Origin of the sequence: Pseudomarimonas salicorniae (assembly GCF_023156535.1) — a bacterium.
Lineage (GTDB): Bacteria > Pseudomonadota > Gammaproteobacteria > Xanthomonadales > Xanthomonadaceae > Pseudomarimonas > Pseudomarimonas salicorniae.
The window spans coordinates 1-56,133 of record NZ_JALNMH010000014.1 but is presented as its reverse complement, the minus strand read 5'-3'; the positions used below and the strand labels follow the sequence as shown (position 1 = coordinate 56,133).

The window sequence follows — 56,133 nt, the reverse complement described above, 5'->3', positions numbered from 1 at the left end:
GGCTCGCTCGAGTTCAACGCCGCTACTTTCAACGCCAACCTGTCCGCCAACCCCAACGCGGTCAAGGCGTTGTATTCAGGTGAGGGCGCCGTGCTCACCCGGAATGTCCATGCCTTCCTGGAAAGCGTCATCGGCCAGGACGGCAGCCTGGTACAGCGGCGCACCGGGCTCGACACGCGTCTGAAGAGCGTCACCCGCGACCGGGATGCCCTCGACAGGCGGATGCTCGCGGTCGAGGACCGTTACCGGAAGCAGTTCGTGGCCCTGGATGGCCTGCTTGGAAAACTCAACAACACCAGCCAGTACCTCAGCCAGCAGCTCGCGGGGCTCGCCGCCTCGCAGGGCGGCTGAACACCCGGAGATCACGATGAAACGAACAAGCCCCGAAGAGCGCGCCTTCCCCTCTGAGCCCGACGCCCACGGCAAGGTGTCCCTGCTGCTGCACACTGCCGTGCACCGCAGCCACCTTGCAGGTCGCGCGCTGAGCGAGGAAGACCATGCCCAATGCAGCGAGGCGATCATGGCCGCGCTGCAGATCCTCGACGCGCTGAACTCGGCAATCGACCCCAGCGCGGGCGAGCTGGCCCAGAGGCTGCAGTACCTCTACAGCTACGCCGGCCTGCGCCTGATCGAGGGGCACGAGCAGAAGGACCCTGAGTCCATCGCCGAAGCCACCCGCCTGCTGGCGCAGATCGCCTCCGGCTGGTCGGCCATTCCCAAGGAGCAGCGCAGCGCCCAAGCGCTGGCGGCCTGAACCAGCCGCTTCGGCTGGCGCTATGCTGGTGGCCAACGCCACGATCGGAGCGCAAGCGATGGCTGGACAGACCCCGGAGCAGGCCGTCGAGCAGCTGTTCGGCGACGCGCTGAGTTGCGAGAGCGAGATCCCCGTCGCCTATCGCAGCCACGCCCCCGATGCGCAGTCGGTGGACCGTGCCGTGGAGCATGCAGAGCTGGTGCTCAAGAGCCTCGCCCTGATCGAGGAAGCCCCTCACGAGGAAGGCGACGAGCATGCCGCGGAGCGGGCCCATCTGCAGCGACTCGAGGCCAAGCTCAACCTGGTGCTGGAGACGCTCTCCGGCATCCTGCGTCGCGAGCGCTCCGACCTGCCGCAGCAGCGCTTCCGCTGGTCGCGATTCGGCGCCGAGCTGATGCATCCCGGCGGCGACGTGCCCGAGCGCGGCTTCCTGCTGCTCCAACCCCTGGCCTGGCTTCCACAGCGCCTGGAGCTGCCGGTCAACTGCATCGCCAAGACCCCGGCCGAAGGCGGCGGCAGCCGGGTCTGGCTGCGTTTCGCACCGCAACCGCCCAGCCTGGAACAGGCGCTGGAGCGGCATCTGTTCCGCCTCCACCGTCGCGAGTTGGCGAAACGGAAGGGCTGAGCTTGGCGCGGACCCCGCGCTGGGATACCGTTCAGGGATGCATGGAGGACAGGGAGGCCAAGAAGGCGTGAGCATGCGCAAGGTGCTGGTGCTTGACGAGGACCCGACGCGGGGCGCGCGTCTGGTCGGCGCCCTGGAGCTGCTCGATACCACGCCGCTTGGGCTCGACGAGTTTGTCCACGGCACCGGCGACCCGTCCGACTGGACCGCGGTCATCCTCGGCGACATCTACAGCGGCGACCTGATCGAGCGCCTGCTCGACCGGCTGAGCGGCCTCGGTGCCCGACCGCCGCTGATGCTGCTGCCGGGGCAACGCCAGCCGCTGCCGCCCGGCGGCTATCCGGAAACCCTGATCTGGATGCTGGACTATCCGCTGCGCCGCGAGCAGCTGGACGAATTGCTGCAGCGCGCCAGCCGCCGCCGAGGCGTCGACGCGCCGCCCCCTGCCCCGGCGCCGATCGGCCCGACCGGCAACAGTCCGGCCGTGCAGCGGCTGCGCCGGCTCATCGAGCAGGTGGCGGCGCACGACACCACGGTGCTGATCACCGGCGAATCCGGCACCGGCAAGGAGGTTGCCGCTCGCGCCCTGCACAACCTGTCGCCGCGCCGCCACGGACCCTTCGTCGCCATGAACTGCGGCGCGATCCCCGCCGAACTGCTGGAGAGCGAGCTGTTCGGTCATGAAAAAGGCGCCTTTACCGGAGCGCTGGCCGCGCGCAAGGGCCGCTTCGAACTCGCCGAGGGCGGCACCCTGCTGCTCGACGAGATCGGTGACATGAGCCTGCCGATGCAGGTCAAGCTGCTGCGCGTGCTCCAGGAGCGCAGCTTCGAGCGGGTCGGCGGCAGCCAGACCCTGCACTGCAACGTGCGGGTGATCGCCGCCACCCACCGCGACCTCGACAAGGCGGTCGCCGAGGGCCGCTTCCGCGAGGACCTGTACTACCGGATCAATGTCTTTCCCATCGAGATGCCGGCGCTGCGCGAGCGCCACGGCGACCTGCCGCACCTGGTCGACGCCCTGCGCGCGGAGCTGGCGAGGCTCGGTCGCGGTCGCGTGGAGATCGCGCCGGAAACGCTGCGCCTGCTGGAGCACTACCCCTGGCCGGGCAATGTCCGCGAGCTCGGCAACCTGCTCGAGCGGCTGGCGGTGATGTTCCCGGACCAGCCGGTCAGGCCGACCGACCTGCCCCACCGCTACCGCCCCCGGCCGGGCTCGGCGGCCGCCGAGGCGGCCGACGAAGCCGAGCAGGAGCGCGCCCTGCTGCGCGACATCACCGTCTCCGAGCCGCCGACCCCACTGGACGAGATGGCCGAGAGCCAGGCCGAGCGCGCCCTGCTGCTGGGCGACCCGGCGACCCTTCCGGACGACGGCATCGACCTCAAGGAACACATCGCCAACATCGAGGTCGCCCTGATCCGCGCGGCGCTCGAGCGCTCGGGCGGCGTGGTTGCCCACGCCGCGCAATACCTTGGCCTGCGCAGGACCACCCTGGCCGAGAAGCTGCGCAAGTACGGCCTCGACCGCAGCGGCAACGAGGACTGATCCGCGCGGCGACGGCTTTTTGACAGCCGCCCGCCGCCTGCCCGCCGCCACGCTGCGTGGGCACACCCGCCGGAAAGCCGTCGAGCCCGCCTCCAAAGAGCCGGCACAGATCTTGCTGTGAGGTCAGCAGTCATCCGACCTCCCACCGCGCCGGCCACGGAGAACCCTATGAGCGATGCCATCGCATCGGTGCTCTCGCAGATTCGCAATCTCCAGTCGCAGGTCGACTTCGCCGCCCGACCGATGGAGAGCCCGGCTGCGCCGAGGCAGAGCTTCTCGGCCACGCTCGAGGGCGCGCTGCGCAAGGTCAACGAGGTGCAGCAGGAGTCGCGGAAGGTGGCCGAGGCCTTCGAACTGGGCGACCCGAATACCGATCTGGTCAAGGTGATGATTGCCTCGCAGCAGTCGCAGATGGCGCTGCGCGCGACGGTCGAAGTCCGCAACCGCGTCGTCCAGGCCTATCAGGACATCATGAACATGCCGCTCTAAGCGGCTGAGCAGGGACCGCCATGTCAGCCGTCGTCGAAACCCGCACCACCGAAGTCCGCACCTCGCCCGCCAAGGACGCCGCCCAGCGGCTGGCCAATACGCGCATCCAGGAGATGCCCGCGATCCGCCAGCTGATCCAGGTTGTCATGCTGGCCGCCGCCCTCGCGCTCGGACTGTGGCTGTTCTTCTGGACCCAGCAACCCGGCTACGCGACGCTCTACAGCGGCCTGGCCGACCGCGACGCTGCCGAGCTCAGCGAAGCGCTGCGCTCGGCGAACATCCCGTTCAAGCTGGAGTCCGGCGGCACCGCCATCGCCGTGCCCGAAGACCAGCTCAACGAGGCGCGGCTGAAGATGGCCGCCCAGGGGCTGCCCCAGGGCAGCCGCTCCGGCTTCGAGATGATCGAGGGCGAGCAGGGCTTCGGGGTCAGCCAGTTCGTCGAGGGCGCGCGCTACCAGATGGCGCTGGAGACCGAGCTGGCGCGAACCATCATGACCCTGCGCCCGGTGCGCAACGCCCGCGTGCATCTGGCCATGCCCAAGCCCAGCGCCTTCACCCGTCAGCGCGACGAGGCCGCCGCCTCCGTGCTGCTGGAGCTCTTCGCTGGCCGGGCGATGGACAGCAACCAGGTCAAGGCCATCGTCCATCTGGTCGCGACCAGCGTGCCCAATCTCGCCCCCGAGCGGGTCACCGTGATCGATCAGAGCGGCCGCCTGTTGACCCAGCCCGACCCCGACTCCGAGGACGCGGTCAACGACCGTCAGTTCGAGCAGGTCCAACGCCTGCAGAACGACTACGCGGCACGCATCGCCCGGCTGCTGGAACCGATGACCGGCCCCGGCCGGGTCAGCGCCCAGGTCAGCATCGACATGGACTTCTCGACCGTCGAGGAGGCCCGCGAGGTGTACGGCGCCGATCCGCAGAAGGTCCGCTCCGAGCAGGTCGCCGAGGAAAGCATGACCGGCACCGCCGATGGCGGCATTCCCGGGGCCGTGGCCAACACGCCGCCAACCGGCGAGCCGGCCCAGGCCGGCGCCCCGGGCGCCCTGCCCTCCTCGGCATCGCGCAGCGCCACGCGCAACTTCGAGATGGATCGCACCCTGGTGCACAGCCGGCAGCAGCCGGGCCGCGTCACCCGGGTCAGCGCGGCCGTTCTGGTCGACAATATCCCGCGCGGCGTCGACGCCGAAGGCAATGCCGTCACCGCCCCGCTCGAGGCCGACGAGATCGCCCGTATCGAGGCCCTGGTCCGCGAGGCGATCGGCTTCAACGCCGAGCGCGGCGACTCGGTGTCGGTGGTCAACGCCGGCTTCACCCGTCCCGAGCCGATGGCCGAGCTGGAGCCGCCGCCGTTCTGGGAGAACCCGAGCCTGATGCAGTGGGCGCGCCTGGGCGCCGGCGCGCTGGCGGTGATCCTTGTCCTGTTCGCCGTGGTCAAGCCGGCCCTCAACCGCGTGCTCAATCCGCCGGCCCCGCAGACGCGGCGGCAGCTCGCCGAAGACGAGGACGAACTGGACGAGGAAACGGTCGAGGCCCGCGCAGCGGCGCGCATCGAGTCGGAGCGCCGCGCCGGCGAGTCGCAGGCACGCAAGATGAGCCCCGAAGAGGAGGCCCAGGGCATCCTCGCCGGGCCGGAAAACTATGAACAGCGTTTGACGGTCGCCAAGGCGGCCGTGGCCCAGGACCCGCGACGCGTGGCCCAGGTGGTGAGAGGATGGGTCAATGCCGGCGAATGATCCCAAACTGCCCGAGCTGAGCGGCGTCCAGCGCGCCGCCGTGCTCCTGATGTCCCTTGGCGAGGCCGATGCCGCCCAGGTGCTCAAGCATATGAGCGCCAAGGAAGTGCAGAAGCTCGGCATGGCCATGGCGACCATGCAGAACGTGACGCGCACGACCGTCGAGCACGTCATGGGCGAATTCGTCGAGGAGCTGCGCGAACAGACCTCGCTTGGCGTCGGCGCCGACGACTACGTGCGCAACGTCCTGGTCCAGGCCCTGGGCGAGGACAAGGCCAGCGGCCTGATCGATCGCATCCTGCTCGGCCGGAACACCCGTGGCCTCGACAACCTGAAGTGGATGGAGCCGCGCGCAATCGCCGAGATGATCCGCAACGAGCATCCGCAGATCCAGTCCATCGTGCTCGCCCACCTCGACAGCGACCAGGCCGCCGACGTGCTCAAGGTACTTCCCGAGCGCACCCGCGGCGACATCGTTCTGCGCATCGCGCGGCTCGACGGGATCCCGCCGCATGCGCTGAACGAGCTGAACGAAGTGATGGAGAAGCAGTTCACCGGCTCGCAGGCCACGCGCTCCTCCAACGTGGGCGGGATCAAGGTCGCCGCCAACATCATCAACGAGCTGGATACGACCACCGAGCAGCTGGTGATGTCCTCGATCTCCTCGGTCGACTCCGACCTGGGTGGCCAGATCCGTGAGCTGATGTTCGTCTTCGATGACCTCGGCAACCTCGATGACCGCGCCATCCAGACCATGCTGCGCGAGGTTCCGAACGACAAGCTGGGCCTGGCGCTGCGCGGCGGCGACCCGAAGGTCAAGGAGAAGATCCTCAAGAACATGTCCCAGCGCGCCGCGCAGATTCTCCAGGAGGACATGGAGGCCAAGGGGCCGGTGCGTCTCTCCGAAGTCGAGGAGGCGCAGAAGGAGATCCTCGGCATCGTCCGCAGGTTGGCCGACGAGGGCCAGCTGCAGATGGCCGGGAAGAGTGAGGAGATGCTGTGAGCGGCGCCAGCGCCCATCGCTGGGAGGCTCCGGACCTCGATCCGGACGCACGCCCGCCCGCCCCATCGGGACCACCGCCGAAGGTCGGCCCGAGCGTCGAGGAACTGGCCGCCATCGAGAAGGCGGCGCGCGACGAGGGCTACGCGGCCGGCCACGCCGAGGGGCTCAATGCCGGCAAGGCCGAGACCGAGCGTCTGCAGGCGCAGCTCGCCGCCATGCTGCGCAGCCTTGCCGCGCCCTTGGCCGACCTCGACCAGGAGGTTGGCGACGCCCTGGGCGCGCTGGCGGTGCGCATCGCCGGCGCCCTGCTCGAAGAGGCCTATGCCGCAGAGCCCGAGCGGCTGGCGCGGCTTGTTCGCGCCACGTTGGACACCGCCGGGCTGGAACGCAACGCGGTCGAGGTGCGCCTGCAGCCGCAGGATCTCGCCCTGGTCCGCCCCCTGCTGGAAGGCGACTCGGTGAAACTGGTGGCTGACGCCGCCCTGCGCCGCGGCGACGTCCGTGTCCACGGCAACTCGCTGCGCGTCGACGCCGCGCTCGAGACCCGTCTGCGCTCGGCCTTTGCCGCGCTCCGCGTGGAGGAGAGCCCGGACGCATGAACGCCGCGACCTTCGACCCTGCCCGCCGCCGTCATGTGCTCGCAAGGCGCCTGCAGGCGACCCGCTGCGTCCTCGGCGAGGATGGCGGCAGCGTCCGCGAAGGCATCCTGCGGCGGGTCGTCGGCCTGACGCTCGAGGCCAGTGGATGCCGGCTGCCCCTCGGGGCACCGGCCCGGGTCGAGACCGCCGACGATCACTGGATCGATGCCGAGGTAGTCGGCTTTGCCGGCGAGCGCACCTTCCTCATGCCCGGTGCGGAACTGCAGGGGGTGCTGCCGGAGGCCCGGGTCATACCGCGCCGCGGCGGCAGCCAGGTGGCCGTTGGTCGGCACCTGCTCGGTCGGGTGATCGACAGCAATGGCATGCCCCTGGACGGCGGCGGGCCGATCCGCGCCGAGACCCGCACGGCGCTGAACGGCGTGCCGATCAATCCGCTGCAACGCGAGCCGATCCGTACCCCGCTTGATGTCGGCGTGCGGGTGATCAATGCCGCCATCCCTATCGGTCGCGGCCAGCGCGTCGGCCTGATGGCCGGCTCCGGCGTCGGCAAGTCGACCCTGCTCGGCATGATGACCCGCTACACCGAGGCCGATGTCGTCGTGGTCGGCCTGATCGGCGAACGCGGCCGCGAGGTGCGCGAGTTCATCGAGACCACGCTCGGCCCCTCGGGCCTGAAGCGCGCGGTGATCATCGCCACGCCGGCCGACCGGCCGCCGCTGGCCCGGGTCCACGCGGCGCATCGCGCCACGGCCATCGCCGAATGGTTCCGCGATCAGGGCCTGAACGTGCTGCTGCTGATGGATTCGCTGACCCGCTACGCGCACGCGCTGCGCGAGATCGGACTGTCGGTTGGCGAACCGCCGACCACCCGCGGCTACCCACCCTCGGTCTTTGCCAAGCTTCCGGCCCTGGTCGAGCGCGCCGGCAACGGCAGCGGCCGGGGCGGTTCGATCACCGCGTTCTACACCATCCTCACCGAGGGTGACGACCTGCAGGACCCGGTCGCCGACACCGCGCGCGCCATTCTTGACGGTCACATCGTGCTCTCGCGACGGATCGCCGACGCGGGCGTCTATCCCGCCATCGACATCGAGGGCTCGGTGAGCCGCGTGGTCACCGAGATCACCGACACCGCTTGGCGTGAGCGCATCCGCCGCCTGCGCCAGATGGTCTCGGCCCACAACAGCCATCGCGACCTGATCTCGATCGGTGCCTACCAGCGCGGCAGCGACCCGCGGGTCGACGAGGCGATCGAGCGCTGGCCGCAGGTGAACGCGTTCGTTGCCCAGGACGTGTCCGAGGCGGCGCCGCTGGCGGCCAGCCGCAAGGCGCTGGACGCGTTGACCGTCGACAAGGCCGAGAAGTCCGATCCGAAGCAGGCAGAGCCGCGCAAGGAGGCCGCCGCATGAATCCCAAGCTCCGTCGTATCGACCCCCTGATCCGGCGCGCCGAAGAACGCCGCGACGCAGTCGCGCGCGAGTTCGCGCGGCGCACCCAACTGGTCGCCCAGCACGAGCAGCGTCTCGGCGACCTGCTGCGCTTTACCGAGGAATACGCGCAGTGGCCACAGGGGGCCAGCATCAATCCGGCCCAGCTCGCCAACCGCGAAGCCTTCCGCGCCCGCCTTGGCGAGGCGGTGACGGCCCAGCGTGGCCAGGTGGACCAGGTTCGTTCGCAGGCCGAGATGGAGCGCGCCCGGCTGAACATCGCCGCGCGCGAGACCAAGGTCTACCACAAGCTCGCCGACCGCTACCGGGCGGAGATCCGCGAGGAGCAGGACCGGCGGGAACAGAAATCACTCGATGAGCACGCGCTGCGCACGCCGCGGCGCCACCCCGGTGACGAGGACCAGACACCATGAACACCCCCCCGGCCACCAGCCCGCAGGCCCCGCGCAGCGAGCCCACCAACAATCCTCCTGCCGGCAGCGGCTCGGCACCGGCCAGCGCCTTCGAACTGCTGTTTGGCACCGGTTTCGCCCTGCCCTTGATGGTCCCGGCCGGAACATCGGACGAGGCCCTCCCGGCGCCCCCGGAGGATCCCAAGGCAGGGATCGGAGACCTCAGTGGCTGGATGCAGCAGCTGCCGCTTTCGCCTCTGTCCCCCTTGCCTGCGGCCGCTACCGCGCCCGCGGAAGCCGGCGCCCAGGGCCCGGCCGCTGGCGCCACCCCCCTGCCCTCGCTGCCCGACCTCAAGCTCGGCCCGGTAGCCTTGCCGACGCCGGGTGCACACGCCGCCGCCCTGCCGGCCTCGATGGAGTCTGCCCAGACTGCAGCGGTCGATCTGGTGCCCGACCACGCGCCACCGACCCAGCGCGCTGCGGACCAGCCGCTGGCTTCCGCCCCTGCACCTGCCATGCTCGGCGAGGTGGTAACCAAGGCCCTGATGCGGCGCACCGAGGTGATCGGTGCCCGCGAGGGTGCACCGTCGCCCGCCGCGCCGCCCCCCGCAGTGGTCGACGCCGCACCGGAAGGGCCACTCGAGGTCGCCCTGCCCCCCGGCTCTGCACCCAAGATCGACCAGGCCTTCAGCGAAGGGATGGCCCTGCGCCTGCAGTGGATGAGCCAGCAGCAGGTGGGGCGCGCCGAGATCCAGCTGCATCCGGAAGACCTCGGCAGCATCGACGTGCAGATCGAGTTCGATGGAAAGTCGGTCCGCGCCGAATTCCAGTCGCCGGTCGGCGAGGTCCGACAGCTGCTGGAATCCACCCTGCCGCGCCTGCGCGAGCTGCTGGAGTCCCAAGGGCTGCAGCTCGCGCATGCCGATGTCGGCAGCGGCGAGGGCCGTTCGCCGCGGGGTGACGGCCCGCCCGTGCCGGGCGTCCCCAGCGTCGCAGGGGACGTGCTGGCCAAGGAGACGACAGAACCCGCCCCGAAGGCGCGCCGACACGATGGCACTCTGTCCGAGTACGCCTAGACGCGCGCCACCAAGGGCGGACAACGGGGCAGCCGGACGTCTGCCTCGGCTAAGATGGAGCCCATCCGGCACCTGACCCGGCTCTGGCACAAGGAGTGATCTCGCATGGCGGCAAAGGAAAAAGCGGCAGCGGAAAAACCGGCCGGCGGCGGCGGCAAGAAGCTGCTCATTCCGGTGGTCGGAGGCGTGGTGCTGGCAGCCGGCATCGGTGCCGGACTCGCCTGGTACCTCAGCGGCAAAGCCGAGACCCCGGAAGCCGGCGCCGAAGTCCCGGCCGAGAGCGCGAAGGCGCCTGCAGAGGCGGGGCCGGCCACCTACATCGCGCTGGAGCCGGCCTTCGTTGTCAACCTGGCCGATCCCGGCGGTGATCGCTACCTGCAGGTCGAGGTCCAGCTGATGACCCGCAAGGCAGGACTCGAGGAAAAGCTCGGCCTGCACATGCCGGTCATCCGCAATCGCCTGCTGCTGCTGTTCTCCCAGCAGACCGTCGATGGCGTGCGCACCCGCGAGGCCAAGGAAGCCCTGCAGGAGCAGGCGCTCAAGGAGGTCCAGGCGGTGCTCACCGAGGCGACCGGCGAAGCCGGCGTCGACGCCCTCTACTTCACCAGCTTCGTGACCCAGTAGGCCAGTCGATGGGCGCCGACCTGCTTTCCCAGGACGAGATCGACGCCCTCCTGCACGGCGTCGACTCCGGTGCGGTGGATACCGAGCCGGAACCGGTCGATCCGACCGAGGTCCGGACCTACGACCTTGCCAGCCAGGAGCGCATCGTCCGCGGTCGCATGCCGACCCTGGAGATGATCAACGAGCGCTTTGTCCGCCTGTGGCGGGTCGGCCTGTTCAACCTGCTACGAAGATCGGCCGAGCTCAGCGTGCGCGGCATCGAGCTGCACAAGTTCATGGACTATGTGCACACGCTCTATGTCCCGACCAACCTCAACCTGGTCAAGCTCAAGCCGCTGCGCGGCACGGCCCTGGTACTTTTCGAGCCCAAGCTCGTGTTCACCGTGGTCGACAACTTCTTCGGCGGCGACGGCCGCTACCCGACCAAGATCGAAGGCCGGGAGTTCACCCCGACCGAGATGCGGGTGATCCAGCTGATGCTCAAGCAGACCTTCGAGGACCTGCAGGAGGCCTGGGCGCCGGTGCTGAAGGTCGAGTTCGAGTACCTCAACTCCGAGGTCAATCCGCACTTCGCCACCATCGTCAGTCCGCGCGAATACGTGGTGGTGAGCCGATTCCACGTCGAGCTGGAAGGAGGCGGCGGTGAGCTGCACGTCACCCTGCCCTATTCCATGATCGAGCCGATCCGCGACCTGCTCGACGCTGGCGTCGCCAGCGACCGGGTCGACCGCGACGAGGGCTGGATCACCGCGATGCACGAGCAGCTGCGCGAGGCCGAGGTCGAGTTTGCCTGCACGCTTGGCGAGCTGCGTTCGACCATCGGCAGCGTGGTCAACTGGAAGCCCGGAGACATCATCCCCTTCGAGATGCCCGACGAGGTGCCGCTGTCGATCGAGAAGCAGCCCCTGTTCTACGGCAAGTTCGGCGTCTCCGACGGCCATGCGGCGGTGAGGATCGAACGCATCGTGCCGCCGGTACGCACCATGACCCAGCTCGAACTGACCAAGGCAAAAGTGATATGAGTGGCAAGCAAGGCGACGCCGACAAGATGAGCGAGGCCGAACTGGCCATGTGGGGCGACCTGTCCGAACAGACCGCGCAGCCCGCCGCGGAAAGCCCTTCGACGTCGAAGCCCTCGGCCGGCGAAATGAACCTCGATGTGATCCTCGACGTGCCGGTGACGGTTTCGCTCGAGGTCGGCCGCGCACGGATGCCGATCCGCAACCTGCTCCAGCTCAACCAGGGTTCGGTGGTGGAGCTTGAACGCGACGCCGGCGATCCGTTCGACGTCTACGTCAATGGCACCCTGATCGCCCACGGCGAGGTGGTCGTGGTCAATGAGCGCTTCGGCATCCGCCTGACCGACGTGATCAGTCCGTCGGAACGGGTCAAGCGGCTCAAGTGAGCGGCGTGGAATCGGCCGCGGGCACCGGCACCCTCGGCGCGCTGGGCGGGTCACTGATCGCCCTGCTGCTGGTTGTGGGCCTGATCCTGCTTCTGGCCTGGCTGCTGCGCAAGCTGCCCGGCGGCGCCCTGCGCGCGCATCGCGACCTGCGCGTCGTGGCCCAGGTCGGGGTCGGGGTGCGGGAACGGGTGGTGGTGGTCGCGGTCGGCGATACCCAGCTGCTGCTCGGGGTCACGTCGGAGAACGTCAACCTGCTGCACCGTCTGGAAACCCCGCTGCCCGAGCAGCCGGCCGCGGATTTCCGAGCCCTGCTCAAGCGTACCCGCGAGGAGGCCGACCGCTGATGCGCGCCCTGCCCTCGCTGCTCGGCCTGCTGGCCCTGCTGATCGCCCCGGCGGCCTTTGGCCAGGCCCTGCCGGACGTGACCGTGGCCCGGGTCGGCAACCAGGACGTCAGCCTGTCCCTGCAGGTGCTGCTGGTGATGACCTTCATCACCCTGCTGCCGGCGGTGCTGCTGGGGATGACCGCCTTCACCCGGATCATCATCGTGCTCGCCCTGCTGCGCCAGGCGCTTGGCACCGGGCAGACACCCTCAAACCAGATCCTGCTCGGGCTCGCGCTGTTCCTCACCTTCCTGGTGATGATGCCGGTGCTGGACGCCTCCTGGCAGGCCGGCATCTCGCCCTACCTCGACGGCACCCTGCCGGCGCGCGAAGCCTTCGATGCCGCCATCCAGCCGCTGCGCGCCTTCATGTTCGCCCAGGTCCGCGAGCGCGACCTGATGACCTTTGCCGGGCTCGCCGGCAGCACCGGCTACACCAGCCCGGACGAGGTTCCGCTGCACGTTCTGGCCTCGGCCTTCCTCACCTCGGAGCTCCGCACCGCCTTCGAGATCGGCTTCCTGCTGTTCATTCCCTTCGTCATCATCGATCTGGTGGTGGCCAGCGTGCTGATGTCGCTGGGCATGATGATGATGTCGCCGATGCTGGTCTCGGCGCCGTTCAAGATCCTGCTTTTCGTGCTGGTCGATGGCTGGATCCTGGTGGTCGGTTCGCTGGCGGGGAGCTTTGCCATCCCATGACCCCGGACCAGGCCCTCACCGAGCTGCGCGCTGCGCTGGAGACGGCCCTGATGGTCGGTCTGCCGATGCTGCTCACGGTGCTGGTGATCGGCGTGGTGCTGGGCATCGTCCAGGCCGCCACCCAGATCAATGAGCCAACCATCGCTTTCGTCGCCAAGGCGATATCGCTGGCCCTGCTGTTGGCGGCGGCCGGCGCCTGGATGCTGGGCAGGCTGGTCGACTTCACCATCAACCTCTACCAGCGCATCCCGCAGCTGATCAGCTAGGGCCGCTCGCCGTGGACGCCACCACCGGGGTACTGATCGACGGGGTCTGGCTCTTCGACTACCTGGCCTCGGTGGTCTGGACCGCACTCCGCGTCGGTGGCTTCTTCATGGTGGCGCCGATCATCGGCACCCGCTCCCTGCCCACCCGGGTGCGCATGATCTTCGTCCTGGCCCTGTCCACCGTGCTCGCACCGCTGGCCGATCCACCGCCCCTGCTCTCGCTCAATGCCGCCTCGGTGCTGACCCTGCTGACCGAGATGGCGATCGGCATCGCGCTCGGCTTCACCCTGCGCGTCGCCTTCGAGGCCGCCGCCGTGGCCGGCGAGATGGTCGCCCAGGGCATGGCACTGGCCTTCGCCCAGCTTGCCGACCCGCTGCGCGGAGCGGCGACATCGGGCGTGGTCGGGCTGTGGTTCTACATCGCCTTCGCGCTGCTGTTCTTCGCCTTCGACGGTCACCTCGCAATGATCGATCTGCTGGTGCAGAGCTACCGCTCGCTGCCGATCGGCGCGCCGCTGGTCGATCCGGTGCAGCTGGCCTCGGGCGCGCCGCAGTTCTTCGCCCGCGCCCTGCTGGTCGGGGTCAGCATCGCCCTGCCCCTGATGATGGCAATGATGGTGGTGAACCTCGCCTTCGGCGTGCTCGGCCGCGCCGCGCCGGCGCTGAACCCGATCGCCGTCGGCCTGCCCGCCGCACTGGCCTCGGGCATGCTGCTGATGTCGGTGCTGATCGCCCAACTCAAGGAGCCGGCGCGTGCCCTGTTCGACGCGGCCTTTGCCGCTGCCCTGGACCTGACGAGGTAGGCCATGGCAGAGGGCAACGACGGCCAGGAAAAGACCGAACAGCCAACCGAAAAACGGCTGCGCGAATCCCGCGAGCAGGGCCAGGTGCCGCGCTCGAAGGAGCTGGCCACCGCCGTGGTGTTCGGCTCGGGCGTACTGGTGCTGATGGGCCTCGGCGGCGACATCGGCAAGCGCGTGGCCGCCTGGCTGGCCGATGCGCTCAGCCGCGTCGGCACCCGGGTCGGCGACCCGCGCCTGCTGCCGACGCACTTCTTCGACCTGCTCGGCTCACTGCTGCTGATCGCCACGCCGATCGCCATCGCCGCCCTGGTCGCGAGCCTGCTCGCCCCGGCCCTGCTCGGCGGCTTCAACTGGAGCAACAAGGCGCTGGTCCCGGACTTCTCGAAGATGGACCCGATGAAGGGCCTCAAGCGCATCTACGGCCGCGAGGGCTTTGCCGAGTTCGTGAGGTCGCTGCTACGCGTGGCGGTGATCGGCGGATTCGGGACCTATGCCATCGTCGGCATCGCGCCGGGCCTGCTGACCCTGATGCACAAGCCACTGGAGACCTCGGTCGTCGAGGGGTTCAGCATGGCGCTGAAGATCCTCATCGCCATGGCCATCGGTCTGTTTCTGATCGCACTTTTCGACGCCCCCTACCAGCTCTGGAGCAACCGGCAGAAGCTGCTGATGTCGCGACAGGAGCTGCGCGACGAGATGAAGGAGTCCGAGGGCAGCCCCGAGGTCAAGGGCAAGATCCGTCGCCTGCAGCAGGAGATGGCGCAGCGACGAATGATGGAGGACGTGCCGCAGGCCGACGCCATCCTGGTCAACCCGACCCATTACGCCGTCGCCCTGCGCTACGAGGCGCCGAAGATGCGTGCCCCGGTGGTCGTCGCCAAGGGCGTCGACCTGGTTGCCCAGACCATCCGCACCGTGGGCGAGCGCCACCGCGTGCCGATCATCTCCAGCCCGGCTCTGGCACGGAGCTTGTATAGACAGGTTCAGATCGGGCGGGAAATCCCGGTGGACCTGTATGCCGCAGTGGCCCAGGTACTCACCTACGTCCACCAGCTGCGCCACTGGCGCAGGTATGGCGGGCGCTATCCGGACAAGCCGTCGATCGAAGTTCCTGACCAGCCCGAAAGGTAGGCCATGGCGGCACAGATGACGGTTTTGCAGCGCGGCGGCCTCGCCCTCCGCCAAGGGATTGGCGCGCCGCTGATGCTGCTCGCCCTGCTGGCGATGGTGGTGCTGCCCCTGCCCACCCCGCTGCTGGACGCCTTGTTCACCTTCAACATCGCGCTCTCGCTGGTGGTGGTGCTGTCGGTCATCTACGTCGGCCGCCCGCTGGACTTCAGCATCTTCCCCACCGTCCTGCTGATCACCACCCTGCTGCGCCTGGCATTGAACGTCGCCTCGACGCGCGTCGTGCTGCTCAACGGCCACGAGGGCTCAGCCGCCGCCGGCAAGGTCATCGAAGCCTTCGGCGAATTCGTCATCGGCGGCAACTACGCGGTCGGCCTCGTGGTCTTCGCCATCCTGACCATCATCAACTTCGTGGTGATCACCAAGGGTGCTGGGCGCATATCCGAGGTGTCGGCCCGGTTCACCCTCGACGCCATGCCCGGCAAGCAGATGGCCATCGACGCCGACCTCAATGCCGGCCTGCTTTCGCGCGACGAGGCCAAGGCGCGTCGCGACGAGGTCCGCGAGGAGGCGGACTTCTACGGCTCGATGGATGGTGCCTCCAAGTTCGTCCGCGGCGACGCCATCGCCGGACTCCTCATCCTGTTCATCAACCTGATCGGCGGACTGCTGATCGGCGTCCTGCAGCACGACCTGAGCCTCGCGGATGCAGCCAAGGTTTACGTCCTGCTGACCATCGGCGACGGCCTGGTCGCGCAGATCCCGGCGCTGCTGGTGGCCACCGCCGTCGCCATGCTGGTGACCCGCATCTCGCGCTCCCAGGACATGTCCAAGACCCTGTTCAAGCAGATGCTGGGACAGGAGCGCGCCCTTGCCGTGGCCGCAGGCGTGATGCTGGTGATCGGAATCATCCCCGGCATGCCCAATCTGCCCTTCCTGATCCTGGGCGCGGCCCTTGCCTATGCCGCATGGCTGCTCTACAAGCGCCGCGAACAGGAGCGGGTCGCGGCCGAGGCGCCAGCCACGGCCGCGACGCCTGCGCCCTCGCCCGAGCTGAGCTGGGACGACCTCGCCCCGGTCGATCCGCTGGCCATCGAGGTCGGCTACCGGCTGGTGCCCCTGGTCGAGCGCAAGCATGGCGGCGAGCTGCTGACCCGGATCAAGGGCATCCGCAAGAAGCTGACCCAGGACATGGGCTTCCTGATCCCGCCCGTGCACATCCGCGACAACCTCGAGCTGCCGCCATCCAACTACCGGATCCTCGTACATGGCGTGCCGGTGGCCCAGGGCGAGGTGCACCCCGACCGAGAGATGGCGCTCGACCCGGGACGGGTTTTTGGCAAGGTCGATGGCATCCACGCCAAGGATCCGGCGTTCGGCCTCGACGCCGTATGGATCACCAGCGCCCAGCGTGGCGAGGCCGAATCGCTGGGCTACACCGTGGTCGACCCGGCCACGGTGATCGCCACCCACCTCTCGCATATCGTCAAGGAACAGGCCCAGGAGCTGCTCGGTCACGAGGAGGTCCAGCAGCTGTTGGCCACCCTTGGCCGCAACGCGCCCAAGCTGGTCGAGGAGCTGACTCCGCGGGCCCTGCCCCAGGCGGTGATTGCCCGCGTGCTGCAGAACCTGCTGGCCGAACGGGTGCCGATCCGCCAGTTCAAGAAGATCGCCGAAACCCTGGTCGAGGAAGCGCCGAAGACACAGGATCCCGCCGATCTGACCGCCGCGACCCGCGCCGCGCTGGGCCGCTTCATCGTCCAGGAGATCGGCGGCCTGTCGCCCGAACTGCCCGTCTACACCTTGGCCTCGCAGCTGGAACGGGTCTTGCAAGACTCCGTCTCAGGCAATGCCTCGGCGCTGGAACCCGGTCTCGCCGACCGGATCACCCAGGGCCTGGTGGATGTGGTGAAGCGGCAGGAAGCCCTCGGAGAACCGGCGGTGCTGCTGGTCCCAGGCCCGGTGCGAGCGGTGCTCGCCCGCCTGGTCCGGCACAGCGTCCCGCAGCTCTGGGTGTTGGCCTACCACGAGATCCCGGACGACAAGCGCATCAAGCTGATCGGTTCGGTGGGATAAGGCGTTAAGAGGAAGCAAGCATGAGGATCAAGCGATTTGTCGCCCCGGACATGAGGACCGCGTTGCGCATGGTGCGCGACGACCAGGGTCCGGATGCGGTGATCCTGTCCAGCCAGAAGCTCGACCAGGGCGGCTTCGAGGTGGTTGCGGCCACCGACTACGACGAGGCCCTGGCCCGGCACACCCTGCTCGCCGACCAGCTGCACAACCGCGCGCTGTCGACCGAGGTCAGCCCTGGGGTGGAGTCGATCGAGCGGCGCAGCGAGAGCGCAATCAAGGCCGCCAGCGTCAAGCCGCCACCGGATGTGCTGGCCACCCAGCGCGAGTCGGTCGAGAAGGCCTGGAACGACCATCCCTCGATGCAGGAGCTGCGCCGCGAGCTGTCCAGCATGCGCGAGCTGCTTGAGCGCCAGGCCACGCGGTTCGCCGAGGAGCGCCTGCGCGCGGTCAGCGCCCGCGCTTCGGTGCTCGACGACCTGACCTCCTACGGCTGCGACGCAGAGCTTGCGCGCTCCATCGCCACCGCCGTGCCCGCCGACGCCGATCCGGCGCGGGCCCGCGGCATCATGCTGGGCCTGATGGCCAAGTCGCTGGTGGTCACCCGCAAGGAGCCGATCGAATCCGGCGGCGTCATCGCCCTGGTCGGTCCGACCGGGGTCGGCAAGACCACCACCATCGCCAAGCTGGCGGCCCGCTACTCGGCCGCGCATGGCCCGCGCGACGTGGCCCTGGTCACCACCGACGTGCACCGCTGCGGTGGACGCGAGCAGCTCGCCACCTTCGGTCGCATGCTCGGCATGCCGGTCACCGAAATACACCGCGAGGATGCCCTCGCGCCGGCACTCGACCGGCTTGCGGAGTATCGTCTGGTGCTGATCGACACCCCCGGCTTCGGCCCCCGCGACCGCAATCTCGCCACCCAGCTCCACTGGCTGCGCGCCGCCGGCCGGGTCCGCTGCTTCCTCACCCTGCCGGCCAACGCCCAGGGTCCGGACCTCGACGAGGTGGTCCGACGTTTCCGGGGCGCCGAGCCGGAAGGCTGCATCCTGACCAAGGTCGACGAGACCGGGTGTCTCGGTTCCGCACTCTCGGTCTTGATCCGCCACCGCTTGCCGGTAGCCTATGTAACGGACGGGCAACGGGTGCCCGAGGACATCCAGCGCGCCGAGGCCCATCGCCTCGTGCTGCGTCTGGGCGAGCTGAAGCGGGCCGCCCGGTCCGCCGAGATCAAGGAGAGCGCCGATGCCGCATGACCCTTCCGCCAACCCGCCGGGCGGGCTGCGCGCCGCACCTGCCCCGCCGGCCCGCGCGGTGCGCACCATCGCGGTCAGCGGCGGCAAGGGCGGTGTCGGCAAGACCAGCGTCTCGGTCAACCTCTCGCTGGCCCTGGCCGACGCCGGGCACCGCACCCTGCTGCTCGATACCGACCTGGGTCTGGCCAACGTCGACGTGCTGCTCGGCCTGTCGCCGAAGTTCACCCTCGCCGACGTGGTCGCTGGCCGCTGCAGTATCGAGGAAACCCTGCTCACCGGGCCGAAAGGCCTGATGGTGGTGCCGGCGGCCTCGGGCAAGCGGCACATGACCGACCTGTCGCCGGCCGAGCACGTCGGGCTGATCCGGGCCTTCTCGGACATGCAGCACCCGCTCGACACCATGATCATCGACACCGCCGCCGGCCTTGGCGAGAGCGTGCTCACCTTCTCCCAGGCAGCCCACGAGGTGCTGGTGGTGGTCTGCAACGAACCGGCCTCGATCACCGACGCCTACGCCCTGATCAAGGTGTTGTCGCGCGAGCGCGGGGTCGCCCGCATGCACGTCGTCGCCAACATGACACGCAGCGCCGGCGAGGGCCGCGAGCTGTTCGACAAGCTTTCCCGGGTGACCGACAAGTTCCTCGACGTCAACCTCAACTTCCTCGGCGCCGTTCCGTACGACGAATGGATGCGCCGGGCGATCCAGCGCCAGCAGGCGGTGCTTCAGGCCTTCCCGGCCAGCGCGGCCTCGCTCGCCTTCCGCGCGCTGGCGCAGAAGATCGACAAGTGGCAAGCTCCGGCCATGCCCAGAGGAAACGTCGAATTCTTTGTCGAGCGGATGATCCCGGGGGCGGGAGCGGCAGCGTGATCGATGGCAGCTCCCTCGCTCTACCGCGAAGCGGCGCGCACGAGCACAAGTGACCAGGTCTCGCGGCACGCCGAACTGGTCCGGCGCATCGCGCATCACCTGGCGGCCCGCCTGCCGCCCAGCGTCGAAGTCGACGACCTGATCCAGGCCGGCATGGTCGGCCTGATCGAGGCCGTGCGCCAGTTCGACCAGAACGCCGGCGCCAGCTTCGAGACCTATGCCTCGATCCGCATCCGCGGCGCGATGATCGACGAGATCCGCCGCGGCGACTGGGTGCCGCGCTCCGTGCACCGCAAGGTCCGCGAGGCCGCAGAGGCGACCCGCCGGATCGAGCAGCGGGAGGGTCGCGCGGCGAGCGCCAGTGAGGTGGCCCAGGCACTGGGCGTGAGCCTCGACGACTACGGCAAGCTGATGGAGGGCGCGATCCGCGGCCACCTGTTCAGCCTGGAGGAGGATGCCGAGCTGCACGGAGACGCCCGCGTCGCCGAGCACGCTCCGGCCCCGCATGCCCGGCTGGAGACCGCCGAGTTCCAGCAGGAGCTGGCCCGCGCGATCGAGGGTTTACCCGAACGCGAACAGCTCATCCTTTCCCTTTACTATGAGCAGGAGCTCAACCTGCGCGAGATCGGCGCCGTCCTCGGCATCACCGAATCCCGCGTCTGCCAGGTCCATGGACAGGCGATGGTGCGACTGCGCGCCCGCCTGAAGGACTGGAGCGGAGCCGAAGCCAACCCATAAGCACGTTGCCGGAGCCACTTTCGTGAACAAGAACATGCGCATCCTGATCGTTGACGACTTCTCGACCATGCGTCGCATCGTCAAGAACCTGCTCAACGATCTGGGCTTCACCAACACCGCCGAGGCCGAAGACGGCAACGCCGCCCTGCAGGCCCTGCGGGCCAGCAAGTTCGACTTCGTGGTCACCGACTGGAACATGCCCGGCATGACCGGAATCGAACTGCTCAAGGAAATCCGCGCCGATGCCGCGCTGGCCAAGATGCCGGTACTCATGGTGACCGCGGAGGCCAAGCGCGAGCAGATCATCGAGGCCGCGCAGGCGGGCGTGAACGGCTACATCATCAAGCCGTTCACCGCGGCCACCCTGCAGGAAAAGCTGACCAAGATCTTCGAGAGGCTGGAGGCGGCATGAGCAATGCCGGGGGGCGGGAGGAACTCATCGCGCGGCTGCATGCCGCGCTCGAAGCGCTGGAAGCCAACGACGAACAGGGTTTCAAGGCTGCCATCAATGCCATCGCCGAGCTGCGCACCAGCCCGGTGATCCAGGCGCTGGCCCGGCTGGCCCGCGAGCTCGGCGAGACCCTGGGCTCCCTGAATGTGGCCGATCCGCTGTTCGCCGAACTGCCCGACGCCAGCGCACGCCTCCAGCACGTGGTCAAGATGACCGAGGACGCCACCCACACTACCCTCGACCTGGTCGAGAAGTCGCGCGAGCTGCTCGACAGCATTCCGCCCGAGGCCGGTGGCGAGGCGCTGGCCGCCGTCCGCAAGAACCTCTCCGAGGTGGCCCTCGCCCAGTCCTACCAGGACCTTACCGGGCAGATCATCAAGCGCGTGGTCGGGGTGGTCGACCGCGTCTATGACACGGTGGCCGCGTTCGGCATCGACGTGCGTGCCGAGCAGCGCAACGACACCGGACTTGCCGGGCCGGCGGTCAAGGGCGTCGACAGCCACGGCGTGTCGCAGGACGACGCCGACGACCTGCTCTCCCAGTTGGACCTCTGAAAGGACACGCCGGCGTGAGCGAGATGACGGATGACATCGCCGCCGACTTCCTGGTCGAGGCCCAGGAGATCGCCAGCCGCCTCGGCGAGGAGCTGGTCGCGCTCGAGCGCAGCCCCGGCGACAAGGAACTGCTGAACGCGGTGTTCCGCGGCTTCCACACGATCAAGGGCGGCGCCGGCTTCCTCAACCTGCAGCCCCTGGTCGAGCTCTGCCACGCGCTGGAGGAGCAGTTCGGACTGGTCCGCTCAAACAAGCGCGCGCTCGATCCCGAACTCTGCGACGGCGCCCAGGAGGCGCTCGACCATGTCGTCCGCATGCTCGGCGAGCTGGGTGCCGGCCAGGCCCTGGGCCCGGCGCCCGACGGGCTGATCGTGCGACTGAATACCCCCGATGCGGGCGGCGGCGCCGCTGCCGCGGCCGGGGCGGGCAAGCCAGCCGGCGAAGGCAGCCAGGCGCCAGCCGGGGCGCCGTCCCAGGTCGCCGCCCCGAAACGGGCCCGCCCGGCCGGCGAGGTGGACAAGCGCTCGATCGAGGCGACGCGCGAGGTGCCGGTCGAAACCACCATCCGCATCGACACCAAACGCCTCGATGCCATCGTCAACCTGGTCGGCGAACTGGTGCTCGCGAGAAACCGCCTGAAGACCCTGCGCGGGGCCCGGCGCGATGACGATGTCGACCGCGCCATCGCCGCTCTGGACGTTTCGACCACCCGCCTGCAGAGCGCGGTCATGAAGACGCGCATGCAGCCGGTCGGACGCGTCTTCTCCCGGTTTCCCAAGGTCGCCCGCGACGTCGCACGGGCGGTGCGCAAGGAGGTCGACCTTGAGCTGGTCGGCGCCGACACCGAGCTCGACAAGACGCTGGTCGAGTCGCTGGCCGACCCGCTGGTCCATCTGGTGCGCAATGCCATCGACCACGGAATCGAGGCGCCCGACGTCCGCGAACGGGTCGGCAAGCCGCGCTGCGGACGGGTGATCCTCGCCGCGCGGCAGGAAGGTGACCACATCGCCATCGAGGTGCGCGACGACGGCGGCGGCATCGACCCCGAGGTGATCAAGGCCAAGGCACGCGAGAAGGGCCTGATCGACGCCGACGCCGCCGCCCGGCTCGGCCCTGACGAAGCCTTCCAGCTGATCTTCCTGCCCGGCTTCTCGACGAAGGCCGAGGTCAGCGACATCTCGGGCCGCGGCGTCGGCATGGACGTGGTCCAGTCGAAGATTCGCGAGCTCAACGGCCGGGTGTCGATCCAATCGAAGCTCGGCGAAGGATCGCGGTTCCTGATCCGGGTGCCGCTGACCCTCGCCATCCTGCCCGCCCTGCTGGTGCACTGCGTCGACCGCGTCTTCGCCCTGCCCCTGGCCAGCGTGCAGGAGGTCCTGCCCTATCAGCCCGAACTGCTGCGCTGGGTCGACGGCCGCGAGATGCTCGACCTGCGTCAGCAGCCCATGCCGCTGGTCTTCCTGCGCCGCTGGCTGGGCGAGGGACCGCTGGACGGCCCCTCCCACGTGGTCCTGCTGATCACCGGCGATGGCCCCATCGGCCTGGTCGTCGACCAGGTGCGCGGCCGCGAGGAGGTGGTGATCAAGCCGTTGCCCAAGTCGCTGCGTGCGGTGAGGGGCCACGTCGGCGCCACGCTGACCGGTGACGGCAGGATGGCCCTGATCCTCGATGTCGATGCGCTCGCACGGAGCTGAAGCGCGCCGCCCCCCTCAAGCTCGGCCGCGGATGGTCGATAGGCATAGATCATGGACGTACTGACCCTGCTCGGATTGACCCTCGGCCTGCTGGCCATCGTCGGCGGGGCGATCGCCAAGGGCGCCGGATTCATGGCGCTGGTCAACGTGGCCGCGTTCCTGATCGTCATCGTCGGCACGCTGGCCGCGATCCTTCTGCATACGCCGATGAAGACCTTCCGCAAGGCCTTCGCGATCCTGCCCTGGATCATCAAGCCACCGCAGACCCGAACCGACCTGCTCATCGCGCAGGTCGTGGAGTGGAGCAATGTCGCCCGTCGCCAGGGTCTCCTCGGCCTCGAGGCGGAGATTGCCAAGATGACCGACCCGATGACCCGGAAGGGACTGCAGATGCTGGTCGATGGCCTGGAGCCCGAGGCCATCCGCTCCATGCTGGAGATCGACCTCGGCAGTCAGGAGCATAGCGAGATGGCCGCGGCCAAGGTTTTCGAGGGCATGGGCATCTATGCCCCGACACTCGGCATCATCGGCGCCGTGCTCGGCCTGATGGCCGTGATGCAGAACCTTGCCGACCCGACCAAGCTCGGCCCGGGCATCGCCGCGGCCTTCACCGCGACGGTCTACGGCATCGCCTCGGCAAACCTGTTCTTCCTGCCGGTGTCAGCCAAGCTCAAGGGCATCATCGCCGGCCGCGTCGCAGAGCGCGAACTGCTCATCGAGGGCCTGATCGCGATCGCGCAGGGCGAGAACCCGCGCAATATCGAAGCCAAGCTCTCCGGCTTTGTCCACTGACGCGCCCATGTCACGACGCAGAGCGCATGAAGATCATGCGAACCACGAGGCGTGGGCGATTCCCTACGGCGACCTGATCACGCTCCTGCTGGCGTTCTTCGTGGTGATGTATGCCATCTCCTCGGTCAACGAGGGCAAGTACCGGGTTCTCTCCTACTCGCTCAACGCGGCCTTCGGCGGGCCGCCCAAGACCCTCAACCCGATCCAGGTCGGCACCCAGATGAGCGGCTCCGACGCCGACCGCTCGCCGCCGATCGTGATCCGCGGTGCGCAGGGCCTGGTGGCGCCGATTCCGGCCAGTCGCCTGCCCAACCTGCCGCGTGTCTCGCGACAGATCCGCAACAACCTGCCCGACCCGATGCTGGCCGCGGACCGCGCCGAGGTGATGCGCGCGCGTGACCAGCTCAACACCATCGGCGACGATATCGAGAGAACCCTGGGCGGGCTGATCGAACGCGACCTGATCGCGGTCAATCGCACCGACCTGTGGATCGAGGTCGCGATCAAGTCCGACATCCTGTTCGCCAGCGGCTCGGCCCTGCCCAACGAGCAGGCGCTGCGCGTGCTCAATCCGCTGGCCGACGCACTGCTCGAAGTGCCGAACTCTGTGCGAATCGAGGGCCACACCGACAACGTGCCGATCGCCACCGCTCAGTTCCCCAGCAACTGGGAGCTGTCCGGCGCTCGCGCTGCCAGCGTGCTGCGGGTGTTCGCCGCGCGCGGCATCGACCCGTCACGGCTGTCCCTGCTGGGCTATGGCGACATGCGTCCCATCGCTGGCAACGACACAGCCGAGGGTCGCCGCGCCAACCGCCGGGTGGTCGTGGTGATCCTCGCCGACATGGCCGAACCCGATGCCATGGCCGACCCGGCCGAAGGCGCACCATCCACCATGGTCGCCCCCATCGACGACAGCACGGAGCCCTGATCGATGCGCATCTGGACCATCGCCAACCAGAAAGGCGGCGTCGGCAAGACCACGACGACGCTGGCCCTCGGCAGCCGCCTCGCGCACCGCGGCTTCCGTGTGCTGCTGCTGGACCTTGATCCACACGCTTCGATGACCCAGGCGCTCGGCCTTGCCGCCGAGCCGCCGACGCCCGGCGTGCTCGAACTCTTCGACGAGCCGCCGCAGCCGATCGCCGGACTGCGTCGCTCAACGCCCGTCGAGGGACTCAGCCTGATTGCCGGCCAGCCTGGCCTCGCCACGCTCGAGCGTCGCGCCGGGCAGAGGCCGGGGCTGGGCCGCGCGCTGGGCGTCGCCTTGTCGGACGTCGCCCATGCCTATGACTACGCCCTGCTCGACTGCCCGCCCACGCTGGGTCTGCTGATGGTGAACGCGCTGGCCGCGGCGGACCGGCTGATCGTACCGACCCAGACCGAGCCCCTCGCTCAGTTCGGCCTGCAGGGCATCGCCCGCACCGCAGCCATGGTCAGCCGCTCGCGGGCGCGACCGCTTCCGATCTCGATCCTGCCGACCCTGTTCGACAAGCGCACCCGGGTCGCCACCGACACCCTGGCCGAGATGCGCACACGTTTCGAGGCACAGTCCTGGAACGACGCGGTGCCGGTGGACACCCGCCTGCGTGACATCCATCATCTGTTGGGACCCGACGGCAACGACAGCCAGGCGCGCGGCCTGCCGGCCTACTCACGGGCGCTGGATTGGCTGCTGGCCAGCGACCACCTCGACGAGGTGGCTTCATGAGCAGGACGCTCGACAGCGGGCTGGCCTGGGCGTGCCGCGGCGGGACGGACAGCGCGGTGCGGAGAGCCGAATGAGCAGCCACGACCTGATCGACGACTACCTCAGCGAGCTGATGGACGACCCGGGCAAGGGCGACCCCAGGGCCGCACAGCACAAGCCATCCGGGAAACAGCCGGCGCCGAGTTCGGACTCGCAGCCCGACCCCGAACCGGCGGCCGATGGGTCGGACAGTCCGGCAGCGGAGCAGGTCGAGGCGCCCGCCGGGGATCCACTGGCCGCATTCCGCGAGGGAAGCCCGAACATCTCGGACGACGAGTTCGAGGCCATGCTCGATGCCCTGGAGGGCAAGCCGCAGGCGGACGACGAACCGTCCATGACCACGACCGCCGACGCTGACTCGGACCCGGAGGCTGCAGCGGATGCACGGGGCGACGCCGATCCGCTGGCCGCATTCCGCCAGGGCAGCGACGAAATCGGCGAGGACGAGTTCGAGGCCATGCTCGACGCCATGCAGGGAAAGCCCTCGCCCGGCCCGGCCGGCGCCGAAGGCGAGGCGGCAGGCGGGGACCCCCTGGCCGCATTCCGCTCGGGGGGCGACGAGATCGGCGAAGACGAGTTCGAGGCGATGCTCGATGCCCTGGAGGGCAAACCCGTCGCGGCCCCGCAGGCTCCGGCGGAGCCTGCGGGGCAAGGCGACGGCGATCCCCTCGCCGCCTTCCGCCAGGGCGGCGACGAGATCAGCGAGGACGAGTTCGAGGCGATGCTCGACGCCCTGCAGGGGTCGGGCGATGCCCCGGCAACTCCGGCGCCCGCCGCGGCACCCGCGCCGGCCAGGACCAGGTCACCACTGCCGACCCCTACCGGTGCCGCCAGCCGCGCCATCGAGGCCCTCCTTCCACCCAGTGAGCCGGCCCCGGCTCATGGCGAGCCCTCCGCACCGTCCGAGCGCCGACGCCGCGCCGAGGACAAGGTCGCGGCATGGCTACGCTTCAACCTCGCCCGACAGAGCTTTGCGGTCGAGGTCCTGAAGGTGCAGGAGGTATTGCGGGTGCCCCTGATCCTGCCGGTGCGCGGCACCGATGAGGCCACCCTGGGCGTCATGAACCTGCGCGGTCAGATCGTGCCGGTGATGGATCTTGCGGTGAGGTTAGGGTTTCCCCCTACAGAGCCCAATGAAGCCAGCCGGGTGATCGTTCTCGAGGAGAAAGGCGAGACGCTGGGCCTGCTCGTCGCCAGCGTCGCCGACGTGGTCAATCTCTCTGAAGGCCGCATGGAACGTATCAGTGGCACGCCTTCGCTGTTGGCCGCCGAGGTCGTTCGCGGGGTGTCCCGACGCGAGGGACTGATCATCATCATGCTCGACGCGAGCCGTCTGTTGGCCTAGCCGGGGCGCCCGGATTGTGCGGCGCGCCGCTTCAATCCCGGAGCGGTTTGCGCCTAAACTGCGCATCACAGGGTGAATCTGGATCAAAGCCTCCATGCCTCCCATCGAACTCGGCAACGATCTCGGGATCGAACGCGCCAGCGAGCTCAAGGAACAGCTCTCGACCCAGCTGGATTCCGGGCGCAGCGTGGTCGTCGACGGATCGGCCGTGGAGCGGGTGCACGGTGCAGGTCTGCAGCTGCTCGCCGCCTTTTTCCATGAACGCCACAACGCGGGACGCAAGACCCGTATCGAATCCCCCTCCCCCGCGCTGGTTGACGCTGCCCGCGTTATGGCGCTGACTACTGCCCTCGGTCTGTCCGAGTCCGGAGAACAAGAATGAGCAACCCGCGCATCCTCGCAGTCGATGATTCCGCGTCCATGCGGCAGATGGTCGCATTCGCGCTCACATCGGCCGGGTTCGATGTGGTCGAGGCCGAGGATGGGGTGGTCGCCCTGGAGAAGGCCAAGCAGGAGAAGTTCAATGCGGTCGTTGCCGACGTGAACATGCCGAACATGGACGGCATCACGCTGATCCGCCACCTGCGCCAGCTTCCCGACTACAAGTTCATTCCTCTGCTGATGCTGACCACCGAGGCGGGCCTGGACAAGAAGCAGGAAGGCAAGGCTGCCGGTGCCACCGGCTGGCTGGTGAAGCCGTTCAATCCCGAGCAGCTGGTCGCCACCCTACGCAAAGTGCTGGGTTGAGGTAGCTGCCCATGGACCTCTCCCGCTTCCACGCCACCTTCCTGGCCGAGAGTCGGGAAGGTCTCGATGCAATGGAGGCGGGGCTGCTCGACATCGAGTCGGGCCGGGCCGACGCCGAAACCATCCATACCGTCTTCCGTGCCGCGCATTCGATCAAGGGCGGCGCGTCGACGTTCGGGTTCAGCGAGATCGCCGCGCTGACCCACGTCCTCGAAACGCTGCTCGACGAGATGCGCGCGGGCAAGCGCGCTCCGGAGACCGAGTCGCTCTCCGCCCTGCTCGCTTCGGTCGACGTGCTCCGGGCCCTGCTCGACGTGGCCGAGCGCGGCGGCGAGGCCGATCACGCCTCGGTACAGGCCACCCAGCAGCGCCTCGAGAACGTGCTTTCCGGCGGCGCAGGCGCCCCCACGCCGGCGAAGGCCGCCCAGGCCGCAGCACCGGCAGCGGCCGAGCCGACCGGATGGAACGTGGTGTTCAAGCCGCACCCGTCCATGTTCATGAGCGGCAACGACCCCCTGCGGATCCTGCGCGAACTGCAGCGGCTGGGAGACGCCCGAACCGAATGCCACTTCGACCGTCTCCCGGGCTTCGCCGACATGGACCCCTTCGAGGTCCGCCTATGGTGGGAGGTTTCGATCGACGGTGCGCTGAAGAAGGCGCAGGTCGAGGACGTCTTCTCCTGGGTCGAGGACGAGTGCGATCTGGAGATCACTCCGCAGAAGTCGATGACGGTGGCAGCTCCGCCACCCGCTGCGGCGCCGGCGCCGCAGCCGGTGAGCGCCGCCGCCGAGCCGCAGCAGGTCAGTCCGCAGCCCAGCGACACGCCTCCGGTCGCCGCTGCGGCCAGCGCCGGCGGCGCCACCGAGGGCACCCTGCGGGTCCAGGTGTCCAAGGTCGATGCGCTGATCAACCTGGTCGGCGAACTGGTCATCACCCAGGCCATGCTCAAGCAGGCCGGCTCCGAGCTGGAACCGGCCTCGCACGAGCGGCTGCTCGCCGGGCTGGTCCAGCTCGAACGCAATACCCGTGACCTCCAGGAAGCGGTGATCGGCATCCGGATGCTGCCGGTGGGCTCGGTATTCTCACGCTTCCCGCGCCTGGTTCGCGACCTCTCGACCCGCCTCAACAAGCAGGTCCGTCTGAAGACCGTCGGCGAGGCCACCGAGCTGGACAAGGGCGTCATCGAGAAGATCGCCGACCCGCTGGTCCATCTGGTGCGCAACTCGATCGACCATGGCCTTGAGACCACCGAGGAGCGACGCGCAGCAGGCAAGCCGGAATCCGGCAACATCACCCTCGCCGCGTCCCACCAGGGCGGCCACATCGTGATCGAGGTCGCCGACGACGGCCGCGGCCTGAACCGCGAAAGAATCCTGCGCAAGGCGCAGGAACGCGGTCTGCAAATCCCAGAGAACGCCAGCGATTCGCAGGTCTGGGAGCTGATCTTCGCACCCGGCTTCAGCACGGCAGACCAGGTCACCGACCTGTCCGGGCGCGGTGTCGGCATGGACGTGGTGCGCAAGAACATCCTCGCCCTCGGCGGCGAGGTCGGCATCGAGAGCCATACCGGAAAGGGCACCAAGATCACGGTGCGCCTACCGCTGACCCTCGCCATCCTGGACGGCATGCTGGTCCAGGTCGGTGGCGAGACCTTCGTGCTGCCGCTGGGCTTCGTCATCGAGGCGCTGCAGCCGCAGTCGGAGAACGTCCGCACGGTGCAGGCCGATGGCCGCGTGCTCAAGGTGCGCGGCGACTACCTGCCGCTGTTCAGCGTCGCAAGGCTCTACAAGATAGAAGAGAAGGCCGCCAATGAACCGATGGTCGTGGTGGTGGAAAGCGACGGCAAGCGTCTCGCGCTGGAGGTCGATGCCCTGCTCGGCCAGCAGCAGGTCGTGGTCAAGAACCTCGAGGCCAACTACCGTCGAATTCCGGGAATTTCAGGCGCCACCATCCTCGGCGATGGCCGGGTGGCGCTGATCGTCGATGTCGGCGGTCTGGCACGCGGCGTCAGCAACCAGGCATCCGCCAGCTGACGGCGCCGGTGTGCGGGGTATTCCCAATGGACCGGGAGGACTGACCGATACACGCTAGCCGGATCATCGGCGCGCACATCGCAACGGGAGGGAGAACTTAGCGATGCGGTTCAGGAACAGACTCTGGCAACTCAGTGGTGCAGGCATCGGCGGCATCCTCCTGATGGGCGCGGTGGGCTGGTGGGGCCAGTGGCAGCTGTCCAACGCCGCCGACCGGCTGGCCGCGGCAGCGACCGCCTCGGCGGTGCACCAGAAATCCGTGGTCTACCACGCCTCGCTGCGCGCCGACGCGCTGGAGTCGATGGTCGCCTCCTTCCTTGCCGATCCCTCGACCGGCGTACGCATCGAGGAGCAGCTCAAGCAGAACGCGGAAGGCCTGAAGGCGAGCCTCGCCGAGAGCGCGGAGCTTCCACTGCCGGAAGAGGTGAAACAGGAGATCGCCGCACTGGCCGGACCGGTGGACTTCTACATCACCCAGGCCAACGACATCTTCAAGATCGCCACCGAAGAAGACCCCTATTCGGCGAGCAGCATCACCCCGGTCTTCGCCAACGCCTTCGCCGAGGTGGACGCCGGCCTGAAGTCGCTCAGCGCCAAGATCGAGGCCGCGCAGCAGGCACAGGTCGAGGAGATTGCCGCCATCCGGGCCCAGGTGAGCATCCTGCAGCTGCTCGGCCTGCTCGTTGCGACTGTGGCCATGGTCCTGCTTGCGCTGTCCATCATCCGGCAGGTCATGCGCCAGCTTGGCGGCGAACCGGGGTACGCGGCCGAGGTGGTGCGCAGAATCAGCGCCGGTGAGTTCGAACGCGAGGTCACCGTGCACGGCAGCGACAAGTCATTGCTGGCGGACATGCGCGAGCTCAAGAACCAGCTGGCTGCGTTCATCCGTTCGCAGATCGAACTGGGACAACGATTCTCGGCGGGCGACACGGACGCCCGGCTTGACGATGCCGAACTGCGCGGCGGCTACCGCGAGATGGCCGGCGCGGTGAATGCCCTGGCCGACAACCTGCTCGGGACCCAGGACAAGATGCTGGAGATCGTGCGCGAGTACGCGCGGGGCAACTTTGCGGTACGCATGGACCCCCTGCCCGGTCGCCAGGCGCGCATCTCCGACGCCATGGAGGAAGTGCGTACCCGGCTGTCGGAGATCAAGGACGACATCCTGCGCCTGTCCGATGCCGCCGGACGCGGCGATTTCAGCGCGCGCGGCGACGCCGGCCGGTTCGAGTTCGATTTCCGCGAGATGATCGTGGGCCTGAACAGGCTGATGGAGCAGGCCGATGCCGGACTGTCCGACGTCGGCGATCTGCTCGGTGCGTTGGCGGCAGGCGACCTCTCGGGGTCCATCGACCAACGCTACGAGGGCGCCTTCGGCAAGCTGGCTGGAGACGCCAACAGCATGGTGGCGCAGCTACGCTCCATCATTGTCCGCATCAAGGACGCCACCGAGCAGATCCAGACCGCAGCGGCCGAGATTGCTGCGGGCAATGCCGATCTCTCCGAACGCACCGAGCAGCAGGCCGCCAACCTCGAGGAAACCGCCTCGTCGATGGAGGAGCTGACCTCGACGGTGAAACAGAACGCCGAGAACTCCCGGCAGGCGCGTCAGCTCGCGGTGGGTGCGGCGGAAGTCGCCGCCCGCGGCGGCGAGGTAGTCGGCAAGGTGGTCACCACGATGGACGGCATCACCGCCTCGTCGAAGAAGATCGGCGACATCATCGGCGTCATTGACGGCATCGCCTTCCAGACCAACATCCTGGCGCTGAACGCGGCAGTGGAAGCTGCCCGGGCCGGCGAGCAGGGCCGCGGCTTCGCCGTCGTGGCCAGCGAGGTCCGCTCGCTGGCCCAGCGCTCGGCCGACGCGGCGAAGGAGATCAAGGCACTGATCGCCGATTCGGTGAAGACCGTGGAAACCGGCGCCCAGCTGGTCGACGCCGCTGGCAAGACCATGTCCGAGATTGTCGCCTCGGTGCAGCGCGTGACCGACATCATGAGCGAGATCGCCTCGGCCAGCGACGAGCAGTCGGCAGGCATCGAGGTCGTGAACAAGACCGTCGCCCAGATGGATGAGTCGACCCAGCAGAACGCGGCCCTGGTCGAGGAAGCCTCCGCCGCCGCGCGGGCACTCGAGGACCAGGCGGACAGTCTGGCCGGTGCCGTGGCCGCTTTCCGCCTGGCCGTGGAACAGTCCGAGATGGACGAAACCGGAGCCGACGAGGAAGCGGAGGACGATGGCGCCCGCGCCGACGATCTGTCCGAACCGGACGGCGATGCCGACTCACCCGATGAGGACGCCGGTGCCGAGGAGGAATCCCGATGAGCACCCAGATCGCCCCGGTTCGTCGCAACACGGCAATGGCCGCGGCTGCCGCCAGCCTCGCCGGCGAGACCGGCAACGTGATCCTCGACGAGTACCTCACCTTCACCCTGGGCGATGAGGAATACGGCGTGGACATCCTGAAAGTCCAGGAGATCCGTGGCTACGACTCGGTGACCCGCCTGCCGGATTCACCGCCCTGGATCAAGGGCGTGATCAACCTGCGCGGCACCATCGTCCCGGTAGTCGACCTGCGCATCCGCTTCCGTCTCGGCCAGCCGGTCTACGACGCGTTCACCGTGATGATCATCCTCAACGTGTCCAGTCGGGTGATTGGCATGGTGGTGGACGCGGTTTCCGACGTGACCCAACTCGACCCGGCCACGGTGCGCCCGTCGCCGGACCTCGGCGCGGGCATGGACTCCCGCTTCATCGCAGGCATGGGCACGGTCGAGGAGCGAATGCTGATCCTGCTCGATATCGAGCGGCTGATGCTAAGCCCCGAGATGGCCCTGGTGGACCAGGACGATTGAGCCTCGGCCCAGAACGGCCACCGGGAACAACGATGCACCTGTGCAAAAAATCCACGCTGCCGCCGTCTCCTAACGCCCACCGCCGGGGTCATCATCCCGGGATCCCGCGCCGCTTGGGGATTGCTGACGGAAAGCGGAGGCCAGACCCTTGCCCAACGCAAGTGCAACAGCTGTCACAGCCCGGTTCTGACACGGTTTGCAGCACAGACGCTAGCCTGAATAATGGGGGAAAGCCCGATACCTGCCGCAGGCAGGGCTTCGGCTTCCACCTTTCGCATCAACATCGCCCCCCGGGCAAGGAGTCAAACATGAAGTTCCTCGTCACCCTGTGCGTCCTGAGCCTGCTGGGCATCGGCGTCGCCGCCGCACAGCCCACCATCGGCGCCGACAATGCACAGAGCTTCATCGGCAAGGACGCCACGGTCTGCGGCAAGGTGGAGAGCGCCCGCTTCAACGAGAACTCCGACGGCCAGCCGACCTTCCTGTACATGGGGGGCAAGTTTCCGGCGCACAAGTTCGGCATCCGCATCAATGGCGAGCACCGCGGCCAGTTCTCCCCGGCCCCCGAGGAGAATGAGGGCAAGATGGTCTGCGCAACCGGCCGCGTCGGCCGCGCGCCCGGCAACCGCGCCGAGATGGTCATCACCAGCCCATCCGAAATGACCGTGATGTAAGGTCGGACAGTTCCAGCTCTTCCTTCAGCAGAACCCCAGGATCACCATGCGTACCCAGTTCCTCCTGCCTTTTCTCCTGCTCGCTTCCCAGGCTGCCGTGGCGCAGACAACGGTGGGCGCCGCCAATGCCGCCACCGTCGTCGGCAAGGGCGCCACGGTCTGCGGCAAGGTCGAAAGCTTCCGCTTCAGCGAGAACACCGATGGCCAACCCACCTTCCTGCATCTGGGCGGCGCCTTCCCCAAGCACACCTTCGCAGTGCGCATCAACGGCGTTGACCGTTCGCGTTTCGAAGCCGCCGAGAACCTCGTCGGCCAGATGATCTGCGTCACCGGCAATGTGGCCTTCGCCCAGGGCAACGTGCCGGAGATGGTCATCAGCAAGCCCGACGAGATGACCAGGATGTAGAAGACCCGCCGAAGCGGGCCCCTCGCGACGCCAGCACCCAACAAGACAAGGCCGACGATGAACTTCCTCAACAACCTCAAGCTCCAGCCCAGGCTGTTCCTCGCCTTTGGCGTGGTGATGCTGCTCACCCTGATCCTCGGCTTTGCTGGGCTCAGGGCCCTGGGCCAACTGAACGAGGATGCGGACAGTCTGGCGAGCAACAGCCTGGTCGGCGTCGAAACCGCCGGCACCCTGGCCAATATCGCGGCCCGACACCGGCTACAGACCTTTCAGCTGATCGTGCCCTCGGCGGCCGCTGTGAAGGATCGCGCACGCGAATCACAGGCCACCTACGAGAGCCGGTTCGACGATGTCTGGGCCCGCTACGCGGCTACGCCGGTCGAGGAAGGCGAAGCGCAGGCACGAGAGACTGCGATGTCGGCATGGGAAGCATTCAAGGCCCAAGCCAAGGAGGTCGATGAGATCGTCCAGGCCGAGTTCCTGGAAGAGGCTACCGACATGGCTATCGGTGATGGCAGCAAGGCCTACAGCGCCCTGGCTGAAGCCCTCGACCAGATAGCCGCCATCAAGGGTCGCGCCGCTACCGCCGCAGTGGCCAAGTCCCAGTCCACCTACACCGCTGCGCGCGGCACCATGATCACCGTACTGGTGGTGTCCATCCTGCTCAGTCTCCTCTTCGCCTTCATTGTGGCGCGCAGCGTGGTGAACGGCGTCCGCGCCAGCCTGGGCGTAGTCAACGACATCGCCAACGGGCGGCTCGACGGCAGCATCGATACCTCCCGCCAGGATGAGGTCGGTGAGCTCAACCGCGGTATGGCGAAGATGCAGGACACCCTGCGCAGCTTTGCCCGGGCCGAGACCGAGATGGCCGAGCAGCACGAGGCGGGACAGCTCGACTACCGGATCGAGGCCTCGCAGTTCACCGGCGCCTATCGCGACATGGCCACCTCGCTGAACGAGCTGGTGGCCTCGCAGATCGAGACGATGAACCAGGCCGTGGCGCTCATGCGCCGCTACGCCGTGGGCGACCTGTCGCAGGACATGGTCGACCTGCCGGGCCAGAAGGCCGCGATTACCGAGGCCATGGTCCAGACCAAGGCCAATCTGCAGAGCGTCAACGCCGAGATCCAGCGCCTCGTGCTGGCCGCGGCGGACGGCGATTTCAGCATCCGCGGCGACGAACAACAGTTCCAGTTCGCCTTCCGCGAGATGGTGGCCGGCCTGAACCAGCTGATGCAGCAGGCCGACTCCGGCCTCGGCGAGGTCGGCAAGCTGCTGCTCGCCCTGTCGCAGGGCGATCTGACGGTGCGCGTGGAGAACCGCTTCAAGGGCGCTTTCTTCAACCTGGTCGAGAACGCCAACTCGACCGTGGAGCGGCTCACCGACATCGCCCGCAAGATCACCCAGGCCAGCGAGGAGATCAATGTCGCAGCGGGCGAGATCGCTGCCGGAAACTCGGACCTTTCCGAGCGCACCGAACAGCAGGCGGCCAATCTCGAGGAGACCGCCTCCTCGATGGAAGAGCTGACCTCGACCGTGAAGCAGAACGCCGAGAACTCCCGGCAGGCACGGCAGCTCGCCGTCGGCGCTGCCGACGTCGCATCGCGCGGTGGCGAGGTGGTCGGCCGTGTGGTCACCACGATGGATGCCATCAGCGCCTCCTCGAAGCGCATCGAGGACATCATCTCGGTCATCGACGGCATCGCCTTCCAGACCAACATCCTCGCCCTAAACGCAGCCGTCGAGGCGGCCCGCGCCGGCGAACAGGGCCGCGGCTTCGCGGTGGTGGCCAGCGAGGTCCGCTCCCTGGCCCAGCGCTCGGCCGACGCAGCCAAGGAGATCAAGGAGCTGATCGCCGAATCCGTGATCACCGTGACCGAAGGCTCGACCCTGGTCCACGACGCCGGCAAGACGATGGACGAGATCATGTCCTCGGTGAAGCGCGTGACCGACATCATGAGCGAGATCGCCGCGGCCAGCGACGAGCAGTCTTCGGGCATCGAGCAGGTCAACCAGACCGTCGTGCAGATGGACCAGACCACCCAGCAGAACGCGGCCCTGGTCGAGCAGGCCTCGGCTGCCGCGCGCTCGATGGAGGAGCAGGCCGGCGAACTCGCCACGGCGGTCTCGGTGTTCCGCCTGCCTGGCGGCGCAGACGCCAGAACTGCCAAGCCGGCCGCCAAGGAATCCGTGTCCGGCCCGGGTCTGCAGCCGAGATCGGTTCCTGGCAGTGCCCGCCCGCCCACCAAGGAGGCTGGCAAACCTGCTCCCGGCAAGGACGCGACGGGCCGGCCCGCTGCCCCCGCGAAGCCGGCCGCCAAGCCGGCCTCGCCGCCACAGCCGGCCCCGAGCAAACCCGCGGCCACGCCCAAGCCGGTGGGCAAGTCCGGGCCGGGCAAGGCGGATGAGCACCACTGGGAAGAGTTCTAGCAAGCCGCCGCCCGCCTGGCGGGCGCGAAGGAGAGGTATCGATGCAAGCCAAGCAAGCAATGCAGGTCGCAGACGAAAGCGTCCTGCCCATGGCCGCGGCGTCGGGTGAATTCCTCACCTTCGCACTGGCCGACCAGCAGTACGGCGTCGACATCCTGAAAGTGCAGGAGATCCGCGGCTACGAGGGCGTCACCACCATTCCCAACACGCCGCCGCACATCAAGGGCGTGATCAACCTGCGCGGCACCATCGTTCCGGTGCTCGACCTGCGCATCAAGTTCCGTCTGGGCGAAGCGCGCTACGACGGCTTCACCGTGATGATCATCCTGAACCTCGGCGAGCGCACCGTAGGCGTGGTCGTGGACAGCGTCTCCGACGTCGTCCAGCTGCGTGCCGAACAGATCCGCCCCGCCCCGCCGCTGGGCGCCGGCGTGGACGCCCGCTACCTGGTCGGCGTCGGCGTGGTCGAGAAGCGGATGGTTCTGCTGATCGACATCGAAAGGCTGCTCGGCTCCGAGGACCTGGCCCTGATCGACCGGGCCGGCGAAAGCTGACCGGCCCCGGGAACCGGACATGACCACAGGGGGCATCATCCGGATCAAGGCAGGGCACCGAGCGACGGCATCGGTCCCGGGGAAGCCGCGCCATGGCGGATAACGCGCACGGCCGGGAGTTCGACTTCTCCGAGCGGGACTTCCGCCGGGTCTGCGACATGATCTACAAGCGCGCCGGCATCGCGCTGGCGGACAGCAAGCGCGACATGGTCTACAGCCGACTGTCGAGGCGCCTGCGGGCGCTCGGCCTGCGCAGCTTCCAGGAATACCTGCAGCAGCTCGACAAGGGCGGCGAGGAGGAGTGGGAAGCATTCACCAATGCACTCACCACCAACCTCACCAGCTTCTTCCGCGAAGCGCACCACTTCGAGATCCTCCTTGAGCACCTGAAGGCGCGCCGCGACCGTGGACCGCTTCGCATCTGGTGCTCGGCCGCCTCGACCGGCGAGGAGCCCTGGTCGCTGGCGATCACCGCCTGCGAGGCCTTCAACAGCCTGACGCCGCCGGTCCGCATCCTCGCCACCGACATCGACACCCAGGTCCTCGCCACCGGTGAACGCGGCGTCTATCCGGTCGACCGGATCAAGGACCTGAGCGCCGAGCGCACCAAACGCTTCTTCCAGCGGGGTACCGGCCCGAACGAGGGCATGTGCCGGATCAAACCGCCGCTGCGCGACATGGTCGAGTTCGCCCAGCTCAATCTGCTGGCCGGGAGCTACGGACTGAAGGGGCCGTTCGACGCGATCTTCTGCCGCAACGTGATGATCTACTTCGACAAGCCGACCCAGCGTGGCGTGCTCGAACGGATGACTCCCCTGCTCGCTCCCGACGGCCGCTTGTTCGCAGGCCACTCGGAAAGCTTCCTGCACGCCAATGATCTCCTGCGCCCCTGCGGACGCACCGTTTACTGCCGCGCGGATGCGCCGCAATGAAGATCCGCGTCACCCGTGCATTCGATCCGGTCGCCAACCAGCGCTCGCGGGCTGGCCCGCTGCTCTATCGCGACACCCAGCTGAACGCCGACGTGGTCAAGGTCCTGCCCGCCGAGTACTTCTGCACCGAGCGCGACCTCGCGCTGATGACGGTGCTGGGCTCCTGCGTTGCTGCCTGCCTGCGTGATCCGGTGATCCGCCTCGGCGGGATGAATCATTTCATGCTGCCCGATGGCGAGGTGACCGATGGTGTCCCGGCCCGCTACGGCAGCCACGCCATGGAGCTGCTGATCAACGAGCTGATCAAGCACGGCGCGCGCCGCGAGCGGATCGAGGCCAAGGTTTTCGGCGGTGGCAACGTGCTCAAGAGCTTCACCTCGCAGCCGGTCGGCACGCGCAACTCCGAGTTCGTGGTCGACTATCTGCGCAAGGAGAACATCCAGGTGGTCTCCAAGGACCTGGGCGGCATCCACCCGCGCAAGGTCTGCTTCTTCCCGGTCACCGGCCGCGCCCTGGTCAAGCGCCTGCCGCACGCTCACGAGGATGCCGTGGCCGCCGAGGAAATCGCATACAAGGATCGCCTGAAGCAAACCCAGGTTGCTGGTTCCGTGGAGCTGTTCTGATGAGCATTCGGGTACTCGTGGTAGATGACTCGGCGCTGGTCCGCCAGCTGCTGACGGAGATTCTCTCGACCGACAAGGAGATCGAGGTGGTCGGGAGCGCAGCCGACCCCTACATCGCCCGCGACAAGATCAAGCAGCTCAAGCCCGACGTCCTGACCCTCGACGTCGAGATGCCGCGCATGGACGGGCTGAAGTTTCTCGAGAACCTGATGCGCCTGCATCCGATGCCGGTGGTCATGGTCTCTTCGCTCACCGAAAAGGGCGCCGACGTCACGATCGCAGCCCTTGAGCTCGGCGCCATCGACTTCGTCACCAAGCCCAAGCTCGACGTCGAGCGCGGTCTGCGCGAGTACGGCCGCGAGCTGATCGACAAGGTCAAGGTCGCTTCCCGCGCCCGCGTCGCCAGCGCCAAGCGCCACGAGGGCGGTGCCCCGGTGCGCGCCGTGCCGACCGTCTACAAGACCACCGACCGCCTGGTCGCCCTCGGCGCCTCGACCGGCGGCACCGAGGCGCTGCGCTACGTGCTCGCCCAGTTCCCGCCCAACGCCCCGGCGGTGGTCATCACCCAGCACATCCCCGGCGGCTTCTCGCGGGCTTTCGCCCAGCGTCTCGACCGCGAAACCCAGCTCACCGTGTACGAGGCTTCCGACGGGCAGCCGATCACCCCGGGACATGCCTACGTGGCGCCAGGCGGCTACCACCTGCGCGTCGAGCGCAGCGGCGCGCGCTGGTTCTGCCGGATCGGCGAGGACGATCCGGTCAACCGTCACCGGCCCAGCGTCGATGTGCTGTTCCAGTCCGTGGCCACCGCCGCGGGTCGAAATGCGGTCGCCGGCATCCTCACCGGCATGGGCGACGATGGCGCCCGCGGTATGCTGGCATTGCGCGACGCAGGGGCGTATACCTTGGCGCAGGACGAAGCGAGCTCGGTGGTCTGGGGAATGCCGGGCAGCGCGGTGAAGATGGGCGCGGTGATGGACATCGCGCCGCTTGACCAGGTCGCCCTGCGGCTGCTTGAACGCGCGGCCGGCTAAAGACACGGCCGAATGCGCCGATAAGATGCGAAACAAAAGGATTCGGACGGCACCATGAATGGAAGGATCGTGAAGTACCTCAGCCCTGGCCTGGTCTTCAGCCTGGCGTTCCTGTTCTTCTACTTCAGCGGCATCGGTGGTCCAGCCGTCGCCGCCGGCTTCGCCGTGCTCTCGTCACTGGCCTGGGCAGCCGGATCTATCCTGCTCGTCCGTGACGCGCGACGCCACACGCCGGACGAGGCCAAACTGCTTCGGGAGCAGGAAAAGGTCCTGCTCGACCTGCGCAATTTCGTCTCCCGTGAGCTTGAAGGCGGTCGCAGCGAAGTCGGCCGCACCAAGACACTGATCCGCGACGCGGTGCAGACCCTTTCCTCCAGTTTCGACGCCATGGCCCGGCATTCACGCGAGCAGGCCGGCGCCGTGTCGCGCATCGTCGATCGCACCGGCGAGCGCGACGGCGAGGTCGGCATGCAGCGCTTCGCCCTGGAGGCCTCGAGGCAGATGGAGCAGCTGGTCCAGGCGCTCGAGGAGGTCAGCGGCCAGAGCAGCACCACCGTCTCCCATATCGACACCATGGTCGAGCACCTCGACGGCATCTTCGCCCTGCTCGAGGACGTCAAGTCGATCGCCGACCAGACCAATCTGCTCGCCCTTAACGCGGCGATCGAGGCGGCCCGCGCCGGCGAGGCCGGCCGCGGCTTCGCGGTGGTCGCCGATGAAGTGCGAAACCTTTCCGAGCGCTCCACCGCCTTCAATGAGCAGATCCGCAAACTGGCGCACAGCTCGCGTGAGGTGGTCACCAAGGTGCGCGACTCGGTGCAGCGGATGGCCTCGCGCGACATGACCCGCTCGCAGGAGGCCAAGCACGAATCGGCCCGCCTGATGCAGCAGGTCGGCTCGCTGAACACCGCCCTGTCCCAGGGCATCAGCGAGATCAGCAACGCCGGCAAGGCGATCGAGACCTCGGTCGGCCAGGCTGTTCGCTCGCTGCAGTTCGAGGATATCGCCACCCAGGCCCTGGGCTCGGCCCTGGTTCACCTCGAGCGCCTGCAGGCGATCAATGCCGAGGCCACCTCCCTGCAGGAACTCCTCCATCGCAGCGGCGGCCCGCGCGACACGGAGCTGCTCAACGCCCTCCACGCCATCGCCCGCCGCATCCAGGAAGTCCGGGGCCAGTGGGAGAAGCAGCCGCATAAGCCGGTCTCGCAGGTCGACATGGCCTCGGGCGACGTCGAGCTGTTCTAGGCGCCAGCGCTACCCCGTGGTTCGGCAACCATAGGGTGCGGCCGGCCCCGCCGACGTACCGATGGCGCATCGTTTCCGGTCGGGCATTGTGAACTTGGGGCGCAAAGCAGACGTACCGCAGAACCCGAATGTAGGAGCCAGCTTGCTGGCGACAGACGCCCAGGATGCGACGATCGCCAGCAAGCTGGCTCCTACTCGCAACGGCACTGTCAGCTCCGGTTTGCGCCGTAAAGCAGACCATGCCGCAGTCAAATTGTGGGAGTGCCCTTGGCCGCGACTGCGGCGCATCGGATTCACCACAGACCGAGGCCAGAGCGGATCTCCGCGGTCGCGCCCATGTGCGCTCCTACAGTCGGGCTTCGTTGCGCGTCGGCGAAGCCCCATAGCGTGTGCCTTGGGCGCACCGACTCGGGACTTCGGACGGTATGCCCGGTGCGGCGAGCCGCACCCTATGGATGTCTGCTTCGCGCCCGAAGCGCAACTTGCCGCGGGGACCGATCAGCCGGCCTGCCCCGCCAGTTCGCCCATGAACCTTCGGTAGTAGCGCAACTCCTCGACCGACTCGCGGATGTCGGCCAGCGCGGTGTGGGCGGCGCTCTTCTGCATGCCGGCGGCGATGCGTGGAGCCCAGCGCTTGGCCAGCAGCTTGAGCGTCGAGACGTCAAGCAGCCGGTAGTGGAGAAAGCCATCGAGCTGCGGCATGTACGGCGAGATGAAGCGGCGGTCCTGGTAGACCGTATTGCCGCAGAGCGGTGAGGTTCCCGGCTTGACGTACTGGCGGAGGAAATCCAGGGTCCGCGCCTCGGCTTCGGCCAGGTCGACCCTGGAGTCGAGCACGCGCTGCCAAAGGCCCGACTGGCTGTGCTGATTGCGGTTCCAGTCGTCCATCGCCTCCAGCCGCTGCAGCGGCTGGTGGATGGCCAGTTCGGGCCCCTCGGCGATCAGGTTCAGCTCGCCGTCGGTGACCAGGGTGGCAATCTCGATGATGGTGTCGACGGCCGGATCAAGACCGGTCATCTCGAGATCGATCCAGACCCAGAGGTCGTCGCGCGGGCCGGCCGCGTTGCTGTCGGTCATGGTGGCTCCAGGAAGCGGATAAGGAAGAGGCTAGAGGGGCGGCTTGCCGCGCTTGCGGCGAAAGTAATTGCTGAGGCGTCGGGCAGCCTCTTCGGCCAGCACGCCGGCGCACACCTCGATGCGGTGATTGTGGCGGGGGTCGGCGATGAGGTCGAACACGCTGCCACAGGCACCGGTCTTGGGGTCGGGCGTGGCATAGACCAGCCGGGCGATGCGCGCGTGGACCAGGGCCATGGCGCACATCGCGCAGGGCTCGAGGCTGACATAGAGCGTCGTGCCGGGCAGCCGATGGTTTCGGACTCGCTGACCGGCCTCTCGCAGCGCGACGATCTCGGCGTGGGCACTCGGATCCTGCCAGGCGATGTTCCGATTGAAGCCACGGCCGATGACCTCGCCGGCGGCGTCCACCAGCAAGGCGGCCACCGGCACCTCGTCGTGCTCGCGCTCGGCCTCGTCGGCCAGCGCCAGCACTTCGCGCATGCAGGCCTCGTCGCGGGCTGCGTCGAAGGGCACGGCGCTCACGGACCGGGGACTCCGCCCTCGGCGGGCGCCGCCGGCCGCGCCGGCCCGCGCTCGATGACGTCGATATCCGGATCCTTCCAGCTGCCGTTGACGCTGTAGAGGGTCCGGGTGATCTGCTTGAACGGCTTCTGCAGCACGGCCTGGGCCACCGCGCCGAGCGCCGCGCCGGCGGGCCCGGCAGCCAGCGCGCCCACCACGGGCAGCACGTTGCCGGCCCGCGGCAGGACTTCCATGGTCTGCGCATACTCCTGCACGCGCAGGCCGGTGCGGCCGCGCAGGCGGATCTCGGCCGAAGGACTGTCGATCAGCAGCTCGTCGGTCCAGGCGCTGCCGTCCTCGAGCACGAAGTCGCCCTCGATGCGATTGAAGGCGAGTCCGGAGCGGAAGAAGTCACTGAAGTCGAGGGCGAGCCGGCGCGGGATCTCGCTGAGGCTGAACAGACCGAAGAGGCGCCCTGCCCCGGGGTCGACATCCGGGATGCGACCACTGCCGACCGACAGGCTGAGCCGGCCATTGACCTCGGCCAGCGAGAACGCGCTGGGCGGGCCTGGCCATTCGCCTTCGAGCGTGACCAGGGTCTGCCCACCCTCGACGAACTCGGAGAAGCCGAGGGCACGCAGCATGCCGCCCAGGCTTTCCGCGGTGAACTCGATGCCGAAGCGCGAGTAGCTACCGCCGGGGGCTGCCAGCCAATCGCCGCGGGCAGTCAGCGAAAGCGCCTCGGAGCGCGCGGTGAACTGCTCGATATGCATGGCGCCACCCTGCGGGTAGGCCTCGAGACGGGTGTTTCCGAGCTCGGCAGCGCCGACCCTCAGATCCTCCACGTGGACGTGCAGCGGAGGCACGGTGGCGGGGTCGATGGGGTGGCCCTTGCCACTGCTGCCCGGCGAACCCTGCTCGTCAGCCGGCCAGTACATGCGCTCGAAGCGCGCGGTGACGCCCCGCTGCAGCAGCTCTGCAGCGCCCGGGATCTCGATCTCACCCTGCAGCCGCTCCCCCTCGAACCCGATTCGTGTGGCCTCGGCGTCTCGGCTGTAGCGCAGCCGCGTCTCGCCAAAGCCGCGCCCGAACAGATCCAGCTCACCACTGCGCAGGTCGATGCTTCTCAGCATCCCGCCCCCGCTCCCGCCGAGCTCGATCCAGCCACCGAGATCAAGCACCGGCACCTGGCCGATCACGGCCAGGCCCTGCTCCGGCGCTCCTTCACCCGCTGTTTCGCCGAAGCTGGCGAGGCCGTTGAACGGCACACCCTTGGCCCACAGACCGCGAAGCCGCATCAGTTCGCCAAGCTCCAGCCGCACATCCTTGGCCGCACCGGCCAATTCGACCCGCAATGCCAGCGGCAGGGGCGTGGCGGGCGACTTGCGCAGCGGTGCAGGCAGTCGAAGCGCGGTGCCGACCAGGTCGCTGTCCAGCTCGAGCACCGGAGGCAGGGACCTGTCACGCGGAATCTCGAGCCCGATGTCCCAGCCCGAGACCCCTGACAGCGAGGGCTTGAGCCAGTCCAGCTCGGGCTGGGTGTCGATCAGTGACCCGGCATCCAGCCGTCCGATCAGCCGCGCCTCGACCATATTGGCAGCCAAGGTGACGGGCGCGCCGACGCGCAGCTCGAAACGTGCCGGGCGACCCACGTGCAGCACGTCGAGTCCCGGTGTTTCCACACCGCGTTCGGTGAAGCGCAGCGGCCCGCTGGCACCGTCGAAGGCGATCCCCCACTCCTCGTGGCGCAGGTCGACTTCCTCCAGCAGCAGGGAGCCATCGACCCGCGGCGCCCCCAGCTCGCGCTTGAGCGGGATCTGCAGGCCGACGTCGGCCTGGGCCGGTCCATACGCCCGCACCCGCTCAAGCCCGGGCGCCAGGGTTTTCCACAGGGGCGTGGCACGCAGCAGGCGCAGCAGGGCGGTACTGTCGGTCGGCGCCTGCAGGCGCACGCGAAGCATGCTCTCGCGGAAGCGGGCGATGCTGCCCTGCACGCGCTCGATCCCGATGCCGGCCAGCTCTGCGCTGCCATCGAACTGCATGCTGTCGTTGATGAAACGTGCCTCGCCACTGAGCGCTTCGCCGACCGGCCAGTCGGGTCGGTACCTGAGGCGCAGCGAATCGAGCATCGCCAATGCCTCCATGCGTCCCTCTCCTGCCTGGAACGGCCAGTCGGACAGGTCACCGTGCAGCAGCAGGGCGCCGCGCTCCAGCCGTCCCGCTTCGATCGCCTCATTGAGCCAGCCAACGGCCTTCTCCGGCATCCTGTCCAGGACCCAGAAGCGTTTGGCGACGGTGATGTCGGCCGGGGCGACGGCCACCCTCAGATCGGCGCTGGGCGCGCCACCGTCGAAGCACAGGCCGCCCTCGGCGGCAATCGAGTACTCGGGTTCGGCCAGCGCCAGATCCAGCGCATGCAGGCACCAGTGGCCCGCCTCATCGCGCCAGGAGACGAGGTCGCCGCGGACCGCGGGAGACATCGGTGCGGCCAGGCTGCGCCAGTCGAGCTGCAACGGGTCCGCCTGAACGTGGTAGAGAGCCTGGCCGCCGACACCCTCGGCGCGCAGGTCCAGCCCCGCGATGCCGGGAATCCGGCCAGCCGCCTCACTGCGCAGCTGGCGCGCCTCGACCCACCAGCGCGGCGCGCCATCGCCGGACCAGTCCACGCGCAGGGCCTCGATCCGGCCACCGGCCACCACCGATGCCAGCCGCGCCCGCACTGGCGGTGCTGCCGGCAGACTTCGGGACAGCCAGGGCCACCAGAGACCGAGATCCCAGTCGGTGAGCTGCAGGGAACGCTCGGGCCCCGCCGTCAGATAGCGCAGCCAGCCGTTCGGCGCGGCGCCGCTGGCATCATGCAGCTGCCACTCGCCACCGTCGGGCAAGGGCAGCCAGGTGCCCTCGAGCGCCAGCGCGGGCAGCGGAGCGGCCGACCCGGCGCCCTCGCCTCCCCCATCGCCGCCGGCCTCGCCTGCGCTGTCCTCGATGGCCGGGGTATCACCGCTGGCGGCCGACGCCGCCTCCGGCGTCAGACGGGCGCGAAACTGAAGGCCGCTGAGGCGGCCATCGACCCAGTCGGCCCAGGCATCGCCCTCGACCAGGCTCGGCGGCAGCTGCCAGTCGCTGTCGAGGGTGGCGCCGAGCCAGTCATCCAGCGGAGCCCGACGCAGGCCAAGATGCAGCGTGCCCGCTCGCAGGTCGGGGGCGGCGTGCAGCCGCAGGCGGATCGGCGGGCTGTCGTCGATGAACACCTGCAGGGCCAAGGCGAACTGTCCGCCCTGGGGTCGCATGCGGCCATCCACCCGGGCCAGGCGCAGGTCGAGCCCGTCGACCTCGCTGCGCAGCTGCAGGCTGGCCTCGTCGAGCACCACCTCGCCGATCCGGTCGAGCAGCTGCAGATCCAGTGGGCCGTCGGCGCGGGTGGCCAGGACCAGCCCGCGGACCTGCCAGTCGCCCTCGCCCCGACGCTCGACGACCAGCTCCGGCCGGCTCACCTGCAGGGTGCTCAACGTGTTGCCCGGCCACCAGCCGCTGAACGGGCGCAGCCACAAGGTCGCATCGGCCACGCTCGGCCCGTCGGCGCCGCCGATGCGAAGGCCGCTGAGCTGCAGACGCACCCCGCTGCCCGTCCACTCGGCCTGCACGGCATCGAGCTCCACGGGCACGCCGAGCTGGCGCTGCATGAAGGCAGCGACCTCGTCCGGTCGCGACTGCAGGGTCGGCAGCAGCTGCGAGAGCACCGCCACCGCGAGCCCGGCGAGGATCAGCAGACCGGTCAGCAGCGCCAGCACTACCCGGCGCAGTCGCCGCAGGCGGCGGCGCCAGCCACTCATCCCGGTCCGCTCCAGAGGATCCGGATGCGGGCGCGCCGAGTGCTCACAGCAGCACCACGTCGAACTGCTCCTGGCTGTAACGCTCGTCGGCCTGCAGGCGGATGGTCTTGCCGATGAACTCCTCCAGCTCGGCCACCGCGGCAGACTCCTCCTCGAGGATCTTGGCCACTACCTTGGGCGGCGCGAGCACCAGCAGGGTCTCGGCCTCGAACTGGCGCACCGCGCGGGTGATCTCGCGGAAGATCTCGTAGGTGACCGTCTCAAGGGTCTTCAGGCTGCCGCGGCCCGAGCAGGCCGGACACGGCTCGCAGAGCTGGCGCTCCAGGCTTTCGGTGGTCCGCTTGCGGGTCATCTCGACCAGGCCCAGCGGCGAGAACTCGTAGACCGTGGTCTTGGCGTGGTCGCGGGCCAGCGACTTCTCCAGCTGGCGCAGCACCTGGCGACGGTGTTCGGCATCGGCCATGTCGATGAAGTCGATGATGATGATCCCGCCCAGGTTGCGCAGGCGCAGCTGCCGCGCGACGGCCTGGGCGGCCTCGAGGTTGGTCCGGTAGACCGTGTCCTCGAGGTTGCGGTGGCCGAGAAAGGCGCCGGTGTTGACGTCGACCGTGGTCATCGCCTCGGTCTGGTCAATGATCAGGTGCCCTCCCGACTTCAGCGGCACGTCCTTCTGCAGGGCGCGCTGGATCTCGTCCTCGACCCCGAACAGATCGAAGATCGGCCGCTCCCCCGGATAGTGCTCGAGCACCTCGACCATCTCCGGCATGAAACGCTCGATGAACTGCACCATGCGGTCGTAGCTTTCCCGCGAGTCGACGCGCACTTTTTCCACGTCACGACGCATCAGGTCGCGCAGGGCGCGCAGCGGCAGCGACAGGTCCTCGTAGATGCAGCGTCCGACCGGCGACTCGCGCATGCCCTCCTCGATCACCCGCCAGACCTTCTGCAGGTAGACGATGTCCTCGGCCATGGCCTCGCCGGGCTGGCCCTCCGCATTGGTCCGGATGATGTAACCCGGCCCCTTCTCGCCGGCGTCGGGCAGCTGCACCTGCAGCGCCTCCTTGAGCCGGGCGCGCTCGGCCTCGTCCTCGATCCGCACCGACACGCCCAAAACCTTGGCGAAGGGCAGCAGGACCAGGTAGCGCGAGGGAATGCTGAGCTGGGTGGTCAGCCGCGCGCCCTTGCTGCCGATCGGATCCTTGACCACCTGCACGATCACGTCCTGGCCCTCGCGGACCAGCTCGTGGATCGGCGGGGTCGGCGGCGGCGCCTCGCCCTCCTCGACCACCATGCCCTGAAGCGCACGGACGATGTCCGACGCGTGCAGGAAGGCCGCACGGGCCAGTCCGATGTCGACGAAGGCCGCCTGCATGCCGGGCATGACCCGTTGCACCCTGCCCTTGTAGATGTTGCCGACGTAGCCGCGCTTGGAGGCGCGCTCGATGTGCACCTCCTGCAGCATGCCGTTCTCGACTACCGCGACGCGGGTCTCGCGCGGGGTGACATTGATCAGGATTTCCTCGGACATGGCTGGCCCTCCCTAGCCGGCTTGGTAACAGTGTGGGCAGGCGGCGGAGGTCATCATTGGCCTTCCGTGCTCAGCCTGCGGTGTCGCTGGCCGACCATGATGCCAAAGCCGGCCATCCCATCGCCGCGAGGGCCTGCGCGGTTTCGTACACCGGCAGGCCCATGACGCCCGTGTAGCTGCCCTGCAGCTGGGCGACAAAAGCCGCGGCACGGCCCTGCACGGCGTAGGCTCCGGCCTTGCCGAAGGCCTCGCCGCTGGCGACATAGCCTTCGATCAGGGCGTCATCCAGCGTATCGAAGCGCACCTCGGAACGACTGACCGCCCGTTGCTCGCGGCCCGCGCTGACCACCCAGACCACGCTGATCACCTCGTGACTGCGGCCCGACAGCCTGCGCAGCATGGATGCGGCGTCGGCGGCATCACGCGGCTTGCCGAACACCTCGTCGTCCAGCACCACCTCGGTATCGGCGCCGATCACCGTGGCGCCCGGCTGCGCTGAGACCTGCAGCAGGCCGGCGCCGGCCTTCTCCCGGGCCACCCGACTGACATAGTCGAAGGGCGCCTCGCCGGCGTCGCGGATCTCCGGCAGGTCGAGGTCGAGGGTGCCGAATCGGTAGCCGAGCTGGGCCAGCAGCTGCTGGCGACGGGGAGATTTCGAGGCGAGATAGAGCATGACGGAAGCTTAGCGGCTGGGGCGTCCATGTGGACGCGTGCGGGCTGAACGAGGGGCCGGCTACCATCGGGCAAGGCAGGGCGGAGGCGGCAGGAGCCATGCGTCTTCACATCGAACGCGGACTGGTCCTGGTCTTGGGTGAGGCCAGCGACTCCGGGGTGCATGCCCACCGGGCGGCGCAGCTGGTCTGGACCGACGCGCAACCGCTGTCCGTCAATCGCGATGGCGCACCGGAATCACTCGGCTTCTGCGCGCTGGCGCCCCTGCAGACCCATCGCATCCGCGGCACCGGGCAGCCGGTGGCCCACCTCTTCGTCGACTGCGGTCAGCCGGCCTGGGAGCGCTGGGTAGCCGCAGGTGGCCACCCGCGGGCGCCCGACCCCAGCCTTTCGGCACGCCTCCAGGCGGCCCGTGATATGCCGCCCCGGCCTTCGGCCCTGTCCGCCCTGGCCAGAGACTGGCGCAAGGCCAGCCTGGTGGGCCTCGAGGACACCCTGCCCAGCGATCCCAGAATTCTCGAGGCAGCAGCGCGGATCGATGCGGACCCGGCCGGGCGGGCCTGGAACCACCGCCAGCTGGCCGCCGCGGCCGGCCTGTCGCCCAGCCGCTTCCTCGCCCTGTTCCGCGAGCAGCTCGGCATGCCGGTGCGCAACTACGTGCTCTGGCGTCGTCTGCTCCTGGCCGTCTCCGGCCTGCGCGCCGGACAGAACGTCACCATGGCTGCGCTCGACGCTGGATTCGCCGATGCCGCGCATTTCAGCCGCAGCTTCCGCCAGGTGATCGGCGCCGCACCCTCCGAGCTGCGCGATGCGCAGTGGTCCACCGCCGAGGCCGGCTGAGCCCTCCTCGCTGGTGAAGGCGGCGTGATGCCGAACCCGCCGCGCTCGCCTAGCATTGCCATCATCCCCGTGCCTTGGAGCAGCCGATGAGCGATCCCGCCAGGAAGTCCCCCGGCAAGGGGCTGGGCAAGCGACTGCTCCTGGTCGGCGTGCTGCTGGCGGTCGCCTTCGCCCTGTACCGCAGCGGGCTGCTCGCCGAGCTCGACCTCGAATCGCTGAAGGCGCGCCAAGCCGAGCTGTCCGGCTGGGTCGAGGCCAACTTCCTGCTGGCGCTGGGCGCCTACTTCCTGCTCTACGTCGCGGTGACCGCGCTGTCGCTGCCCGGGGCCGCCATCCTGACCCTCGGCGCCGGCGCGGTGTTCGGCCTGCTCTGGGGCACGGTGCTGGTTTCGTTCGCCAGCACGATCGGCGCCACGGCGGCCTTCCTGGTTGCCCGCTTCCTGCTCCGCGACACTCTGTCCAGCCGCTTCGGCGAACGCATGAAGCGCTTCGATGAGGGCGTCCGCCGTGACGGCGCGTTCTTCCTGTTCACCCTGCGCCTGGTCCCGGTGTTTCCGTTCTTCATCGTCAACATCCTGGCCGGCCTCAGCGCGCTGCGCGTCGGCACCTTCTACTGGGTCAGCCAGCTCGGCATGCTGCCGGCGACGATCGCCTATGTGTATGCCGGCACCCAGCTGGCCGAGCTGGAGTCGGCCAAGGACGTGCTGAGCCCGGGCCTGATCGGCGCCTTCGTGGTGATCGGACTGCTGCCCCTGCTGCTGCGCGGGCTGACCCGCTGGCTGCAGGCGCGACGGGTCTACAAGGGACACAGGAAACCCGCCCGCTTCGACTACAACCTGATCGCCATCGGCGCCGGCTCGGCGGGTCTGGTGACCAGCTACATCGGCGCGGCGGTGAAAGCGAAGGTCGCGCTGATCGAGAAGCACCGCATGGGCGGCGACTGCCTCAATACCGGCTGCGTGCCCTCCAAGGCACTGATCCGCACCGCTCGCCTTCTGGCCGAGGCGCGCGACAGCCAGCGCTACGGGATCGACCGGATGCAGGCCGAGTTCGACTTCGCCACGGTGATGGAGCGCGTGCAGACCGTGATCGGCAAGGTCGAGCCGCATGACTCGGTCGAGCGCTACACCGGGCTCGGCGTCGATGTCATCAAGGGCGAGGCGCGGCTGGTCTCGCCCTGGGAGGTCGAGGTCGAGGGCCGAAGGATCAGCGCGCGCAGCATCGTCATCGCCACCGGGGGACGCCCGGCGCTGCCCGACCTGCCAGGCCTCGAGGAGGTGCCCTACCTCACCTCGGACACGATCTGGTCGCTGCGCGAACGCCCGGCCCGCCTGCTGGTTCTGGGCGGCGGACCGATCGGCTGCGAGCTGGCCCAGTGCTTTGCCCGCCTCGGCAGCGCGGTGACCGTGGTCAGCCGCGGCGAGCGCCTGCTGCCCAAGGAAGACGCCGATGCCGGCGAGCACCTGGCGCAGCGGCTGCGCGACGAGGGCCTGACCCTCGCCCTGCGCCACAGCGCCCTGCGCATCGAGCGACGCGGCGAGGGCCACGCCCTGGTCTGCGAGATCGACGGCCGCGAGACCGAGTTCGGCTTCGACCGCCTGCTGCTGGCAGTCGGCCGTCGCGCCAACGTCGAAGGATTCGGGCTGCAGGAACTCGGCGTGCGCCTCGCCCGCGGCGGCACCATCGAGCACGACGCGCTGATGCGCACCAACTTCCCGAACATCCACGTCTGCGGCGACGTGGCCGGCCCCTACCAGTTCACCCATGTGTCCTCCCACCAGGCCTGGTATGCCGCGGTGAACGGTCTGCTCGCCCCGTTCTGGTCGTTCCGCGCCGACTACCGGGTGATTCCCTGGGTGACCTTCACCGACCCCGAGGTGGCACGGGTCGGTCTGTCCGAGGACGAGGCGCGGGAGCGCGGCATCGAGGTGGAAGTGACCCGCTACGGTCTCGACGACCTCGACCGCGCCATTGCCGACAGCGCCGACGAGGGTTTCGTCAAGGTGCTGACGCCACCGGGCAAGGACGAGATCCTCGGCGTCAGCATCGTCGGCCAGCACGCTGGCGAGCTGCTGCCCGAATTCGTTCTGGCGATGAAATACCGGCTCGGCCTTAACAAGCTGCTTGGCACCATCCACGTCTATCCGACCTGGAGCGAGGCCAACAAGTACGCCGCCGGCGTCTGGAAGAAGGCCAATGCGCCGCAGGGCGCACTGCGCTGGGCCGAGCGCTTCTTCGCCTGGCGCCGGGGCTGAGCATGCGCTGCGCCGCCCTGCTCCTGCTGCTGGCCGCGCCGCTGCTGCAGGCCGCGCCGCAGGCGGGCTTCGATCATGGGCACGGCGCCTGGAGCGGCCTGCTCGAACGCCATGTCAGCTGGCGCCCGGATGGCCATGCCAGCGTCGTCGACTACGCCGGGTTCGAGTCCGATCGGTCGGCGCTGAAGGCCTATCTCAAGGCACTGTCAGCGGTGCCGGACGAGACGTTCCAGGGCTTCGGGCGCGATGAGCAGCTGGCCTTCCTGATCAACGCCTACAACGCGTTTACCGTTGAACTGGTGCTGGGCGGCTGGCCGGAGATCGAATCGATCAAGGATCTCGGCAGCCTGTTCCGCTCACCCTGGAGGCAGCGCTTCTTCGACCTGCTGGGTCAGCGCCGGCACCTCGACGAGATCGAGCACGAGCTGATCCGCGGCAACCCGCGGCTGGCGGACCCGCGCATCCACTTCGCGGTCAACTGCGCCTCGATCGGCTGCCCGGCGCTGCGCCCCGAGGCCTATGTCGGCACGCGGCTCGACGCCCAGCTCGACGACCAGACCCGGCGCTTCCTGCAGGATCGCTCGCGCAACGGCATCGAGGACGGCGCGCTGCGCGTCTCGCCGATCTTCGACTGGTACGAGGAGGACTTCGGCGCCTCCGATGCGCCGTGGGACTTCCTCGTCCGGCACGCTGCTTGGCTGGCCGACACCCCGGCCGAAGCGGCGCGGATCAGGGCGCGCCAGCCGCGGCTGCGCTTTGGCGACTACGACTGGTCGCTCAACACGGCGCCACGCTGACGCCGGCTTTGCTACCTTCCGGGATACCGAACCGGAGATCCCATGAACAGCGCCAGCCAGAGCATCCACCAGGACGTCCGCGACTACTACGGCCGCATCCTCCAGGGCAGCCAGGACCTCAAGACCGGGGCCTGCTGCAGCGTCGAGTCGCTGTCTCCACGGATGCGCCAGCTGCTGGCCGAGGTGCACCCCGAGGTCAATGCCCGCTTCTATGGCTGCGGCGCGCCGCTGCCGACGGCGCTGGAGGGCTGCCATGTTCTCGATCTCGGCTGCGGCAGCGGTCGCGACGTCTACGTGCTCTCGCGCCTGGTCGGTGAGTCGGGCCGTGTCACCGGCGTCGATATGACCCCCGAGCAGCTCGAGGTGGCGCGCCGGCACCAGGCCTGGCATGCCGAGCGCTACGGCCATGCGCAGAGCAACGTTCGCTTCGTCGAAGGCTACATCGAGGACCTGGAGGGCGCTGGCCTTGCCGATGAGAGCGTCGACGTGGTGGTGTCCAACTGCGTGGTCAACCTCGCCCCCGACAAGGAGGCCGTGTTCCGGGAGGTGCTTCGCGTGCTGAAGCCCGGCGGCGAGCTGTACTTCTCCGACGTGTTCTGCGACCGCCGTCTGCCGCAGGCGCTTCAGGATGATCCCGTGCTGCGCGGAGAGTGCCTCGGCGGCGCGCTGTACACCGAGGACTTCCGCCGCCTGCTCGGCCAGTTGGGCTGCGCCGACGTGCGCGGCGTCGCCCAGGCGCCGGTGCCCCTGCTCGACCCGGAGATCGAGGCGAAGATCGGATTCGCCCGCTTCACCTCGATGACCCTGCGCGTGTTCAAGCTGCCGCTCGAGGACCGCTGCGAGGACTTCGGCCAGGTCGCGACCTACCTTGGCACGATCCCCGACCAGCCTCACGCCTTCGATCTCGATGACCACCACCGCTTCGAGACCGGTCGTCCGCTGCGGGTCTGCGGCAACACCTTCGACATGCTGGGCAAGTCACGGCTGGCCCGGCACTTCCGGCTGGAGGGCGACACCAGCCGCCACTTCGGCCTGTTCGACTGCGGCCCCGCCCAGCCAGCGGCCACGGGCACCGCAGCCGGCGCCTGCTGCTGAACAGGCTGTTTCGCCATGCCTCGGCTCGATGATCTCTGCGTCGTGGTGCCGGTGGGCCCGGGCGATGTCGCCTGGCGTCGCCTGCTCCCGCAGCTGGAAGCCTTGCCGGAAACGGCCGAGATCATCTTCAGCGGCGTCGACGGCGATCCCGGCGCGCCGGCCGCGCAGGCGCTTCCCGGCCTGGAGCGCTGCCTGTGCCTGGCCGGCCCCGCCGGCCGCGCGGCGCAGCAGAACCGCGGCGCCGCGGCCGGGCGCAACGGCTGGCTATGGTTCCTGCACGCCGACAGCCGCCTGCATCCCCGGGCCCTGGCGCGGATCGCGACCCTGCCCGATCGCCCGGCGCTGGCCTACTTTGATCTGGCCTTCGACGATGGCCCCCGCGGCATGCCGATCAACCGCCTCGGCGCCTTCATCCGTTCGCGCTGGCTGCGCATGCCCTTCGGCGACCAGGGACTGCTTCTGCCGCGGCGGCAGTTCGAGGCCCTCGGCGGCTTTGACGAAACGGTCGGCCCGGGCGAGGACCACGCCCTGGTCTGGAAGGCGCGCCGCGCCGGCCTGCCGCTGCACCCTCTCGGCGTTCCCCTGTACACCAGCGCCCGGCGCTATGCCGAACACGGCTGGCTGCGCACCACCGCGCGCCACCTGCGCATGACCTTCGAGCAGGCCCGTCGGTTTTCCGGAGGCGGTGCATGAGCGGGGGGCTGGCCATCTTCGTCAAGACTCCGGGCCTGTCGCCGATCAAGACCCGCCTCGCCCGCAGCCGCGGCCGCGCCTTCGCCGAACACTGGCATCGCATGGCAGCCGCGGCGGTCGCCTCGGTGGTCCAGCGTTTCACCGAAGCCAGCGGCTGGCAGGCCTACTGGGCGGTGGCGGAGAGCGAGGGGCTCTCGCAGTGGTCGGGCCTTCCCTGCCTGGCGCAGGGCGAGGGCGGCCTGGGCGAGCGCATGGGCCGCGTCCATGCCGACCTGCTGCAGCGCCACGGCCGCGCCCTGCTGATCGGGGCAGACAGCCCGCAGCTCACCGCGGCGCATCTGCAGGCCGCCGCCCGGGTGCTGGACGAGGGCGCCGAGCATGTCCTCGGCCCGGCCGATGACGGTGGCTTCTGGCTGCTCGCCAGTCGCGCGCCGATCCCCGAGACGGTCTGGAACGAGGTGCCCTACAGCCAGCCGGACACCGGCCAGCGGATGGAATCGGCGCTGACCGCGCTGGGCGGCTGTCGGCGCCTCGACACCCTGCGCGACCTCGACCGCGCCAGCGACCTTGCGCCGCTTTGTTCGGACCTGTCCGCGCTGCGCGACCCGACCCTTGGCCAGCGGGCACTGGCCGCCTGGCTGCGCGCCGCCCTGGCGGAGCCTGGCGCATGAGCGCCGAGTGGCTGCTGGCCAACGAGGGCCCGCTGCGCCTCGGCATCTTCCTCGGCGTGCTGGGGCTGATGCTGCTCCTGCAGAGGCGCTTTCCGCTGCGCGGCGACGGCCGCTGGTCGCGGCGGCAGGCGGTGAACGCGGGCATGGTTCTGATCGGCACCCTTCTGCTGCGCCTCGCGGTGCCGGTGCTGGCGGTCGGCTGGGCGCTCAAGGTCAGCGAGCGCGGCTGGGGCCTGCTGCCGGCGCTGGGCCTCGATGGCCTCGCCCTCGGCGTGATCGCCGTGCTGCTGCTCGATCTGGCCATCTACTGGCAACACCGGCTGTTCCACCGGATCCCATGGCTGTGGCGGCTGCACCGCGTGCACCACAGCGACACCGCCTTCGACACCACCACCGGCGTGCGCTTCCACCCGCTGGAGCTCCTGCTCAGCCTGGTGATCAAGCTCGTGGTGATCGCCCTGCTCGGGGCCCCGGGGCTGGCCGTGCTGGTGTTCGAGATCCTGCTGTCCAGCGGCGCCCTGTTCACCCATGCCGACTTCGCCCTGCCGCAGCGGCTCGACCGGCGCCTGCGCTGGCTGTTCGTGACGCCCTCGATGCATCGGGTGCATCATTCTCCCCACAGGCATGAAACCGACAGCAACTACGGCTTCCACCTGTCGCTCTGGGACCGGCTGTTTCGCAGCTATCGCGCCGCCCCCGCGGAGCCGGAGTCACGGATGACCATCGGCCTCGCGGATTGGCGTTCGACCGGCGAACAGCGTCTCTTCGCCCTGCTCCGCCAGCCACTGCAGCGCCCTGCGCGCACGACACCCGAGGACCACGATGCGTGACACCCTGCCCCTGCTGGAACCCAGCGACTTTCCCGCCATCGACAGGCGGGCGCTCGGCACCCTGCAGCTGAACCTCGGCTACCTGTGCAACCTCAGCTGCATCCACTGCCATGTCAACGCCGGCCCGCGGCGCACCGAACTGATGGATCGCGAGACCATGCAACTGGCGCTCGACGCGGCCAGACGACACGGCGTGCGCCAGTTCGATCTCACCGGCGGCTCGCCGGAGATGAATCCCGACTTCCGCTGGCTGGTGACCTCGGCCCGCGAGGCCGGCATCGCAGTGATGGACCGGCTCAACCCAACCATCATGGAAGAGCCCGGCTATGAGTGGGTCGGCGAGTTCCTCGCCGCAAACCGCGTCGAGGTGGTTGCCTCTCTGCCCTGCTACAGCGCCGCCAACGTCGATGAGCAGCGCGGAAACGGCGTGTTCGAGAGCTCGATCCGCGCCCTGCAGACCCTCAACGCGCTGGGCTACGGCCAACTCGGCAGCCCGCTGGTGCTGAACCTGGTCTACAACCCCAATGGCGCCTTCCTGCCGCCGCCGCAAGCTGCGCTGGAGGCCGACTACAAGCGTCTGCTGCAGGAACAGTTCGGCATCGTCTTCAACCAGCTGTTCGCCCTGGCAAACATGCCGATCAAGCGCTTCGGCTCCTGGCTGCTCTCCAAGGGCCGCTTCGAGGCCTACATGGCCACCCTGCGCGATGCGCATCGCGACGAGAACCTCGGCTCGGTGATGTGTCGCGACCTGCTCAGCGTCGACTACCGCGGCTACGTCTACGACTGCGACTTCAACCAGATGCTCGACCTGCCCGCCGGCCCGGACGACGGCCACCGACTGCACCTGCGCGACCTGCTGACCGGCGAGGTACCGAAGTCCATACGCGTTGCCGGCCACTGCTACGGCTGCACCGCCGGCCAGGGCTCCAGCTGCGGCGGCGCGCTGGCTGCCTGAGGTCGCGCTGACAAACGGGAGCCATGGGTGCAAATAAGGCATTCATAGGGTGCGGATGGCCGCACCGGGCGTACCGTCCGAACGCCCGTATCGGTGCGTCCAAGGCACCCCCTATGGGGCTTCGCTGACGCCCAACGAGGCTCGACTGTGGGAGCGCCCTTGGGCGCGACCGCGGCACTACGGATTCACCGCAGACCGGGGCTAGACGGTAACTCCGCGGTCGCGCCCAAGGGCGCTCCCACAATTTGACTGCGGCAAGGTCTGCTTTGGGCGCGAAGTTCGCATTCGCCCCGGTCCCGCTGTAGGAGCCAGCTTGCTGGCGATAGGCGCCCCGGATGGGACGATCGCCAGCAAGCTGGCTCCTA

56 protein-coding genes (1 of these 56 only partly in view) are annotated in these 56,133 nt (G+C 68.8%); 51 read left to right on the top strand and 5 right to left on the bottom strand.

Translation table 11 applies throughout. From position 1 onward, the window contains the following. From fliD to M0G41_RS15705, 43 genes are all read left to right on the top strand, one after another. A protein-coding gene (gene fliD, locus M0G41_RS15925) for a flagellar filament capping protein FliD (RefSeq protein WP_248210921.1) crosses the window boundary here: on the top strand, window positions 1-351 show its 3' portion. It extends 1,038 nt beyond the left edge of the window; only the last 351 of its 1,389 coding nucleotides appear in the window; its start codon lies off the left edge, out of view; it ends in the stop codon at window positions 349-351. 16 nt (window positions 352-367) lie between these two features. Next, window positions 368-754, top strand: coding sequence for a flagellar export chaperone FliS (locus M0G41_RS15920; protein ID WP_248210920.1), 387 nt, complete (start codon window positions 368-370; stop codon window positions 752-754). Between the two features lie 58 nt (window positions 755-812). Then, window positions 813-1,379: a PilZ domain-containing protein gene (locus M0G41_RS15915; protein WP_248210919.1), complete on the top strand. Its 567-nt coding sequence runs from the start codon at window positions 813-815 to the stop codon at window positions 1,377-1,379. A gap of 67 nt (window positions 1,380-1,446) precedes the next feature. Next, window positions 1,447-2,922, top strand: a complete 1,476-nt coding sequence (locus tag M0G41_RS15905; protein WP_425511265.1) for a sigma-54 dependent transcriptional regulator — start codon at window positions 1,447-1,449, stop codon at window positions 2,920-2,922. Between the two features lie 168 nt (window positions 2,923-3,090). Further along, window positions 3,091-3,411: a flagellar hook-basal body complex protein FliE gene (gene fliE / locus M0G41_RS15900; protein WP_248210918.1), complete on the top strand. Its 321-nt coding sequence runs from the start codon at window positions 3,091-3,093 to the stop codon at window positions 3,409-3,411. 20 nt (window positions 3,412-3,431) lie between these two features. Beyond that, window positions 3,432-5,147 carry a flagellar basal-body MS-ring/collar protein FliF gene (gene fliF / locus M0G41_RS15895; RefSeq protein ID WP_248210917.1) on the top strand — a complete coding sequence of 572 codons (1,716 nt, stop codon included), beginning with the start codon at window positions 3,432-3,434 and terminating at the stop codon, window positions 5,145-5,147. Between the two features lie 16 nt (window positions 5,148-5,163). Further along, window positions 5,164-6,150: a flagellar motor switch protein FliG gene (fliG, locus tag M0G41_RS15890; RefSeq protein ID WP_248211014.1), complete on the top strand. Its 987-nt coding sequence runs from the start codon at window positions 5,164-5,166 to the stop codon at window positions 6,148-6,150. Continuing rightward, entirely contained in the window at window positions 6,147-6,749 is a 603-nt protein-coding gene (locus M0G41_RS15885) for a FliH/SctL family protein (RefSeq protein ID WP_248210915.1), read from the top strand. Before fliG ends, M0G41_RS15885 begins: the two co-directional genes overlap by 4 nt. Beyond that, window positions 6,746-8,158 (top strand): FliI/YscN family ATPase, encoded by a 1,413-nt coding sequence (locus M0G41_RS15880; protein WP_248210914.1) that lies wholly within the window; start codon window positions 6,746-6,748, stop codon window positions 8,156-8,158. The genes M0G41_RS15885 and M0G41_RS15880 overlap by 4 nt, the downstream gene beginning before the upstream one ends. Continuing rightward, on the top strand, window positions 8,155-8,610 hold the full coding sequence (fliJ, locus tag M0G41_RS15875) for a flagellar export protein FliJ (protein ID WP_248210913.1): 456 nt from the start codon (window positions 8,155-8,157) through the stop codon (window positions 8,608-8,610). Before M0G41_RS15880 ends, fliJ begins: the two co-directional genes overlap by 4 nt. After that, window positions 8,607-9,665: a flagellar hook-length control protein FliK gene (locus tag M0G41_RS15870; protein ID WP_248210912.1), complete on the top strand. Its 1,059-nt coding sequence runs from the start codon at window positions 8,607-8,609 to the stop codon at window positions 9,663-9,665. The genes fliJ and M0G41_RS15870 overlap by 4 nt, the downstream gene beginning before the upstream one ends. A 105-nt stretch (window positions 9,666-9,770) precedes the next feature. After that, window positions 9,771-10,289 carry a flagellar basal body-associated FliL family protein gene (locus tag M0G41_RS15865; RefSeq protein ID WP_248210911.1) on the top strand — a complete coding sequence of 173 codons (519 nt, stop codon included), beginning with the start codon at window positions 9,771-9,773 and terminating at the stop codon, window positions 10,287-10,289. 8 nt (window positions 10,290-10,297) lie between these two features. Further along, window positions 10,298-11,311: a flagellar motor switch protein FliM gene (fliM, locus tag M0G41_RS15860; RefSeq protein ID WP_248210910.1), complete on the top strand. Its 1,014-nt coding sequence runs from the start codon at window positions 10,298-10,300 to the stop codon at window positions 11,309-11,311. Then, entirely contained in the window at window positions 11,308-11,694 is a 387-nt protein-coding gene (fliN, locus tag M0G41_RS15855; RefSeq protein WP_248210909.1) for a flagellar motor switch protein FliN, read from the top strand. The genes fliM and fliN overlap by 4 nt, the downstream gene beginning before the upstream one ends. Before the next feature lie 5 nt (window positions 11,695-11,699). Then, entirely contained in the window at window positions 11,700-12,038 is a 339-nt protein-coding gene (gene fliO / locus M0G41_RS15850; RefSeq protein ID WP_248210908.1) for a flagellar biosynthetic protein FliO, read from the top strand. Further along, window positions 12,038-12,775: a flagellar type III secretion system pore protein FliP gene (gene fliP, locus M0G41_RS15845; RefSeq protein ID WP_248210907.1), complete on the top strand. Its 738-nt coding sequence runs from the start codon at window positions 12,038-12,040 to the stop codon at window positions 12,773-12,775. The genes fliO and fliP overlap by 1 nt, the downstream gene beginning before the upstream one ends. Further along, window positions 12,772-13,041 (top strand): flagellar biosynthetic protein FliQ, encoded by a 270-nt coding sequence (locus M0G41_RS15840; protein WP_248210906.1) that lies wholly within the window; start codon window positions 12,772-12,774, stop codon window positions 13,039-13,041. The genes fliP and M0G41_RS15840 overlap by 4 nt, the downstream gene beginning before the upstream one ends. A gap of 11 nt (window positions 13,042-13,052) precedes the next feature. Continuing rightward, a complete protein-coding gene (locus tag M0G41_RS15835; protein WP_248210905.1) occupies window positions 13,053-13,844 on the top strand; it encodes a flagellar biosynthetic protein FliR in 792 nt (263 codons plus the stop codon). 3 nt (window positions 13,845-13,847) lie between these two features. Further along, complete coding sequence (flhB, locus tag M0G41_RS15830; protein WP_248210903.1) at window positions 13,848-14,975, top strand: flagellar biosynthesis protein FlhB; 1,128 nt, start codon at window positions 13,848-13,850, stop codon at window positions 14,973-14,975. Between the two features lie 3 nt (window positions 14,976-14,978). Next, the gene (gene flhA / locus M0G41_RS15825) at window positions 14,979-17,048 is read left to right on the top strand and encodes a flagellar biosynthesis protein FlhA (protein ID WP_425511264.1); all 2,070 of its coding nucleotides are present in this window, start codon (window positions 14,979-14,981) and stop codon (window positions 17,046-17,048) included. Between the two features lie 20 nt (window positions 17,049-17,068). Then, the gene (gene flhF, locus M0G41_RS15820; protein WP_248210900.1) at window positions 17,069-18,301 is read left to right on the top strand and encodes a flagellar biosynthesis GTPase FlhF; all 1,233 of its coding nucleotides are present in this window, start codon (window positions 17,069-17,071) and stop codon (window positions 18,299-18,301) included. Beyond that, a complete protein-coding gene (locus tag M0G41_RS15815; protein ID WP_248210899.1) occupies window positions 18,291-19,169 on the top strand; it encodes a MinD/ParA family protein in 879 nt (292 codons plus the stop codon). Before flhF ends, M0G41_RS15815 begins: the two co-directional genes overlap by 11 nt. A gap of 3 nt (window positions 19,170-19,172) precedes the next feature. Continuing rightward, complete coding sequence (locus tag M0G41_RS15810) at window positions 19,173-19,907, top strand: RNA polymerase sigma factor FliA (protein WP_248210898.1); 735 nt, start codon at window positions 19,173-19,175, stop codon at window positions 19,905-19,907. A gap of 22 nt (window positions 19,908-19,929) precedes the next feature. Next, the gene (cheY, locus tag M0G41_RS15805; RefSeq protein ID WP_248210897.1) at window positions 19,930-20,319 is read left to right on the top strand and encodes a chemotaxis response regulator CheY; all 390 of its coding nucleotides are present in this window, start codon (window positions 19,930-19,932) and stop codon (window positions 20,317-20,319) included. Beyond that, window positions 20,316-20,912, top strand: a complete 597-nt coding sequence (locus M0G41_RS15800; RefSeq protein WP_248210896.1) for a protein phosphatase CheZ — start codon at window positions 20,316-20,318, stop codon at window positions 20,910-20,912. Before cheY ends, M0G41_RS15800 begins: the two co-directional genes overlap by 4 nt. Window positions 20,913-20,926: 14 nt before the next feature. Then, the gene (locus M0G41_RS15795; RefSeq protein WP_248210895.1) at window positions 20,927-22,606 is read left to right on the top strand and encodes a chemotaxis protein CheA; all 1,680 of its coding nucleotides are present in this window, start codon (window positions 20,927-20,929) and stop codon (window positions 22,604-22,606) included. Between the two features lie 51 nt (window positions 22,607-22,657). After that, window positions 22,658-23,398: a flagellar motor protein gene (locus M0G41_RS15790; RefSeq protein ID WP_248210894.1), complete on the top strand. Its 741-nt coding sequence runs from the start codon at window positions 22,658-22,660 to the stop codon at window positions 23,396-23,398. Between the two features lie 7 nt (window positions 23,399-23,405). Beyond that, entirely contained in the window at window positions 23,406-24,326 is a 921-nt protein-coding gene (motD, locus tag M0G41_RS15785; protein ID WP_248210893.1) for a flagellar motor protein MotD, read from the top strand. Between the two features lie 3 nt (window positions 24,327-24,329). Further along, entirely contained in the window at window positions 24,330-25,106 is a 777-nt protein-coding gene (locus M0G41_RS15780; RefSeq protein ID WP_248210892.1) for a ParA family protein, read from the top strand. A 70-nt stretch (window positions 25,107-25,176) separates the two neighbouring features. After that, the gene (locus M0G41_RS15775; RefSeq protein ID WP_248210891.1) at window positions 25,177-26,490 is read left to right on the top strand and encodes a chemotaxis protein CheW; all 1,314 of its coding nucleotides are present in this window, start codon (window positions 25,177-25,179) and stop codon (window positions 26,488-26,490) included. A gap of 94 nt (window positions 26,491-26,584) precedes the next feature. Then, a complete protein-coding gene (locus tag M0G41_RS15770; protein WP_248210890.1) occupies window positions 26,585-26,872 on the top strand; it encodes an STAS domain-containing protein in 288 nt (95 codons plus the stop codon). Then, window positions 26,869-27,237 carry a response regulator gene (locus M0G41_RS15765; protein WP_248210888.1) on the top strand — a complete coding sequence of 123 codons (369 nt, stop codon included), beginning with the start codon at window positions 26,869-26,871 and terminating at the stop codon, window positions 27,235-27,237. Before M0G41_RS15770 ends, M0G41_RS15765 begins: the two co-directional genes overlap by 4 nt. Before the next feature lie 5 nt (window positions 27,238-27,242). Continuing rightward, window positions 27,243-29,270, top strand: coding sequence for a chemotaxis protein CheA (locus M0G41_RS15760; protein WP_248211013.1), 2,028 nt, complete (start codon window positions 27,243-27,245; stop codon window positions 29,268-29,270). A 103-nt stretch (window positions 29,271-29,373) separates the two neighbouring features. Beyond that, entirely contained in the window at window positions 29,374-31,593 is a 2,220-nt protein-coding gene (locus M0G41_RS18720) for a methyl-accepting chemotaxis protein (protein WP_282452981.1), read from the top strand. Between the two features lie 35 nt (window positions 31,594-31,628). Then, window positions 31,629-32,123: a chemotaxis protein CheW gene (locus M0G41_RS15750; protein WP_248211012.1), complete on the top strand. Its 495-nt coding sequence runs from the start codon at window positions 31,629-31,631 to the stop codon at window positions 32,121-32,123. Window positions 32,124-32,431: 308 nt separating this feature from the next. After that, window positions 32,432-32,797, top strand: coding sequence for a hypothetical protein (locus M0G41_RS15745; protein ID WP_248210887.1), 366 nt, complete (start codon window positions 32,432-32,434; stop codon window positions 32,795-32,797). 46 nt (window positions 32,798-32,843) lie between these two features. Continuing rightward, the gene (locus tag M0G41_RS15740) at window positions 32,844-33,203 is read left to right on the top strand and encodes a hypothetical protein (RefSeq protein ID WP_248210885.1); all 360 of its coding nucleotides are present in this window, start codon (window positions 32,844-32,846) and stop codon (window positions 33,201-33,203) included. Window positions 33,204-33,260: 57 nt separating this feature from the next. After that, on the top strand, window positions 33,261-35,633 hold the full coding sequence (locus M0G41_RS18715) for a methyl-accepting chemotaxis protein (protein ID WP_282452980.1): 2,373 nt from the start codon (window positions 33,261-33,263) through the stop codon (window positions 35,631-35,633). An 89-nt stretch (window positions 35,634-35,722) separates the two neighbouring features. Beyond that, entirely contained in the window at window positions 35,723-36,187 is a 465-nt protein-coding gene (locus M0G41_RS15725) for a chemotaxis protein CheW (RefSeq protein ID WP_248211010.1), read from the top strand. A 92-nt stretch (window positions 36,188-36,279) separates the two neighbouring features. Then, on the top strand, window positions 36,280-37,119 hold the full coding sequence (locus tag M0G41_RS15720) for a CheR family methyltransferase (RefSeq protein WP_248210884.1): 840 nt from the start codon (window positions 36,280-36,282) through the stop codon (window positions 37,117-37,119). Beyond that, complete coding sequence (gene cheD / locus M0G41_RS15715) at window positions 37,116-37,742, top strand: chemoreceptor glutamine deamidase CheD (protein ID WP_248210883.1); 627 nt, start codon at window positions 37,116-37,118, stop codon at window positions 37,740-37,742. The genes M0G41_RS15720 and cheD overlap by 4 nt, the downstream gene beginning before the upstream one ends. Beyond that, window positions 37,742-38,776 carry a protein-glutamate methylesterase/protein-glutamine glutaminase gene (locus M0G41_RS15710; protein ID WP_248210882.1) on the top strand — a complete coding sequence of 345 codons (1,035 nt, stop codon included), beginning with the start codon at window positions 37,742-37,744 and terminating at the stop codon, window positions 38,774-38,776. Before cheD ends, M0G41_RS15710 begins: the two co-directional genes overlap by 1 nt. Before the next feature lie 54 nt (window positions 38,777-38,830). Beyond that, complete coding sequence (locus M0G41_RS15705; protein ID WP_343226498.1) at window positions 38,831-40,021, top strand: methyl-accepting chemotaxis protein; 1,191 nt, start codon at window positions 38,831-38,833, stop codon at window positions 40,019-40,021. 498 nt (window positions 40,022-40,519) lie between these two features. Here the strand turns inward: M0G41_RS15705 and orn are convergent, their stop codons facing one another. From orn to M0G41_RS15680, 5 genes are all read right to left on the bottom strand, one after another. Continuing rightward, window positions 40,520-41,098 carry an oligoribonuclease gene (gene orn / locus M0G41_RS15700; protein ID WP_248210881.1) on the bottom strand — a complete coding sequence of 193 codons (579 nt, stop codon included), beginning with the start codon at window positions 41,096-41,098 and terminating at the stop codon, window positions 40,520-40,522. A 30-nt stretch (window positions 41,099-41,128) separates the two neighbouring features. Then, on the bottom strand, window positions 41,129-41,620 hold the full coding sequence (gene tadA, locus M0G41_RS15695; protein ID WP_343226497.1) for a tRNA adenosine(34) deaminase TadA: 492 nt from the start codon (window positions 41,618-41,620) through the stop codon (window positions 41,129-41,131). Next, window positions 41,617-45,432 carry a YhdP family protein gene (locus M0G41_RS15690; protein WP_248210880.1) on the bottom strand — a complete coding sequence of 1,272 codons (3,816 nt, stop codon included), beginning with the start codon at window positions 45,430-45,432 and terminating at the stop codon, window positions 41,617-41,619. Before M0G41_RS15690 ends, tadA begins: the two co-directional genes overlap by 4 nt. A gap of 43 nt (window positions 45,433-45,475) precedes the next feature. Continuing rightward, window positions 45,476-46,960, bottom strand: a complete 1,485-nt coding sequence (gene rng, locus M0G41_RS15685) for a ribonuclease G (RefSeq protein ID WP_248210879.1) — start codon at window positions 46,958-46,960, stop codon at window positions 45,476-45,478. 70 nt (window positions 46,961-47,030) lie between these two features. After that, a complete protein-coding gene (locus M0G41_RS15680) occupies window positions 47,031-47,633 on the bottom strand; it encodes a Maf family protein (protein ID WP_248210878.1) in 603 nt (200 codons plus the stop codon). Between the two features lie 98 nt (window positions 47,634-47,731). Between M0G41_RS15680 and M0G41_RS15675 the strand changes: the two genes are divergently transcribed. The 8 genes from M0G41_RS15675 (at window position 47,732) to arsS (ending at window position 55,768) form a co-directional block, all read left to right on the top strand. Beyond that, on the top strand, window positions 47,732-48,472 hold the full coding sequence (locus tag M0G41_RS15675; protein ID WP_248210876.1) for a helix-turn-helix transcriptional regulator: 741 nt from the start codon (window positions 47,732-47,734) through the stop codon (window positions 48,470-48,472). An 86-nt stretch (window positions 48,473-48,558) separates the two neighbouring features. Then, window positions 48,559-50,727, top strand: coding sequence for an FAD-dependent oxidoreductase (locus M0G41_RS15670; RefSeq protein ID WP_248210873.1), 2,169 nt, complete (start codon window positions 48,559-48,561; stop codon window positions 50,725-50,727). A gap of 2 nt (window positions 50,728-50,729) precedes the next feature. Continuing rightward, window positions 50,730-51,524 (top strand): DUF547 domain-containing protein, encoded by a 795-nt coding sequence (locus tag M0G41_RS15665; RefSeq protein ID WP_248210871.1) that lies wholly within the window; start codon window positions 50,730-50,732, stop codon window positions 51,522-51,524. A gap of 42 nt (window positions 51,525-51,566) precedes the next feature. Continuing rightward, window positions 51,567-52,619 carry a methyltransferase domain-containing protein gene (locus M0G41_RS15660; RefSeq protein WP_248210869.1) on the top strand — a complete coding sequence of 351 codons (1,053 nt, stop codon included), beginning with the start codon at window positions 51,567-51,569 and terminating at the stop codon, window positions 52,617-52,619. 15 nt (window positions 52,620-52,634) lie between these two features. Continuing rightward, on the top strand, window positions 52,635-53,312 hold the full coding sequence (locus M0G41_RS15655) for a glycosyl transferase family 2 (RefSeq protein WP_248210868.1): 678 nt from the start codon (window positions 52,635-52,637) through the stop codon (window positions 53,310-53,312). Next, window positions 53,309-53,983, top strand: a complete 675-nt coding sequence (locus M0G41_RS15650; RefSeq protein ID WP_248210867.1) for a TIGR04282 family arsenosugar biosynthesis glycosyltransferase — start codon at window positions 53,309-53,311, stop codon at window positions 53,981-53,983. The genes M0G41_RS15655 and M0G41_RS15650 overlap by 4 nt, the downstream gene beginning before the upstream one ends. After that, the gene (locus M0G41_RS15645; protein ID WP_248210866.1) at window positions 53,980-54,813 is read left to right on the top strand and encodes a sterol desaturase family protein; all 834 of its coding nucleotides are present in this window, start codon (window positions 53,980-53,982) and stop codon (window positions 54,811-54,813) included. The genes M0G41_RS15650 and M0G41_RS15645 overlap by 4 nt, the downstream gene beginning before the upstream one ends. Next, window positions 54,806-55,768: an arsenosugar biosynthesis radical SAM (seleno)protein ArsS gene (gene arsS, locus M0G41_RS15640; RefSeq protein ID WP_248210865.1), complete on the top strand. Its 963-nt coding sequence runs from the start codon at window positions 54,806-54,808 to the stop codon at window positions 55,766-55,768. The genes M0G41_RS15645 and arsS overlap by 8 nt, the downstream gene beginning before the upstream one ends. Window positions 55,769-56,133: the final 365 nt, after the last annotated feature.

What these genes read in the sequence shown, in the direction of transcription:
- M0G41_RS15920 (WP_248210920.1), top strand. Translation starts at nt 368, where the DNA reads ATGAAACGAACAAGCCCCGAAGAGCGCGCCTTCCCCTCTGAGCCCGAC.
- M0G41_RS15915 (WP_248210919.1), top strand. Translation starts at nt 813, where the DNA reads ATGGCTGGACAGACCCCGGAGCAGGCCGTCGAGCAGCTGTTCGGCGAC.
- fliE (WP_248210918.1), top strand. Translation starts at nt 3,091, where the DNA reads ATGAGCGATGCCATCGCATCGGTGCTCTCGCAGATTCGCAATCTCCAG.
- fliF (WP_248210917.1), top strand. Translation starts at nt 3,432, where the DNA reads ATGTCAGCCGTCGTCGAAACCCGCACCACCGAAGTCCGCACCTCGCCC.
- M0G41_RS15880 (WP_248210914.1), top strand. Translation starts at nt 6,746, where the DNA reads ATGAACGCCGCGACCTTCGACCCTGCCCGCCGCCGTCATGTGCTCGCA.
- fliJ (WP_248210913.1), top strand. Translation starts at nt 8,155, where the DNA reads ATGAATCCCAAGCTCCGTCGTATCGACCCCCTGATCCGGCGCGCCGAA.
- M0G41_RS15870 (WP_248210912.1), top strand. Translation starts at nt 8,607, where the DNA reads ATGAACACCCCCCCGGCCACCAGCCCGCAGGCCCCGCGCAGCGAGCCC.
- M0G41_RS15865 (WP_248210911.1), top strand. Translation starts at nt 9,771, where the DNA reads ATGGCGGCAAAGGAAAAAGCGGCAGCGGAAAAACCGGCCGGCGGCGGC.
- fliM (WP_248210910.1), top strand. Translation starts at nt 10,298, where the DNA reads ATGGGCGCCGACCTGCTTTCCCAGGACGAGATCGACGCCCTCCTGCAC.
- fliN (WP_248210909.1), top strand. Translation starts at nt 11,308, where the DNA reads ATGAGTGGCAAGCAAGGCGACGCCGACAAGATGAGCGAGGCCGAACTG.
- fliP (WP_248210907.1), top strand. Translation starts at nt 12,038, where the DNA reads ATGCGCGCCCTGCCCTCGCTGCTCGGCCTGCTGGCCCTGCTGATCGCC.
- M0G41_RS15840 (WP_248210906.1), top strand. Translation starts at nt 12,772, where the DNA reads ATGACCCCGGACCAGGCCCTCACCGAGCTGCGCGCTGCGCTGGAGACG.
- flhB (WP_248210903.1), top strand. Translation starts at nt 13,848, where the DNA reads ATGGCAGAGGGCAACGACGGCCAGGAAAAGACCGAACAGCCAACCGAA.
- flhA (WP_425511264.1), top strand. Translation starts at nt 14,979, where the DNA reads ATGGCGGCACAGATGACGGTTTTGCAGCGCGGCGGCCTCGCCCTCCGC.
- flhF (WP_248210900.1), top strand. Translation starts at nt 17,069, where the DNA reads ATGAGGATCAAGCGATTTGTCGCCCCGGACATGAGGACCGCGTTGCGC.
- M0G41_RS15815 (WP_248210899.1), top strand. Translation starts at nt 18,291, where the DNA reads ATGCCGCATGACCCTTCCGCCAACCCGCCGGGCGGGCTGCGCGCCGCA.
- M0G41_RS15810 (WP_248210898.1), top strand. Translation starts at nt 19,173, where the DNA reads ATGGCAGCTCCCTCGCTCTACCGCGAAGCGGCGCGCACGAGCACAAGT.
- M0G41_RS15800 (WP_248210896.1), top strand. Translation starts at nt 20,316, where the DNA reads ATGAGCAATGCCGGGGGGCGGGAGGAACTCATCGCGCGGCTGCATGCC.
- M0G41_RS15790 (WP_248210894.1), top strand. Translation starts at nt 22,658, where the DNA reads ATGGACGTACTGACCCTGCTCGGATTGACCCTCGGCCTGCTGGCCATC.
- motD (WP_248210893.1), top strand. Translation starts at nt 23,406, where the DNA reads ATGTCACGACGCAGAGCGCATGAAGATCATGCGAACCACGAGGCGTGG.
- M0G41_RS15780 (WP_248210892.1), top strand. Translation starts at nt 24,330, where the DNA reads ATGCGCATCTGGACCATCGCCAACCAGAAAGGCGGCGTCGGCAAGACC.
- M0G41_RS15775 (WP_248210891.1), top strand. Translation starts at nt 25,177, where the DNA reads ATGAGCAGCCACGACCTGATCGACGACTACCTCAGCGAGCTGATGGAC.
- M0G41_RS15770 (WP_248210890.1), top strand. Translation starts at nt 26,585, where the DNA reads ATGCCTCCCATCGAACTCGGCAACGATCTCGGGATCGAACGCGCCAGC.
- M0G41_RS15765 (WP_248210888.1), top strand. Translation starts at nt 26,869, where the DNA reads ATGAGCAACCCGCGCATCCTCGCAGTCGATGATTCCGCGTCCATGCGG.
- M0G41_RS18720 (WP_282452981.1), top strand. Translation starts at nt 29,374, where the DNA reads ATGCGGTTCAGGAACAGACTCTGGCAACTCAGTGGTGCAGGCATCGGC.
- M0G41_RS15750 (WP_248211012.1), top strand. Translation starts at nt 31,629, where the DNA reads ATGGCCGCGGCTGCCGCCAGCCTCGCCGGCGAGACCGGCAACGTGATC.
- M0G41_RS15745 (WP_248210887.1), top strand. Translation starts at nt 32,432, where the DNA reads ATGAAGTTCCTCGTCACCCTGTGCGTCCTGAGCCTGCTGGGCATCGGC.
- M0G41_RS15740 (WP_248210885.1), top strand. Translation starts at nt 32,844, where the DNA reads ATGCGTACCCAGTTCCTCCTGCCTTTTCTCCTGCTCGCTTCCCAGGCT.
- M0G41_RS18715 (WP_282452980.1), top strand. Translation starts at nt 33,261, where the DNA reads ATGAACTTCCTCAACAACCTCAAGCTCCAGCCCAGGCTGTTCCTCGCC.
- M0G41_RS15725 (WP_248211010.1), top strand. Translation starts at nt 35,723, where the DNA reads ATGGCCGCGGCGTCGGGTGAATTCCTCACCTTCGCACTGGCCGACCAG.
- M0G41_RS15720 (WP_248210884.1), top strand. Translation starts at nt 36,280, where the DNA reads ATGGCGGATAACGCGCACGGCCGGGAGTTCGACTTCTCCGAGCGGGAC.
- cheD (WP_248210883.1), top strand. Translation starts at nt 37,116, where the DNA reads ATGAAGATCCGCGTCACCCGTGCATTCGATCCGGTCGCCAACCAGCGC.
- M0G41_RS15710 (WP_248210882.1), top strand. Translation starts at nt 37,742, where the DNA reads ATGAGCATTCGGGTACTCGTGGTAGATGACTCGGCGCTGGTCCGCCAG.
- M0G41_RS15705 (WP_343226498.1), top strand. Translation starts at nt 38,831, where the DNA reads ATGAATGGAAGGATCGTGAAGTACCTCAGCCCTGGCCTGGTCTTCAGC.
- orn (WP_248210881.1), bottom strand. Translation starts at nt 41,098, where the DNA reads ATGACCGACAGCAACGCGGCCGGCCCGCGCGACGACCTCTGGGTCTGG.
- M0G41_RS15690 (WP_248210880.1), bottom strand. Translation starts at nt 45,432, where the DNA reads ATGAGTGGCTGGCGCCGCCGCCTGCGGCGACTGCGCCGGGTAGTGCTG.
- rng (WP_248210879.1), bottom strand. Translation starts at nt 46,960, where the DNA reads ATGTCCGAGGAAATCCTGATCAATGTCACCCCGCGCGAGACCCGCGTC.
- M0G41_RS15680 (WP_248210878.1), bottom strand. Translation starts at nt 47,633, where the DNA reads ATGCTCTATCTCGCCTCGAAATCTCCCCGTCGCCAGCAGCTGCTGGCC.
- M0G41_RS15675 (WP_248210876.1), top strand. Translation starts at nt 47,732, where the DNA reads ATGCGTCTTCACATCGAACGCGGACTGGTCCTGGTCTTGGGTGAGGCC.
- M0G41_RS15670 (WP_248210873.1), top strand. Translation starts at nt 48,559, where the DNA reads ATGAGCGATCCCGCCAGGAAGTCCCCCGGCAAGGGGCTGGGCAAGCGA.
- M0G41_RS15665 (WP_248210871.1), top strand. Translation starts at nt 50,730, where the DNA reads ATGCGCTGCGCCGCCCTGCTCCTGCTGCTGGCCGCGCCGCTGCTGCAG.
- M0G41_RS15660 (WP_248210869.1), top strand. Translation starts at nt 51,567, where the DNA reads ATGAACAGCGCCAGCCAGAGCATCCACCAGGACGTCCGCGACTACTAC.
- M0G41_RS15655 (WP_248210868.1), top strand. Translation starts at nt 52,635, where the DNA reads ATGCCTCGGCTCGATGATCTCTGCGTCGTGGTGCCGGTGGGCCCGGGC.
- M0G41_RS15650 (WP_248210867.1), top strand. Translation starts at nt 53,309, where the DNA reads ATGAGCGGGGGGCTGGCCATCTTCGTCAAGACTCCGGGCCTGTCGCCG.
- M0G41_RS15645 (WP_248210866.1), top strand. Translation starts at nt 53,980, where the DNA reads ATGAGCGCCGAGTGGCTGCTGGCCAACGAGGGCCCGCTGCGCCTCGGC.
- arsS (WP_248210865.1), top strand. Translation starts at nt 54,806, where the DNA reads ATGCGTGACACCCTGCCCCTGCTGGAACCCAGCGACTTTCCCGCCATC.